Here is a 56786-nt window from a genome sequence, read left to right as displayed (position 1 = left end):
CATCTCCAGCTCGCCCTCGGTACCCTACAGTTTTTCCATCACCATCAAGCGGGTGCCGGGCGGCAAGGTGTCCAACTGGCTGCACGACAACCTCGCCGAGGGGCAGCAACTGGCGGTGCACGGGCCGGTCGGTCTGTTCAACGCCATCGACTTCCCTGCGGAAAAGGTGCTGTTTCTCAGTGGCGGTGTCGGCATCACCCCGGTGATGTCCATGGCCCGCTGGTTCTACGACACCAACGCCAACGTCGACATGGTCTTCGTGCACAGCGCGCGCTCGCCCAAGGACATCATCTATCACCGCGAGCTGGAGCATATGGCCGCGCGGATCAACAACTTCAGCCTGCACGTGATCTGCGAGAAGCATGGGCTGGGCGAGGCCTGGGCCGGCTATCGTGGCTACCTCAACGAGCCCATGTTGCAGCTGATGGCGCCGGATTACCTGGAACGGGAAATCTTCTGCTGCGGGCCGACGCCCTACATGGCCGCCGTCAAGCGCTTGCTCGAGGCCAGGGGCTTCGATATGAGCCACTACCACGAGGAGGCCTTCGGCCCGGTGCCGGCGGACGTGCGCGAGGAGGTCAAGGAGCTGGCCGAGCAGGCCGCCGACGCGCCGGAGGTGCCGGCCGCCGAACTCAACCAGGTGGAGTTCACCAGCACCGGCAAGAGCATCCGTGTGGGCCCGGGCGAAACCGTGCATGCGGCGGCGGCGCAGCTCGGCCTGCATATCCCCAAGGCGTGCGGCATGGGCATCTGCGGCACCTGCAAGGTGCTCAAGACCGCCGGCGAGGTGGAGATGGAGCACAACGGCGGGATCACCGACGAAGACGTCGCCGAAGGTTACATCCTGTCCTGCTGCAGCGTGCCCCGTGGCGATGTGAGCATCGACTACTGAGGCGGGCCTTGGGCGTCGCCCGGGTTTGAAAGCGGCTCGGTTTCCGGCATGGAAATCCACAGGCGCTGACGGTTGTGCAGAAAATGACCGTTTCGCTGCAGGCCGCGTATGACCTTTGTTATGGCTCTTGGCGAACAGGTTATCCACAGAAGGGCGCACAGTATCTGTGTGCAACCAGGCGCCTTCGCCGTGCCTTGCCAGCCCTGCTGTCGATAAGTCAAGTCATTGATACCGTGCGTTTTTTGAACGATCCAGCAGAGGCCGCGCGGGCTCTGGCCTGTGCTCAACTGGAGACAGCTTATCCACAGATTCGTCCACGCACTTTGGGGATAGTCCGAGACTGAGGCGTGCCACCCTTGGATCTTGGCGTCTCGGCGGGAGCGTTCAGGGCAGCCATAAAGCCTCAAAAGCCGAGAAGAGCGCTGGAGGCTTGAAGCTGGACGAAATGCGGTGCTCCTCTTCTCGTTCAGCCTACAGCGCTCTTTCCGGCTTTATAGCTGTTGTATCGTCAACCCCATGAACCAGAACGTTTTTTGAGCATGAGGCGGAAAGCCGCGCAGGCTCTGGCCTGTGGCCGGCTACGGACAGCTTGTCCACAGCATCGTCCACGTTCTTTGGGGATGGATGCAGGGCCGGCTGTCCACAGGCCGGCAAGGAGATTTTCCGTCGCTGTGGATGAGTAAAAAAGCAGCATTCGGGCTCAGGCCCCGTGAGCCCTGGCCTACAGCGATGAATCCACAGCTTGTGCAGAAGGTGGTGCACAATGAATGTGTGAAACTATTTTTTAAGTTATTGAAATAGAACGAAATTTGTACGATTCATTAGAGGCTTTGCCAGCCCTGGTCCGGAGCCGCTTGCGGACAGGTTATCCACAGCCTGATCCACCGAGTTTGGGGATACTGGATGGCGGGTGCGCTTGTTTGGCGGCAGGGGCTTTGGAGTGCCCCCTGAAGAGCCCCGCTCCCCAGCCCTCTCCCGGAGGGAGAGGGGGCCGCCCCGTGGTGGTTCCGGGGTTGTGTCAGCCTCGAGTGTTCGGCGCGCCTCGCCTGGCGGATTCAGGCAGGGCCTGCTTCGCTCCCCTCGCCCTCCGGGAGAGGGGCCGGGGGAGAGGGTCGAGGTACGCGCGATATCCCTTCACAAGCGTCCCCGATCCATCCATCCGACCGTCCGCTCCCGCTCAGGCCGTCATGACTTCGCGGATATCGGCCGCCAGTTGCCGTACGCGGGCGTGCTCGGTGTCCCAGGAGCACATGAAGCGCGCGCCGCCGGCGCCGATGAAGGTATAGAAGCGCCAGCCGCGGGCGCTGAGGGCGGCGAGGGCGGGTTCGGACATCTGCAGGAACACGCCGTTGGCCTCGACCGGGAACATCAGGCTGACCCCGGGCACGTCGCTGACCAGCTCGGCCAGCAGCCGTGCGCAGCCGTTGGCGTGTTCGGCATGGCGCAGCCAGGCGTCGTTCTGCAGCAGGCCGACCCAGGGCGCCGACAGGTAGCGCATCTTCGAGGCCAGTTGCCCGGCCTGCTTGCAGCGGTAGTCGAAGTCCTCGGCCAGCTCGCGGTTGAAGAACAGGATCGCCTCGCCGACCGCCATGCCGTTCTTGGTGCCGCCGAAGCAGAGCACGTCGACGCCGGCCTTCCAGGTCAGCTCGGCCGGGCTGCAGCCGAGGAAGGCGCAGGCGTTGGAGAAGCGCGCGCCGTCCATGTGCAGGTGCAGGCCCAGTTCCTTGCAGGTCTGGCTGATGGCGCGGACTTCCTCGGGACGGTAGACGGTGCCGACTTCGCTGGCCTGGGTGAGGGTGACCACCCGGGGTTTCGGATAGTGGATGTCCTGACGCTTGACCGCGATCTCGCGGATGGCCGCCGGGCTCAGCTTGCCCTGCTCGGTGCGCGCGGTCAGTAGCTTCGAGCCGTTGGAGAAGAATTCCGGGGCGCCGCATTCGTCGGTCTCGACGTGGGCGGTCTCGGAGCAGATCACGCTGTGGTAGCTCTGGCACAGCGCCGCCAGGGCCAGGGAGTTGGCCGCGGTGCCGTTGAAGGCGAAGAACACGTCGCAGTCGGTTTCGAACAGCTGGCGGAAGTGGTCCGCCGCGCGGGCCGTCCACTGGTCGTCGCCATAGGCGCGGTCGTGGCCGTGGTTGGCTTGCGCCATGGCTTCCCAGGCTTCGGGGCAGATGCCGGAATAGTTGTCGCTGGCGAATTGCTGGGAATTGTCGGGCATGGCGTGCTCCTGGTCTGCTGCGCCGGTATGGCTGGCGAATGCCGCTACTTTACCTGCCCACCGCTGCCCATGGGGGATGACGGCGCGACAACTTGTTCAATCCAGGCGCACGGGCCGCCGTCGTTTTCCGGTGACAGGCAGCGGGATCCGGCAATTACACTGAACTCATGATCGCCCGCGGGCTCACACTGCAGAGAGTCGTATTCAAGGACTCATCGTTTCCACGAACAGGAGCCCACCATGAGCTACCGTCATCTGATCGCACTTTTCGCACCGCTCGCCTTCGTCCTGCCGGCCGCGGCGGCCGAGCCCTGGACGCCACAGGCCAAGGCCACATTCGTTCAGGAATGCGTGAAAGGTGCTCAGTCCGACCATTCACAGGCCCAGTTGACCGCTTTCTGTGATTGCGCCGCGACCAAGGTCAGCGAGGAGTTCAGCGAAGCCGAAATGGTCGAGATGAGCCGTCAGTCGCCGCCCGATCCGGCCCTGCAGCAGCGCCTGATGACTGCTTCGAGCAGCTGCAACGAAAAACTGCAGTAAGACTCGACGTGCGCCGGCGCAGGGCCTGTGGCCCCGCGCCAGCTCGCAACCGCTACCCGCTGCCCGCCGCCCTGTCGATGGGGTAAGGTGCGAGGTTCATTTCCCAGCGTGATGCGTACGCATGCCTCAGGCCGCACCTGCTCCCCTCCCGCGCGTTTCCGGCCGTGACGCGGCCCTCGATCTGATCAAGTGGCTGGCGCTGCTGACCATGCTGGTCGACCATCTGCGCCATGTCTGGCCCTCGCTGTACTTCCTGTATGCGCCTGGGCGTCTGGCGTTCCCGCTGTTCTGCCTGGCCATCGCCGCCAATGTGGCGCGCCCGCGGGTGGCGACCGCCACCCCGGTGTCGTTGCGCTACCTGGGCTGGCTGCTGCTGTTCTCGCTACTCTCCGAATGGCCCTATCGCCTGCTGGTGCCCACGGCGCAATCGCTCAACGTGCTGCCGACCCTGGTGCTCGGCCTGCTTGTCGCCAGCGCCGTGCACAGGCCCGAGCCCCGGGCCTGCTGGCTGGCGGGCGGGGCTCTGCTGCTGGCGCTGGTCGGGCATGGCTGGTTGATGTTCGGCGTGTTCGGCGTGCTGCTGCCCGCGGCCTTCCTGCTGGCGTTGCGTGCGCCCACAAGTGGCTGGATATGGCCCGTGCTGGGTTGCCTGGCGGCCAACTACTGGCCGCCGTTCTATGCCGACGCCGCCCGTGGCGATCCCTTCGCCTGGGCGGTGCTCGGCATCTGCTGCGCCGCGCCGCCGATCGGCCTGGCGCTGCTGCGCCTGCGCCCGGCATTCGGCGTGCCGCCGGTACGCCGCTGGGCCTATCTGTTCTATCCCGGGCACTTCCTCGTGCTGGTGGCGATTCGCGAGTTCTGGCTGCGCTGAGCCGTTCCGGCAGACGCCGCGACCGTTTCGCGGCTGAAGCCCCTCTCATTAAATATTAGCTAACCCGTTGATTTATAGGATTTTAAAAGAATCGGGAAGGGTCGTGCCGTGCAGGTGAAACCCATCAATTGCCGATGGGTTGGCACCCATCCTACGGCCTGTCTGCTGCGTCGAAGACGCGCAGACGGCTCCCACAGCGCGTAGATTACCGAGGGGCCGCTGCGGCATTCTCGACAGCGACATCGGCGTGTCGCCCTGGCGCATGTCGCAAACGCAATCTCCCGTGGCGTGCATAGGCATCTGGTCCGAGAGGGTGAGTCATACCATCGCTGACAACAGCCAGGGTCTGCGGCCGTTTCAGCGCGGCGGCGCGACAGACTCCAATTACCAGATGCGGCGCTCCATGGCGCTTCGGGGAGATGCGTGATGTTCAGCAAGCAAGACCAGATCCAGGGCTACGACGACGAACTGCTCAGTGCGATGAATGCCGAGGAGCGTCGTCAGGAACATCACATCGAACTGATCGCCTCGGAGAACTACACCAGCAAGCGCGTGATGCAGGCGCAAGGCAGCGGCCTGACCAACAAGTACGCCGAGGGCTATCCGGGCAAGCGCTACTACGGCGGTTGCGAGCATGTCGACAAGGTCGAGCAGCTGGCCATCGACCGCGCCAAGCAGCTGTTCGGCGCCGACTACGCCAACGTCCAGCCGCACTCCGGCTCCTCGGCCAACAGCGCCGTGTACCTGGCCCTGCTGCAGGCCGGCGATACCCTCCTCGGCATGAGCCTGGCCCACGGCGGTCACCTGACCCACGGCGCCAAGGTGTCGTCCTCGGGCAAGCTGTACAACGCCGTGCAGTATGGCCTGGACACCGCGACCGGGCTGATCGACTACGACGAAGTCGAGCGCCTAGCCGTGGAACACCAGCCGAAGATGATCGTCGCCGGCTTCTCCGCCTACTCCAAGACCCTGGACTTCCCGCGCTTTCGCGCCATCGCCGACAAGGTCGGCGCCTTGCTCTTTGTCGATATGGCTCATGTCGCGGGGCTGGTCGCAGCCGGTCTGTACCCCAATCCGCTGCCCTATGCCGACGTGGTCACCACCACCACCCACAAGACCCTGCGCGGCCCGCGTGGCGGGCTGATCCTGGCCAGGGCCAACGCCGACATCGAGAAGAAGCTCAACTCGGCGGTCTTCCCGGGTGCCCAGGGCGGCCCGCTGATGCACGTGATCGCCGGCAAGGCGGTGTGCTTCAAGGAGGCGCTGGAGCCGGGCTTCAAGGACTACCAGGCGCAGGTGATCAAGAACGCTCAGGCCATGGCCGAGGTGTTCATCGAGCGCGGCTTCGAGGTGGTGTCCGGCGGCACCGACAACCACCTGTTCCTGCTCTCGTTGATCAAGCAGGGCATCACCGGCAAGGACGCCGACGCCGCCCTCGGCCGCGCCGGCATCACGGTGAACAAGAACGCCGTACCCAACGACCCACAGTCGCCCTTCGTCACCTCCGGGTTGCGCATCGGCACCCCGGCGGTGACCACCCGCGGCTTCAAGGAAGCGCAGTGCATCGAACTGGCCGGTTGGATCTGCGACATCCTCGAGCACCTGGGCGATGCCGATGTCGAGGCCCAGGTCGCCGGCCTGGCGGCCGGCCTGTGCGCCGATTACCCGGTCTACCGCTAACGCCTAGTCGTAACGTAGGGGCTACCGGCTTTGCCACCGTAGGATGGGTGGAACCCATCGAAAATTGATGGGTTACACCCATCCTACGGTTCAGGCGCGCTCCTACATGCAAGCAGAATTCAGGAGTCCCCCATGCAGCGCTATTCCGGCTTCGGCCTGTTCAAGCATTCCTTCAGCCACCACGAGAACTGGCAGCGCATGTGGCGCAACCCGACGCCCAAGCCGGCGTACGACGTGGTCATCGTCGGTGGCGGCGGGCACGGCCTGGCCACCGCCTATTATCTGGCCAAGGTGCATGGCATCAAGAACATCGCCGTGATCGAGAAGGGCTGGCTGGGCGGCGGCAACACCGCGCGCAACACCACCATCGTGCGTTCCAACTACCTGCTGGACGAATCCTCGGCGCTGTACGAGCACGCCATGAAGTTGTGGGAGGGCCTGTCCCAGGACCTGAACTACAACGTCATGTTCTCCCAGCGCGGCTGCTACCACCTGTGCCACACCCTGCAGGATCTGCGTGACGCCGAGCGGCTGGTCAGCGCCAACCTGCTCAACGGCATCGACAACGAGTTGCTCGACACCCGCCAGGTGGCCGAAGAGATTCCTTACCTCGACTGCAGCAGGAACACCCGCTTCCCGGTGCTCGGCGCCTCGGTGCAGCGGCGCGCCGGCAATGCCCGTCACGATGCCGTGGCCTGGGGCTACGCGCGCGCCGCCGACGCCCTCGGCGTGGACCTGATCCAGCAGACCGAGGTCACCGGCTTCCGCAAGCAGGACGGCGCGGTGATCGGCGTGGAGACCAACAAGGGCTTCATCGGCGCCAAGCGTGTCGGCATGGTCGTGGCCGGCAGCACCGGGCCGCTGGCGGCCAAGGCCGGCTTCCGTCTGCCGCTGGAGTCCCACCCGCTGCAGGCCCTGGTGTCCGAGCCGATCAAGCCGATCATCCACAGCGTGATCATGTCCAACGCCGTGCATGGCTACATCAGCCAGTCGGACAAGGGCGACCTGGTCATCGGCGCCGGCATCGACGGCTGGGTCGGCTACGGTCAGCGCGGTTCCTACCCGATCATCGAGCACACCATCCAGGCCATCGTCGAGATGTTCCCGGTGCTCTCAAGGGTGCGCATGAACCGCCAGTGGGGCGGCATCGTCGACACCACGCCGGATGCCTGCCCGATCATCGGCAGCACGCCGGTGAAGAACCTGTTCATCAACTGCGGCTGGGGTACCGGCGGGTTCAAGGCCACGCCCGGTTCGGGCCACGTGTTCGCCGCGACCCTGGCCAAGGGCGAGCCGCACCCGCTGGCCAAGCCGTTCTCCATCGAGCGCTTCCACACCGGCGCCCTGGTGGACGAACACGGCGCCGCCGCGGTCGCACATTAAAAGGTTGCGCGCAGCGCAACAACCGATGCCCCTCTCCCTCCGGGAGAGGGTGCCCGAAGGGCGGGAGAGGGTTGTTCCAGGCGCCACGATTGGCCCAGGAGCCCCCTCTCCCCAACCCTCTCCCGGAGGGAGAGGGAGTGGAATAAGTGGTTCCTTGAAAGGTCGCGCGCAGCGCAACAACTGATGCCCCTCTCCCACCGGGAGAGGGTGCCCGAAGGGCGGGAGAGGGTTGTTCCAGACGACGCGATTCGCCAGGACATCCCTCTCCCCAGCCCTCTCCCGGAGGGAGAGGGAGTGGAATAAGTGGTTCCTTGAAAGGTCGCGCGCAGCGCGACAACCGATGCCCCTCTCCCTCCGGGAGAGGGTGCCCGAAGGGCGGGAGAGGGTTGTTCCAGGCGCCACGATTGGCCCAGGAGCCCCTCTCCCCAACCCTCTCCCGGAAGGAGAGGGAGTGGAATAAGTGGTTCCTTGAAAGGTCGCGCGTAGCGCGACAACTGATGCCCCTCTCCCTCCGGGAGAGGGTGCCCGAAGGGCGGGTGAGGGCTGTTCCAGGCGCCACGATTGGCCGAGGAGCCCCTCTCCCCGAGGGAGAGGGAGTGGAATAAGTGGTTCCTTGAAAGGTTGCGCGCAGCGCAACAACCGATGCCCCTCTCCCTCCGGGAGAGGGTGCCCGAAGGGCGGGAGAGGGTTGTTCCAGACGCCACGATTGGCCCAGGAGCCCCCTCTCCCCAACCCTCTCCCGGGGGGAGAGGGAGTGGAATGAGCCCTTCTCGACGATTCGAGCAGGTAACGAGATTCACCGGAGGCTCCAACCATGCTGCACATCTTCTGCCCGCACTGCGGGGAACACCGCGCCGAAGAGGAATTCAGTCCGGCCGGGCAGGCCCATATCCCGCGCCCGCTGGATCCGGCCGCCTGCAGCGACGCCGAATGGGGCGAGTACATGTGGTTCCGCGACAACCCGCGCGGGCTGCGCCATGAGCTGTGGCTGCACGCCGCCGGTTGCCGCAAGTATTTCAACGCCACCCGGCACACGGTCAGCTACGCGATTCTCGAGACCTACAAGATCGGCGAGAAACCCAGCGTCACCGAAGCCATCAGCGAACCCCAGCCATTGGCGCAAGGAGCCACGGCATGAGCCAGATCAATCGTCTTGCCAGCGGTGGCCGTATCGACCGCAGTCAGCCGCTGAGCTTCACCTTCAACGGCCAGTCCTACCAGGGCTACGCCGGTGACACCCTGGCCGCCGCGTTGCTGGCCAACGGCGTCGACGTCATCGGCCGCAGCTTCAAGTACTCGCGTCCGCGCGGCATCGTCGCCGCCGGCGCCGAGGAACCCAACGCCGTGCTGCAGATCGGCGCCCGCCCGGATACCCAGGTCCCCAACGTGCGCGCCACCCAGCAGGCGCTGTATCCCGATCTGGTGGCCAGCAGCACCAATGGCTGGCCGAGCGTGAACACCGACCTGATGGGGATTCTCGGCAAGGTCGGCGGCAAGATGATGCCGCCGGGGTTCTACTACAAGACCTTCATGTACCCGCAGAACATGTGGCTCACCTACGAGAAGTACATCCGCAAGGCCGCCGGCCTGGGCCGTGCGCCCACCGAGGTCGACCCGGACGTCTACGACCAGATGAACCGTCACTGCGACGTGCTGGTGGTCGGCGCCGGCCCCGCCGGCCTGGCCGCCGCCCTGGCGGCGGCGCGCAGTGGCGCGCGGGTGATCGTCGCCGACGAGCAGGAAGAGTTCGGCGGCAGTCTGCTCGATACCCGCGAGCAGCTCGATGGCATGCCCGCCGCCGACTGGGTGGCCAAGGTGGTGGCCGAGCTGCAGACCTTCCCCGAGGTGCTGCTGCTGCCGCGGGCCACGGTCAACGGCTACCACGACCACAACTTCCTGACCATTCACGAACGCTGCACCGATCACCTTGGCGACAGCGCGCCAATGGGGCCGTTCGTGCGTCCGGCCCGGCAGCGCCTGCACCGGGTGCGGGCTCGGCGTGTGGTGCTGGCGGTCGGCGCCCACGAGCGGCCGCTGGTGTACGGCAACAACGATGTGCCGGGCAACATGCTCGCCGGTGCGGTATCGACCTATGTGCGCCGTTACGGCGTGGCGCCGGGCAGCAAGCTGCTGCTGGCCACCACCAACGACTACGCCTACAAGACCGCCCTCGACTGGCTGGATGCCGGCCTCAAGGTGGTGGCCATCGCCGATGCGCGCAGCAATCCGCGCGGCAGCTGGGTGGAGGAGGCGCGCGCCCGTGGCGTGCGCGTGCTGACCGGCAGCTCGGTGCTCGACGTCAAGGGCGGCAAGCGGGTCGAGTCGGCCCGGGTCGCGGCCATCGATCCGGTTTCGTTCAAGGTCACCAGCCCCGGCGAGTGGCTCGACTGCGACCTGGTCGCCAGCTCCGGCGGCTACAGCCCGGTGGTGCACCTGGCCTCGCACCTGGGCGGCCGGCCGACCTGGCGGGACGACATTCTCGGCTTCGTCCCCGGTGATGGCCTGGGCCTGCAGGCGCGGCTCTGCGCCGGTGCGGTGAACGGCGTGTTCAAGCTCGGCGACGTCCTCGCCGATGGTTTCGAGGCGGGCGCCCAGGCGGCGGCCGAGTCTGGTTACCAGGCGGTCAGCGGCGAGCTGCCGCGGGCCGAGAAGCGCATCGAGGAGGCGCCCATCGCGCTGTACCAGGTGCCCCACGACAAGCCCACGGCGCGGGCGCCGAAGCAGTTCGTCGACCTGCAGAACGACGTCACCGCCGCCGGCATCGAACTGGCCGTGCGCGAGGGCTTCGAGTCGGTCGAGCACGTCAAGCGCTACACCGCGCTGGGCTTCGGCACCGACCAGGGCAAGCTGGGCAATATCAACGGTCTGGCCATCGCCGCCCGCGCCCTGGGCGTGAGCATCCCGCAGATGGGCACCACCATGTTCCGTCCCAACTACACGCCGGTGTCCTTCGGCGCCATCGCCGGGCGCAACGCCGGGGCGCTGTTCGAGCCCAAGCGCTATACCGCGCTGCAGGCCTGGCACGAGCAGCAGGGCGCCGAGTTCGAGGACGTCGGCCAGTGGAAGCGCCCCTGGTACTTCCCGAAACCCGGCGAGGACCTGCACGCCGCCGTCGCCCGCGAGTGCAAGGCGGTGCGCGCCAGCGTCGGCCTGCTCGATGCCTCGACCCTGGGCAAGATCGATATCCAGGGGCCGGATGCCCGCGAGTTCCTCAACCGCGTGTACACCAACGCCTGGACCAAGCTCGACGTGGGCAAGGCCCGTTACGGCCTGATGTGCAAGGAAGACGGCATGGTCTTCGACGACGGCGTCACCGCCTGCCTGGCCGACAACCACTTCCTGATGACCACCACCACCGGCGGTGCCGCCCGCGTGCTGCAATGGCTGGAGCTGTACCACCAGACCGAATGGCCGGAGCTGAAGGTGTACTTCACCTCGGTCACCGACCACTGGGCGACCCTGACCCTGTCCGGGCCGAACAGCCGCAAGCTGTTGGCCGAGGTCACCGACATCGACCTGTCGGCGGAGGCCTTCCCGTTCATGACCTGGCAGGAAGGCAAGGTCGCCGGCGTGCCGGCCCGGGTGTTCCGCATCTCCTTCACCGGCGAGCTGAGCTACGAGGTGAACATCCAGGCCGACTACGCCATGGGCGTGCTGGAGGCGATCGCCGCGGCGGGCAAGCCATACGACCTGACCCCGTACGGCACCGAGACCATGCACGTGCTGCGCGCCGAGAAGGGTTTCATCATCGTTGGCCAGGACACCGATTCCACGGTCACCCCCTTCGACCTGAACATGGGCTGGGCGGTGGGCAAGACCAAGCCGTTCTCCTGGATCGGCTGGCGCGGCATGAACCGCGAGGACACCCTCAAGGAAGAGCGCAAGCAACTGGTCGGCCTGAAACCGCTGAACCCGGGCGACATGCTGCCCGAAGGCACCCAGGTGGTGTTCGATCCCAAGCACCCGAAGCCGGTGCCCACGGCCGGGCACGTCACCTCCAGCTACATGAGTCCGACCCTCGGTCATGGCATCGCCCTGGCGCTGGTCAAGGGCGGCCTGGGGCGCATGGGCGAGAAGGTCTACGCGCCCTGTCGCGACGGCAAGCTGATCGAGGCAGAAATCGTCAGCTCGGTGTTCTACGACCCGCAAGGCGAACGGCAGAACGTGGTCTAACCGGCAGCGACAAGCCACAAGTACAAGCAGGGTGGAGCAGGCTCCACCCGTTATGAAGGACAGACGACATGACAGCAGCAAACGTCTATCAGCAGCGCCCGGACGATCTCGGCATCAAGGCCGAATCGCCGCTGCATCACGCCGGCTTCCACGAACTGGCCGGCAAGGGCAAGGCCGGCGCGGGCGTGACCCTGCGCGAGAAGAAACTCCTGGGCCATCTGACCCTGCGTGGCGACGGCAGGGACCCGGCCTTCGCCGAAGGCGTGCACAAGGCCCTGGGCCTGGAATTGCCGGTGGCGCTCGGGCTGGTGGCCAAGGGCGAACGCTCGCTGCAGTGGATGGGCCCGGACGAGTTCCTGCTCATCGTGCCAGGCGGCGAAGAGCTCGCCACCGAGCAGGCGCTGCGCGAGGCACTGGCCGGCCAGCACATCCAGGTGGTCAACGTCAGCGGCGGCCAGACCCTGCTCGAACTCAGCGGCCCCAGGGTGCGCGAGGTGCTGATGAAGTCCACGCCCTACGACGTGCACCCCAGCCAGTTCCCGGTGGGCAAGGCGATCGGCAGCGCGTTCGCCAAGACCCAGCTGTACATCCGCCACACCGGCGAAGACACCTGGGAACTGCTGGTGCGGCGCAGCTTCAGCGACTACATCTGGGCCTGGCTGCAGGACGCCAGCGGCGAGTACGGGTTGGCGGTCGAGGCCTAGGCTGCTCGTTTCGGTATGAACGGCGGGATCTCAAGGCCATAGCAGGCATTCGTAGGATGGGTGCAACCCATCGGCAATTGATGGGTTTCACCCATCCTACCCTGTCTGCTGGCGCTCTTTTCGTCCACCGTGGCACCGCTCGGTGGGTCGGTGAAGCGTGACCCACCCTACGGTCGGCGGCGAGTACGGATTGGCGGTCGATGCCGGAAGCGCTTGATCGGTACAGAGCTTTCAGGTCGCATCGCGATCAGCTCCCTCTCCCGCCGGGAGAGGGTTGGGGTGAGGGGGAAGATCCAGCAGCCTGAGCATGAAACCGAACCAGCCCAGAGAACCCTCACCCCCGGCCCCTCTCCCGGGGGGAGAGGGGTGAACATCATCGGAGTTTGTCATGAGCCGCACCCCCGACACCTGGATTCTCACCGCGCACTGTCCCAGCATGCTGGGCACCGTCGACGTGGTGACCCGCTACCTGTTCGAGCAGGGCTGCTACGTCACCGAGCACCACAGCTTCGATGACCGCCTGTCCGGGCGCTTCTTCATCCGGGTCGAATTCCGCGCCCGCGACGGCTTCGCCGAGGACAGCTTCAAGCAGGGCCTGCAGGAACGTACCCGGGCCTTCGCCATGCACACCGAGCTGACGCCACCGGGCTATCGCGCCAAGGTGGTGATCATGGTGTCCAAGTCCGACCATTGCCTGAACGACCTGCTCTACCGCCAGCGCATCGGCCACCTGGCCATGGACGTGGTCGCGGTGGTGTCCAACCATCCCGACCTCGAGCCACTGGCGCGCTGGCACGGCATCGCCTATCACCATTTCCCGCTGGACCCCCGCGACAAGCCGGCCCAGGAGCGCCAGGTGCTGCAGGTGATCGAGCAGAGCGGCGCCGAACTGGTGATCCTCGCCCGTTACATGCAGGTGCTGTCGCCCGAGCTGTGCCAGCGCCTGGATGGCTGGGCGATCAACATCCACCACTCGCTGCTGCCCGGCTTCAAGGGCGCCAAGCCCTACCACCAGGCCTACCAGAAGGGCGTGAAGATGGTCGGCGCCACGGCCCACTACATCAACAACGACCTCGATGAGGGGCCGATCATCGCCCAGGGTGTGGAAGCCGTGGACCATGCCCACTACCCTGAAGATCTGATCGCCAAGGGGCGCGACATCGAATGCCTGACGCTGGCCAAGGCGGTGGGCTATCACATCGAGCGCCGCGTCTTTCTCAACGCCAATCGCACGGTGGTGCTGTGAAGCAGCCGTAAGCTACAAGCTACAAGCTACAAGCTACAAGCTACAAGCTACAAGCAAAGGCAGGAGCTGGTGCCGCGGCGAGCGGCCCGGATTTTCCAATAGTGTCGGCGTCCCCGTCCTGCCCCGATCGACGAGGGGCGCCGATTTGCAGGACACGACTCCAGAGCAAGGTCGCGTGGCACCCGCCACGCCTTTGTATCCACAACAAGAAAGGAGAACAGCTATGTCCGGTAATCGCGGTGTCGTCTACCTCGGCGCAGGCAAGGTCGAGGTACGGAAGATCGACTATCCGAAAATGCAGGACCCGCGTGGTCGCAAGATCGAGCACGGGGTGATCCTCAAGGTGGTGTCCACCAATATCTGCGGCTCCGACCAGCACATGGTGCGCGGCCGTACCACGGCCCAGGTCGGCCTGGTGCTGGGTCACGAGATCACCGGCGAGGTGGTCGAGAAGGGCAGCGACGTCGAGAACCTGAAGATCGGCGACCTGGTGTCGGTGCCGTTCAACGTCGCCTGCGGCCGCTGCCGCTCCTGCAAGGAACAGCACACCGGCGTCTGCCTGACGGTCAACCCGGCGCGCGCCGGCGGCGCCTACGGCTACGTCGACATGGGCGACTGGACCGGCGGCCAGGCCGAATATGTGCTGGTGCCCTATGCCGACTTCAACCTGCTGAAACTGCCGGATCGCGACAAGGCCATGGAGAAGATCCGCGACCTGACCTGCCTGTCCGATATCCTGCCCACCGGTTACCACGGCGCGGTCACCGCCGGGGTCGGCCCGGGCAGCACCGTCTACGTCGCCGGCGCCGGCCCGGTGGGGCTGGCCGCCGCGGCCTCGGCACGGTTGCTCGGTGCGGCGGTGGTGATCGTCGGCGACGTCAACCCGACCCGCCTGCAGCACGCCAAGGCCCAGGGCTTCGAGATCGCCGACCTGTCCCAGGACACGCCGCTGCACGAACAGATCGCCGCCCTGCTGGGCGAGCCGGAAGTGGATTGCGCCGTCGACGCGGTGGGCTTCGAGGCCCGTGGCCATGGCCACGCCGGGGCGCAGCAGGAAGCGCCGGCCACCGTGCTCAACTCGCTGATGGGCGTGGTGCGGGTCGCCGGCAAGATCGGTATTCCCGGTCTGTACGTCACCGAAGACCCGGGCGCGGTGGACGCGGCGGCGAAGATCGGCAGCCTGAGCATCCGTTTCGGCCTGGGCTGGGCCAAGTCGCACAGCTTCCACACCGGCCAGACCCCGGTGATGAAGTACAACCGCCAGTTGATGCAGGCGATCATGTGGGACCGCATCAACATCGCCGAGGTGGTCGGCGTGCAGGTGATCAGCCTGGACGATGCGCCACGGGGTTACGGCGAGTTCGATGCCGGCGTACCGAAGAAATTCGTCATCGACCCGCACAGGCTGTTCAGCGCGGCGTGAAGCCAGCCGGGAGCGGGGCCAGCCGGCTCCGCTGCCAGGTTTCGGAAGCGGCTATGGCGTTGCTCAGGTGTGTGGGAGCCGCGCCCCCGCGGCGATGGGTGGTCGCACCGCGAATCCCGCTGTATGGCTGCCATCGCATCGCCCCGAGGTCGGGGCTCCTACGCGTGCGATACTTCATCGTTGCCATGGCCCTGGCCTCGACATGACCAGGGCGTGTAGAGCCCCCATCACTGGAGACCGGCATGTCCTTCGACCGACGCATTTCCCTGATCACCCTTGGCGTCGACGACGTTCAAGCCAGCGCGGCGTTTTACCAGCGACTGGGCTGGAAACGCTCCTCGGCCTCCCAGGAGCAGATCGTTTTCATCAAGCTCAAGGGGCTCGTGCTGGCGCTGTTCGCCCGGGATGAACTGGCCCGGGACGCGAACATCGACGAGCAACCGGGCAAGCCGGCCTTTTCCGGCGTGACCCTGGCGCACAACCTGGAAAGCCCGGAGGCGGTGGACGCCGCCATGGCCCACGCCATCGCTTGCGCAGGCACACTGCTCAAGGCACCGGAGAAGGTCTTCTGGGGTGGCTACTCCGGTTATTTCGCCGACCCCGATGGACATGTGTGGGAGTTGGCCCACAACCCCTTCGCGCCGCTGGACGAGTCGGGGCACATGATCCTGCCCGATTGAACACGGCGCGCCGCGATGGCGTGGCTGGCCGGGGAACGGAACTTGCTTTGCATAGCCCCTTCCAGGCTGTATTCGGAGCATCCCCATGCGCCACCTCGATACCGATGCCCTGGCCGCTTTCGTCGCGGTCATCGATCACGGCGGCTTCACGGCGGCAGGTGAACATATCGGCAAGACCCAGGCCGCCGTGAGCCTGATGATCTCGCGCCTGGAAGATCGCCTGGGCAAGCGGCTGGTCGAACGCTCGCGGCGTGGCGTCAGCCTGACCCGTGCCGGTGAGCTGCTGATCGGCTATGCACGGCGCATCCGCGAGCTGGAGGACGAGGCGCTGTTCGCGCTGGGAGAAAGCGAGGCGACACGCATTCGGGTGGGCATGCCCGACGATTACCTGGAAAGCATCGGCTCGTTGCTGCTGCGCGATTATCCGCTACGGCAGGCCGATGCCCAGGTCGAAGTGATCTGTGATTTCTCCTACCGCCTGGAGCAGATGCTGCAGGATGGCACCCTGGACATGGCCATCATTTCCCGGGAGAAGGATCGCCCCATCGGAGTGCTGCTCAAGCGTGAGGCCCTGCTCTGGTGCACGCATCCGGACAGGCGACCGGAACTGCTCTCGCCCTTGCCGCTGGTGCTGTTCCCCGAGGGCTGCCGGGCGCGGCCCAAGGCCATAGCGGCCCTCGACCGGGCCGGGCGCCAGTGGCGTATCGTCTGTACCTCGTCGCATATCCAGGGGGTGCAGGCCGCGATTCGCATGGGCGAGGCGCTGACCCTGCTGCCTGCCACGGCGATACCCGCCGACTGGCGCATTCTCGGCCCCGAAGAGGGCCTGCCCGCCCTCGCCAGCCAGGAGCTCGCCCTGGTCATGCCGAGTGGCGCGCGCCTGGCCGTGCGCCGCCTGGCGCACTTCATCGAGCAGCAATTCGACGCCGATAGCTGCCAGGTCGCCATCGCCTGAGCGCTCTATCTAACGCGAACGAAGCTAGCGCAATGGCCGCTATCGCATCGCGCCGAGGTCGGGGCTCCTACAGGTCGGTGACGGCCGCGCTCGTGTAGGAGCCGCGCCCCCGCGGCGATTGCCGGATGCGGCTCGGTTCGGCATGAAGACAAGGTCTTTGCAGGAGCAGGGTGCGCCTGTAGAAGAGCGGCAAACCGCCGCCCGGGTAGGAGCGTCGACCTCGGCGCGATGCGATGGCAGCCATACCGCGGGATTCGCGTTGCGACCCCCCATCGCCGCGGGGTCGCGGCTCCCACAGAGCCGGGGCAAACCGCCGTTTTATGGGCCAAATGCTTGCTAGGCCCAGGCGTCGGCCACTTCGCCGAATATCTCCAGCATCTGCTCCAGCACGGCACGGGTATGGGTGACCGAGAGGTAGATGCGCCCGTATCCGGCGGGCATCGTCAGCAGGCCGCGCCGGCGCAGTGCCAGGTGCAGGTCCAGCGAGCGTTGCGGGTTCAGCCAGGCGCTGGCCTCGCTGTAATCGCGCGGTGCCCGTGGCGCGTGCCAGCAACTGAAGACGCTGCCATAGCCGCTGGTGCTCAGCGCCAGGCCGTTACGCGCGAAGACCCGCTCCAGCGCCTGGCGCAACCAGTTGCCGTCGGCCTGGTGCGTCGCGTAGTCGAAGCGCTTGAGCTTGCCGAGCGTCGCCAGCACGGCGGCGCAGGCCGGTGGGTTGCCGCTGTAGGTACCGGCGCGCACGACGTTGCCGGTTTCGAATCCGCGCATGACCTCTGCCGTTCCCAGCACCGCCGCGACCGGAATACCACTGCCTATCGCCTTGCCGACGCAGGCCAGGTCGGCGTCCACCGCGAAGGCCTGGCTGAACAGCCCGGCGCGCACCTGGAAGCCCATCAGCACTTCGTCGAGGATCACCAGTGCGCCATGGGCGTGGGCGCTCTTGCACAGCCGCTCCAGATAACCGGGCGCCGGAACCACGCAGCCGGCGTTGGCCAGCATCGGCTCGAGCAGCACCGCGGCGATGTCGGGGTGCTGCGCGAACAATCGCTCGATGTCGTCGAAGTCGTTGTAGCGCAGCAGGGTCATGCCGTCCTTCACCGGCCGCGCGCCGGGCATCTCGGCGTCGGCGCTGGCGGCGTTGCCGAAGGCGACCGGGTCGTACCAGCCGTCGTAGCCGGCGGCGAACTTGGCCACCAGCTTGCGCCCGGTATAGGCCCGGGCGGCACGGCAGGCGAGGTGCACCGCTTCGCTGCCGGTGTTGACGAAGATCACCTGATCCAGCGCGCCAGTACAGCTCGCCAGCGCGCTGGCCGCCTGCTCCTCCAGGGCGTGGGCGTAGGATGGCATGGGCGCGCGTCGCAGCGCCTCGGTCACCGCGTCCAGCACGTCCGGGTCGGCATGGCCGAGCTTGGCCGCGCCGAAGCCCATGGCCGTATCGATATAGGCGCGGCCATTCGTATCCCAGACCTGATGGGCCGCGGCACGCTGTGCCAGAAAGGGGATTCCGTCCAGAGCGGGCAAAGCGCGGCCGGCGCTGGATATTCCACCAACGAGATGGTGCATCGCATGGTTTCCTTGAAGTCGGGTAGAGCGGTTCAGTGATAAAGGGGGTTCAGTAACCGGCCATTCTCGGCAGCCACTCGGTGAGTTCGGGGAAGATCACCAGCAGCACGATGGCCACGGCGCTGGCCACCCAGAACGGCACCAGGCGCCGCGATACCGCGCCGATGCTCAGCTTGGCGACGTTACAGACGACGAAGATGTTGGTGCCCACCGGCGGGGTGAACAGGCCGACGCCGAGGGTGACGGTGAACAGCACGCCGATCTGGTAGGGTTCCAGGCCCGCGCTCTGGGCGATCGGCACCAGGATCGGCGCGAGGATGATCAGCGCCGGGCCCAGATCCAGCCACAGGCCGACCACCACCAGGGCGAGAATGACCAGGACGATGTCCACCACCGCGCCGCCATGCAGGCTGGTGATCCAGGTGGCGATGGTCTGTGGCACCTGCTCCACGGTCAGCAGCCAGCTGAAGGGTACCGCCACGGCCATGATGATCATGATCGCCCCGGTGGTGCTGACCGCTTCGATGATCGAGGGCCAGAGCACGTCCCAGGACAGCTCGCGATAGACCAGCGCGCCGACCAGCAGGGCGTAGATCACTGACAGCGCCGCTGCCTCGGTGGCCGTGGCCAGGCCGCTGACGATCGAGCCGAGAATCAGCGGCGGCATCAGCAGCGCCGGCAGCGCCGCGCGCAGGTCGAGGAAGAGGCGCCGCCAGCTCGGCCGGGTGTCCTGGCGCGGGAAGTTCTCCTTCACGCCGACCACGTAGGCGGCGACCATGAAGGTCAGCGCCAGCAGCACGCCCGGCAGGATGCCGGCCATGAACAGGCCGCCGATGGAGGTGTTGGTCAGCACGCCGTAGATGATGAACACCACGCTCGGCGGCAGGATGATGCCCAGGGTGCCGGACGCCGCCGTGACCGCGGCGGCGAAGGCCTTGGGATAGCCCCGCTCCTCCATGGCCGGGATCATCACCTTGGCCACTGCGCCGGTGTCGGCGGTGGCCGAGCCGGTCAGGCCGCCGTAGACGAACGAGGTGGCCACGTTGACCAGGCCGAGCCCGCCGCGAAAGCGCCCGAAGAGGTGCTCGGCGATGCGCATGATCTGCCGGGTCAGGCCGCCGCGGTTCATCAGCTCGCCGGCGAACAGGAACAGCGGAATGGCCATCAGCGAGAGCGAGTCGGCGCCGCGGATGGTCTGCTGCGCCAGCCAGCCCACCGGTACGCCGACATCGCCGAAGATCAGGGTGATGATGGTAGCGGCGGCCATCGACCAGACCACCGGCACGCCCAGCAGGAGGAACAGGAAGAAGCCACCGAACAGCAGGGCGATGATCATCGGGTCGCTCCCAGTACGCGGCCGCGGCCGGAAAATACCTTGAACAGACGGATGGCCGCGATCAGCAGCAGAACCACCGCACAACTGATCAGGGCCAGGGTGGTGATGCCGGTGGGCCAGCGCAGCACCGGCGTGGGAACCCAGGCCGAGCGCTTGAGCACCGCCAGTGCGCTGTACAGCAGCCAGCCGGACACGCCGGCCAGCAACACGGCGCAGAGCACCGTCATGGCGTGCTGGGCACGGGCCGGCATGAGCTTCAACAGGCCGTCGAAGCAGACGTTCTCACCGCGCAGCTCGGCGATGGCGGTGCCGATGAAGGTGATCCAGATGAAGCCGATGCCGGCGATCTCGAACGACCACTCGAAGCCCGACAGCTTGAAGCTGCGCGCGGCCATGCCCGCCACGATGGCGGTGAAGGTGGCGATAAACAGCAACCCACCGATCAGGCACAACACGCGCTCGCCCCAGCCTTGCCGGGCGCTGGTTTCAGGCAACTGACTCATGCGGGCTCCTTCAGGGCTGGGCGCTGGCTGCGGCGGCGCTGCGCACGCGCTGGATGAGTTCGTCGCCCCATTCCCTGGCGAAGGTGTCGTACACCGGGCCGGCCATGGCCCCGAACGGTGCGGTATCGACCTGGTTGACCTTGACGCCCTTGGTCTGCAGCTCGGCGATCACCTGCTCGGTCACGGCGCCCAGCTGGCCGCGGTACCAGGCGGTGACATCGGCCACGGCGGCATCGAGCGCGTCGCGCTGGGCCGGCTCGAGGCTTTCGTAGGTGTCGAGGTTCATGTACCACCAGTTCGCCGACCACAGGTAGTTGGCGATCGACAGGTAGCCTGCCGGCTCGTACCACTTCTGGTCGTAGTAGTCGCGGGCCTCCGGTTCGGCGCCGTCGACCACGCCGGATTGCAGCGAGGTGTAGACCTCGCCGTAGGGAATCGACTGGGCCAGGGCGCCGAACTGCTTCATGGTGGCGAGGATGGTCGGCATCGGCGGCGTGCGCACCTTCATGCCGGCCAGATCCGCGGGTGTGACGATGGCCTTGCGGCTGCCGACGAACTGACGGAAGCCCGAGTCCAGTGGGGCCAGCACCTTGTAACCGTGATCGTGGCCGAAGCCCAGTACTTCCTTGCCGGCGTCCGTATCGAAGAAGGCATAGACATTGGCCGCATCCTGGAACAGGAAGGGCAGGGTGACCACGTTCAGCCTCGGGTCGATGGGTTCGACCACGCCACCCAGGCCGATGTCGATCGAGCCCATGCCCACGGATTCGGCGATCGGGCCTTCATCGCCCAGCTGTCCATCGGGGAACACCCTGGCTTTCAACTCGCCGCCGCTTCTGGCCTCGAGTTCGGCGGCGAAGCGCGTCATCGCCTGGTTGACCAGGCTGTCGCCGCTCGAGGCGTGGGCGACACGCAGTGTGCGCTCCGCCCAGCTGTGGCCCGATGCCAGCAGGCACACGGCGGACAACGTGATCATGGGCAGCAGGCCGGCGCCACGCAGCAGGTTTGTCGATTTCATGGTGAACCCTCCCCGTTGAATAGCCTCGAGTGTACCCAGCGGCTTTCAGCGGCAGGCGGGTTTCGCCATAACAATAACTAATGCCGGCATGCGCTTTTTTATGGCCTGCCATCCCTGGCGGCCACCCTGCGGGCTGTCGCCAGCGACGTTAAAAATGGCTCCCGGCCATTTTTTATGGCCTGCCAGAGCCGTTCGGCGTCCGTAGGAGCGTCGACCCCGGCGCGAGGCGCTGGCGGCCTTTCCACAAACCGTGTCACGGCCACCAATCGCCGCGGGGTCGCGGCTCCCACACGAATCTGGCGAGTCGAACGCTATCCGTAGCTCGGGTCGAGCGCAGCGACACCCGGGAAACCGTCCCCCTGGGTATCGCTGCGCTCGACCCAGGCTACGGGGCAAGCCGTACTCCGGTCACGATCCACGTGGCGGGGTAACCACCATGGGCGCAACCGCGTGGGGTCGGGCTCAGGGTCGGTACAGCTTCAGGCTTTCCACCCGCGCGCGGTACGCCGCCAGGCGCTCCTTGAGCTGATCCTTGCGCGAACTGGCCACGCAGTGCAGCAGCACGTTGAGGGCGCTGGTCAGGCCGCCGGTGGACTCCAGGATCAGGCCGGTCTTGGTCTTCATGGTGATGATGTGGGGGGTGTCGATGTGCCGGGCGATGCCGTACTCGTCGGTGAACACCACCAGGTCGGTGCCCTGCTGCAGGCAGTTGTTGGCGAAGGCGACGCCGGCCTCGGCATAGGGCGCGATGTCGATCAGGATCACGCAGCAGCGCTGGTTGTGGCTGTCGATCCACTGGCCGAGCACGCCGCTGTAGAGGTCGAGGAACTCCACGCCCGAGCGCACCAGGGCCAGGCGGTTGGCGAAGTCCTCGGCCAGCCCGCGGATGGTCTGGAAGCCGCAGACGAACACCCGTTCGGCCTGGCTGACCCGGGCGACGATGTCCTGCCAGTGCTGGCTGCCGAGCTGGTTGGCGAAGGCGCTGAGCGCCTCGATCTCCTCGTTGAGATGGGCCAGCAGATCGTCGGGCTGCTGTTCGACGCGGTCGATCAGCGTGGTGTTGAGCAGTGATTGCACGCGGACCTCGTCGCGCAGTTCTTCCTTGAGGCTCTTCAGGCCCTTGTAGCCGAGGCGCCGCAGGAAACGGCTGACGGTATTGGGGCTGACCTTGCTCTTTTGCGCCAGGCTGGCGCCGTTCTCGAAGGCGAGGGTCTCCAGGTTGGCCTGGATGTAGGCCCACAGGGTGCGTTCGGCCGGCGTCAGCTTGCCTTCCAGATGTTCCATCTTGCTATCGAGCATGGCCTGGCTCCGGCTGGTCGATGGGTGATTTTTGGAATTTAAATGTCATGGTGTTGATGTTTGGAATAAATATATTCTATGCTCGTCGCACAGCGCACAAGACCCGGGTCGCGCTGTACGGATCAAGCAAGGCAATCCAAGACCTTGCCCCGTGTCGTCTGGTTTTGCACGTCCTGCCGCAACAAGCAACGGCCACGCCGCATCCGGTGTGGCCATAACAGTGGAGAACAGGCACATGCTCACTTCGCGTCCCCTGCGTCATCTTTCCCTGTGCGCCGCCTTCGGCGGCCTGCTCACCTGCGGCGCAGCCGCCCAGGCGGCCGAAGCGCTGCACCTGTACAACTGGGGCGATTACATCAACCCGCAGGTGCTGACCCGCTTCACCGAGGAAACCGGGATCAAGGTGTCGCTCGACACCTACGGCAGCAACGAAGAGATGCTCGCCAAGCTGCAGGCCGGCGCCAAGGGCTACGACATCGTCTTCCCGTCGGTGCACATGCAGGACACCCTGGCCGCCCTGGGCCTGCTGGAAAAGACCGACATCAACCAGAGCCCGGCGTTCGCCAATATCGATCCGGCCTTCCTGCGCGCCAAGTCCGACCCCCGGGGCGAGTATTGCATGCCCTATGCCTGGGGTTCGGTGGGCATCCTCTACAACCGCAACAAGGTGAGCAAGCCGATCGAGAGCTGGGCCGACTTCTTCGCCGAGGCCGAAGCCGGCAAGAAGGTCATCCTCCTCGACGACATGCGCGAAACCCTGGGCGTCGGCCTGATCGAGAGCGGCAAGTCGGTCAACAGCACCGACCCCGCCGACCTCAAGCTGGCCCAGGACTGGCTGCTGGCGCGCAAGCCGCTGGTCTCCGCCTTCACCTACGACAGCGTCCCCATGGTGCAGTCCGGCGACGTGGCCGCGGCGCACTACTTCGTCGGCGCCATGATGTACGTCAGGCAGGACCCCGAGAACCTGGCCTACGTGATCCCCAAGGGCGGCGCGACCATGTACCAGGAAGATATCTGCGTGCTCAAGAGCGCGCCGAACAAGGCCAACGCCAAGCGCTTCATGGAGTTCTTCCTGCAGCCGGAGATCGCCGCGCTCAACACCGCGCAGCAGATGAATGGCACGCCCAACCGGGAAGCCTTGAAGCTGCTGCCGGCCGAGCTGCGCGACGACCCGCAGGTCAATCCGCCGGCCGAGGTGATGGCCAGGCTGCAACTGTTCACTGACCTGGGCAAGGATCTGAAACAGTACGACCGGGCCTGGACGCGGGTGCGTACCGCCAACTGAGGTCGCCGCGTGTTGGCGGATCGCGGCTGAAGCCCCTCCCACGGACTCCCACTTTCTTGTGGGAGGGGCTGCAGCCGCGACTGCTCCTACCTTTCCCTGGAGTCGTTCATGAGCGTTTTCACCCAGACCACACCCGTGGTCGAGATCCGTGCCGCCATCAAGCACTACCGCACCCCGGAAGGGCAGGCCGTGCGCGCCCTCGACGGCATCGACCTGAGCGTCGGCGCCAACGAGTTCGTCACCCTGCTGGGGCCGTCGGGCTGCGGCAAGACCACCCTGTTGCGTGCCCTCAGCGGCTTCGAGCAGCTCGATGGCGGGGACCTGCTGATCCAGGGGCGCAGCATGAACGGCGTGCCGCCGCACAAGCGTCCGGTGCACACGGTGTTCCAGAGCTATGCCCTGTTCCCGCACATGAGCGTCGGCGACAACGTCGGCTATGCCCTGGACGTGCGTGGCGTCGGCAAGGCGGAGCAGCGCCAGCGGGTCGCGGCGGCGCTGGAACTGGTCGGCCTCGGCGGCCTGGAGAAACGTAAGCCCGGGCAACTGTCCGGCGGCCAGCAACAGCGGGTCGCCCTGGCCCGCGCGGTGGTCGACCGGCCGGCGCTGCTGTTGCTCGACGAACCGCTGTCGGCGCTGGATCGGCAGTTGCGTCAGAGCATGCAGCGCGAACTGAAGAACCTGCAGCACGAGCTGGGCATCGCCTTCGTCTTCGTCACCCATGACCAGGAAGAAGCGCTGACCATGTCCGACCGCATCGTCGTGCTCAACGCCGGTCACGTCCAGCAGGTCGGCGCGCCGGCGGCGATCTACGACCGCCCGGCCAACGCCTTCGTCGCCGGCTTCATCGGCGAGAGCAATCTGTTCGCCGCCCGGGTCAGCGCCTGCGACCAGGGCATCGCCTACCTGGTCGACGAGCAGGGCGATCTGCTGCAGGTCGCCGCCGACGGACTGCAGGTCGGGCAGCGGGCGCAGGTACTGCTGCGCCCGGAACAGTTTCACCTGGATTGCCCCGGGGGCGGCTATGCGGCGCTCGAGGGCGTGGTCGAGCAGACCGTGTTCATCGGCAAGGATTTCGAAGTGCTGCTGCGCAGCACCCGCGGCAAGGCGGTCAAGGCCGTGGTGCGCGATGCCGCGCGCCAGGCCCTGCAGCGCCTGCATCCGGGCAGCGCGTTGCGACTCTGGTACGCCCATACGGCGGCGCACCTGATTCCCGGAGGCGCCTGATGCCTGGCCAATACCTGCGTCTGCTCGCCCTGCTCAGCCCGGCGAGCGTCATCATCGGCGTGTTCTTCCTCGCCCCGCTGGCGATCATGGCCGTCTACAGCCTGCTCGAGCCCGGGCTCTACGGCGGTGTGGAATGGACCTTGTACCCGGACAACTTCGGCCGCGTGCTGGGCTGGGCCGATGGCAGCCAGGAGGACTTCGACCCGGTGTACCTGGCGATCATCCTGCGCTCGTTCAAGCTGGCGGCGATCACCGTGCTGCTGACCCTGGCGCTGTGCTACCCGGCGGCCTTCTGGGTGGCGCGGCAGCCGCCGCGGATGCGCAACTTCTGCCTGTTCCTGATCACCCTGCCGTTCTTCACCAGCCTGATCGTGCGGCTCTATGCCTGGGTGCTGATCCTGCGTCCCAGCGGCTTCATCAACAGCGCCCTGCAGGGGCTGGGGCTCAGCGACCGGCCGCTGGATCTGATCTACAGCGAAACGGCAGTGCTGATCGGCATGACCTACATCTTCATCCCGTTCATGTTCATGCCCCTCTACGCCAGCGTCGAGAAACTCGACCGGCGCCTGCTGGAAGCCTCGGCCGATCTGGGCGCCAGCCGCTGGCAGAGCTTCTGCAGGGTGATCCTGCCGTTGACCCTGCCGGGCATCGCGGCCGGTTCGATCATCGTCTTCATTCCCAGCCTGGGGAATTTCATCGTGCCGTCGCTGCTCGGCGGCGCCCGGGTGCTGATGATCGGCAACCTGGTCGAACAGCAGTTCCTCGCCGCGCGCAACTGGCCGTTCGGCGCCGCCCTGGCGATGCTGCTCATGGCCGCGGTACTGGTCTGCCTGATGCTCTACGTGTTCGCCCTGGGCCGTTCGGAAAAGCGCGAGGTGCGCGCATGAAGCCCCTGCTCGAGCGCCTCGGCCGCCGCCTGCTGGGCGGCTACAGCCTGGCGCTGTTCGTGTTCCTCTACCTGCCCATCGTGCTCATCGTCGTCTACTCGTTCAACGCCAACCCGATCAACATGATGATCTGGAGCGGCGCCACGCTGGACTGGTACCGCTCGCTGTTCGGCCTGTCCAACAGCCTCAGCGAGAACGCCCTGTACGTCGAGTCCACCGACCAGTTGCTGGCCTCGCTGCGCACCAGCCTGGTGGTGGCCCTGTGCACCACGGCGATCTCCACGCTGATCGGCACGCTCACCGCCCTGGCCCTGGCGCGCTACCGCTTCCGCCTGCGCGGTTTCTACCGGCTGCTGCTGTTCATGCCGATGCTGATGCCGGACATCGTCCTCGGCATCGCCCTGCTGATCTTCTTCGTCGGCGTCGGCATGCCGCTGGGCACGCTGTCGATCGTCATCGGCCACTGCACCTTCCTGATCAGCTACGTGTTCCTCATCGTCAGCGCCCGCCTGGCCGGCATGGACACGCGCCTGGAGGAAGCCTCGGCCGACCTGGGCGCCTCGGCCTGGGTCACCTTCCGCCGCATCACCCTGCCGCAGATCCTCCCCGGGGTGGTCGGCGGCGCGCTGCTGGCGTTCATCATCTCCATGGACGACCTGGTGATCACCTACTTCATCGCCGGGGTCGACTCGACCACGCTGCCGGTCTTCATCTACGGCATGATCCGCCGCGGCATCAAGCCCGAGATCAATGCCATCGCCACCCTGCTGTTGCTCGCCTCGCTGCTGATCGCCGCCCTCGGCCTGTACCTGCGCAACCGCAAACCCGCATCGACCCAGGATGACTCCCATGGCTAAACTCCGCGCCCGTGCCCTCGGCCTGGCCTTTCCCGGCCAGCCGGGTCCCTGCAATGCCATCACCGACGTGCCCGGCGTCCGGGTCGGCTACCGCACGCTCACCGGCGAGTCGGCCACGGGGCGGCGCATCCAGACCGGGGTCACCGCGATCCTGCCCCGTGGCTACGCGCCCGAGCCGCAGCCGGTGTGGGCGGGATTCTCCGCCCTCAACGGCAATGGCGAGATGACCGGTACCCACTGGATCGAGGACGGCGGCTACTTCGTCGGCCCGCTGTGCCTGACCAACTCCCACAGCGTCGGCATCGTCCACCAGGCGGCCACGCGCTGGATGATCGAGCACTACGCGGCGGCCTGGCGCGACCACCACCTGTGGGCCATGCCGGTGGTCGCCGAGACCTACGACGGGGTGATCAACGACATCAACGGTCTGCACGTCAGCGAAGCCGATGCTCGCGCGGCGGTGGACGCGGCGCGGGACGGCGTCATCGCCGAGGGCAACGTCGGCGGCGGCAACGGCATGATCTGCTACGGCTTCAAGGGCGGCACCGGCACCGCGTCACGGCGCGTCGAGGTGGATGGCGAGACCTACACCGTCGGCGTGCTGGTGCAGGCCAACCATGGCCTGCGCGACTGGTTCCGGGTGCTCGGCGTGCCGGTCGGCCAGCGCCTGGGCGAGCCGTTGCCGGCCGGCCTGGAGCGCGAGCGCGGCTCCATCGTGGTGGTCATCGCCACCGATGCGCCGATGCTGCCGCACCAGTTGCGGCGCCTGGCCCGGCGGGCCGGTCTGGGCATCGGCCTGGCCGGCACCCCGGGCGGCAACAACTCCGGCGACATCTTCCTCGCCTTCAGTGTCGCCAACCCGCGCCCGCTGCCGCAGCTGTCCGCCAGCCGCCAGCAACTCGACTACCTCAACGACGAATGCTTCGACGCCTTCTACCTGGCCGCCGTGCAGGGCACCGACGAAGCGGTGCTCAACGCCATGCTGGCCGCCGAGGCGGCGCCGATGCACAAGCCGGCCGGCCTGTGCCCGGCGCTCGACGGCGAGCGCCTGCTGGCGGCGATGGCCGCCGGCTGAGTCAGACCGCCGGCGACTCGTCCCTGAGCTGGGCGATGCGTCGATCCTTCTCCTGCCACAGGTCGCTGACCCAGCCCTGCAGGTACTGGCGGAATTCGGGGTCGTTCTCGTAGTCGCCCTGCCACAGCGCCGGGTCCAGTTCGCGGGTGTGGATGTCGACGATCACCCGCGGCACCTGGCCGCTGATCAGGTCCCAGAAGCCCGGCTTGTGCGCACCCGGATAGACCACGGTGACATCCAGCACCGCATCGAGCTGTTCGCCCAGGGCGGCGAGGACGAAGGCCACGCCGCCGGCCTTGGGCTTGAGCAGGTGCTGGTAGGGCGAACCCTGCTGGGCCTGCTTGGCCGGGGTGAAGCGGGTGCCTTCGAGGTAATTGACCACGGTAACCGGCAGCTCCTTGAATTTCTCGCAGGCGCGCCGGGTGATCAGCAGATCCTGGCCCTTCAGGTGCGGGTTCTTCTGCAGGAAGGCCTTGGAATAGCGCTTCATGAACGGGTAGTCCAGGGCCCAGAAGGCCAGGCCGAGGAACGGCACCCAGATCAGTTGCTGCTTGAGGAAGAACTTGAAGTAGGGCGTCTTGCGGTTGAACGCCTGCACCAGGGCGGGGATGTCGACCCACGACTGGTGGTTGCTGATCACCAGGTAGGAACGCTCGCGGCTGAGCTGGCCGCCGCCCCGGATATCCCAGTCGGTGGGGGTCAGGGCGGCGAACACGCGCTTGCAGTTCTCGGCCCAGAACTCGGCGACCCACATCACCCCCCGTGAGCTGGCGGCCTTCAATGCCTTGCCCGGCAGGATGAACTTGCCCAGGGCGATCAGCAGCATCGGGCCGATCAAAATCAGGGTGTTGAGCAGCAGCAAGAGGGTGACGCTGATGCCGGTGAGCAGACGGCGCATGGCAGCTCCTTGTGGGCGCGGAGCGCCCATCATAGGCAGGAGCGGCGCCGGCGCCAAATCGCGACGCCATCCCTCATTTCGGGTAGCCCGGGTCGAGCGCCGCGACACCCGGGAAAACGCCCCTGGGTATCGCTGCGCTCAACGCCAGGCTACGGGTATTCGAATCGGTCGCCGCTGTGGTCGATGTGGCATTCGCAGGGCATGAAGCGGTTTCTCGTAGGCGCCGCGCCCCCGCGGCGAATGGTGGCCACGCCGCGGTTTCGCAGGATGGCCGCTATCGTTATCGCCCCGGGGGCGGGGCTCCTACAGTGCATCGGGGCTGGCCACGCGCCGTAACCCGGGGTTCTGCTCAGAACAGGCGGGCGAGCAGGGCGGTCACCGCCGTCTCCACGCGCAGGATGCGTTCGCCGAGCTGTACCGGCTGCAGGCCGGCCTCGGCCAGCTTGTCCACTTCGTAGGGAATCCAGCCGCCTTCCGGGCCGATGGCCAGGGTCACCGGCTGCTCCACGGCGCGCGGGCAGGCGGGATGGTCGCCCGGGTGGCCGACCAGTCCCAGGCTGCCGCTGGCCAGTTGCGGCAGACGGTCTTCGACGAAGGGCTTGAAGCGTTTCTCGATGATCACCTCGGGCAGCCGCGTGTCGCGCGCCTGTTCCAGGCCCAGGATCAGTTGTTCGCGGATCGCCGCGGGTTCGAGAAAGGGGGTCTGCCAGAAACTTTTCTCCACCCGGTAGCTGTTGAGCAGGATCAGCCGCGGCACGCCCATGGCGGCGACGCTCTGCAGCACGCGGCGGAGCATCTTCGGCCGCGGCAGGGCCAGCAGCAGGGTGACCGGCAGCTTGGCCGGCGGCGGCTGGTCGAAGCCGACCTGCAGTTCGGCGCTGTCGGCATCCAGCTGCAGCAGCCGGCCCCGGCCCATGTCGCCACCAAGGCGGCCGACCCGCAGGGTGTCGCCGTGTTCGGCGCGGTGCACCTCGTGCAGATGGGTCAGGCGGCGCCCGCTCAGGCGCACCCGGTCGGCGGCGATGAAATCGCCGTCCTCGAGCAGCAGCAGGTTCATGACTGGGTGCTGGGCGGCTGGTCGGCCGGGGTTTCCTCATCCTCGGGTTCGCCGCGACGCTTGCGGATCAGGCTGCCGGCGAGGATGCCCAGCTCGAACAGCAGCCACATGGGCACTGCCAGCAGGGTCTGGGAGAAGATGTCCGGCGGTGTCAGGATCATGCCGACCACGAAGCAGCCGATGATCACGTAGGGGCGGATCTTGCGCAGGTACTCGACGTCGACCACGCCGATCCAGATCAGCAGCACCACGGCCACGGGAATCTCGAAGGCCACGCCGAAGGCGAAGAACAGGGTCATGACGAAATCGAGGTAGCTGGCGATGTCGGTCATCATCGACACGCCTTCGGGGGTCACGCTGGCGAAGAAGTGGAAGATGATCGGGAACACCAGGAAGTAGGCGAAGGCCATGCCGCCGTAGAACAGCACGATGCTGGAGACCAGCAGCGGGATGGCGATGCGCTTCTCGTGCTTGTACAGCCCTGGCGCGATGAAGCCCCAGACCTGATGCAGGATCACCGGCATGGCCAGGAACACGGCGACGATCATGGTCAGCTTGAACGGCGTGAGGAACGGCGAGGCCACATCGGTGGCGATCATCGTCGCGCCTTCCGGCAGGTACTGGCGCAGCGGCGCGGAGACCAGGGTGTAGATCTTCTGCGCGAAGTAGAACAGACCGGCGAAGATCAGGAAGACGGCCGCCACGCAACGCAGCAGGCGCGTGCGCAGTTCGGTGAGGTGGGAAACCAGCGGCATTTCCTGGTCGTTGTCGGGTAATCGACTCATGGCTGGTGCGTCTTGTCCTGGCTGGCGGCGGGGGGCGTTGGCTGCGGCATGTCAGGCTCGGCAGCGGGCTCGGCTGGCGGCGTGTTGGCGGTCTGCGACGGCGTGTTCGGCGGCAGGATATCGTGCTTCACCGCTTTCATTTCCCGCTCCAGGTCGAGGATGCGCTCGTTATGCAGCTGGCGGCGTATCTCGTCGGCGCCGAGCTCGCGCTCGACCTCGGACTTGATGGCGTGGAAGCTGCGTTTGAGGCGGCCGATCCACAGGCCGGCGGTGCGCGCGGCGCCGGGCAGGCGCTCGGGGCCGAGCACCAGCAGGGCGATCAGCCCCACCAGCAGCAGCTCGCTGAAACTGATACCGAACATGGCTGTTCCTCAGTCCTTGCGAACCGGCTCTTCGACCTTGCTGGCCTGGCCCTCGACGGTGTGCGGCTGGTTCAGCGGCGCCTGTTGCTGATGCGGTTGCTGCGCCTGCGGCTCGGCCGGCTTGCCTTCTTCCTCGTTCATCGCCTTGCGGAAACCCTTGATGGTTTCACCCAGGTCGGAGCCGAGGTTCTTGAGCTTCTTGGTGCCGAACACCAGCACCACGACGATAAGGATGACTACCCAGTGTTTCCAATCGAAAATGCCCATGTTTGCTGTCCTCGTCAGAGTCTCTATTGGTTGCTGTCGTCCGTGCGCGCGGCCTTTTCCGCGTGCCCGGAGAGTCCGAAACGCCGATCCAGCTCGTCGAGCACCGCCTGCGGATGCTGGTCGAGCGCGGCCAGCATGACCAGGCTGTGGAACCACAGGTCGGCGGTTTCGTAGATCAGGTCGCTGCAGTCGCCGCTGGCGGCTGCATCCTTGGCGGCGAGAATGGTTTCCACCGATTCTTCGCCGACCTTTTCCAGGATCTTGTTCAGACCCTTGTGGTACAGGCTGGCCACGTAGGAGCTGTCCGGCGCCGCGCCCTTGCGCGACTCCAGTACCTCGGCCAGACGCTTGAGCGTATCAGTCATGGCGATGTTCCGGGGCATAGATGGTGTGCGGATCTTTCAGAACGGCATCGACGACTTTCCAGGCGCCGTTGTCGAAGACCCGGTAGAAGCAGCTTTCCCGGCCGGTGTGGCAGGCGATGCCGCCGATCTGCTCGACCATCAGGATGACCACGTCGGCGTCGCAGTCCAGGCGCAGTTCGTGCAGTTTCTGTACATGCCCGGACTCTTCGCCCTTGCGCCACAGTCTGCCACGCGAGCGCGACCAGTAGATGGCGCGCTGCTCGGTGGCGGTGAGGCTCAGGGCCTCTCGGTTCATCCAGGCCATCATCAGCACGCGGCCTGTCCGGTGATCCTGGGCGATGGCCGGCACCAGGCCGTCCTCGTTCCAGTTGATTGCATCTAGCCAGTCGTTCATCGCTATTCCGTATTCGCGACGCCCTCGGCGGCGTCAGGTCTCGGGTCAAGTGTGCCAGCCAGGACCCTGGCTGGCTATCGGCGCAGGATCAGGTACAGGCCGCAGGCGCTCATCAGCCAGGCCGGCCAGGCCAGGCTCGGTTCGCTCAGGCTGGCGACGCCCAGGGCCAGCACCACGCCGCCGCCGATCAGTGCCGCGCCGATCAGGCGCAGCGCCCAGCCGTCGCGCTCGCGCCAGGGCGGTGGCGGGTCGTCGGCATGGGGCTGGGCCATGCGCTCGAGCAGGCTGCGGGTCATGTTGGCCAGGTGCGGCACCTGCTCGACCTGGCTCTGCAGGTTGTGCAGCAGGTTGCGCGGGCTGACCCGCTCGCGCATCCAGCGCTCGAGGAACGGCTGGGCGGTGCTCCACAGGTCGAGGTCGGGGTACAGCTGGCGGCCCAGGCCTTCGATATTGAGCAGGGTCTTCTGCAACAGCACCAGCTGCGGCTGGATCTCCATGTTGAAGCGCCGCGCGGTCTGGAACAGGCGCATCAGCAGCAGGCCGAAGGAGATGTCCTTGAGCGGGCGCTCGAAGATCGGCTCGCAGACGGTGCGGATCGCCGCCTCGAAATCGTTGACCTGGGTTTCCTGCGGCACCCAGCCGGAGTCGATGTGCAATTGCGCCACCTTGCGGTAGTCGCGCTTGAAGAAGGCCACCAGGTTGCGCGCCAGGTAGTCCTGGTCCTCGGGGGTGAGGCTGCCGATGATGCCGCAGTCGATGGCGATGTACTGCGGGTTCCACGGCTGGCGGGTGCTGACGAAGATGTTGCCGGGGTGCATGTCGGCGTGGAAGAAACTGTGGGTGAAGACCTGGGTGAAGAAGATTTCCACGCCGCGTTCGGCCAGCAGTTTCATGTCGGTGCGCTGGTCGGCCAGGGTCGCCAGGTCGGTGACCTGGATGCCGTAGATGCGCTCCATCACCAGCACCTTGGGCCGGCACCAGTCCCAGTACACCTGCGGCACGTAGAGCAGTGGCGAACCCTCGAAGTTGCGCCGCAACTGGCTGGCGTTGGCCGCCTCGCGCAGCAGGTCGAGCTCGTCGTAGATGGTCTTCTCGTAATCGCTGACCACGTCCACCGGGTGCAGGCGGCGGGCTTCGGCGGAGGCGCGTTCGGCCAGCTTGGCGAGCAGGAACAGCCAGGCCATGTCGGCCTTGATCACCGGCTTGAGGCCCGGGCGGACCACCTTGACCACCACGTCCTCGCCGCTCTTCAGCTGCGCGGCGTGCACCTGGGCGACCGAGGCCGAGGCCAGGGGCTCGGTGTCGAAGCGGGCGAAGGCTTCGCCGACCCTGACCCCGAGCTGGGCCTCGATCAGCGCCAGGGACTGGGCCGGGTCGAACGGTGGTACGCGATCCTGCAGGTGGGTCAGCTCATCGGCGATATCCGGCGGCAGCAGGTCACGGCGAGTGGACAGCAACTGGCCGAACTTGATGAAGATCGGCCCTAGCTCTTCCAGTGCCAGGCGCAGGCGTTCGCCGCGGTTCAGCGGCGAGGCCCGGCGCGGCAGCCAGCGCCACGGCAGCAGCACCCGTGGCGCGCGTAGCCAGAACGGCAGGGGCAGGGCGAACAGCAGGTCATCCAGGCGGTAGCGGATGACGACGCGCAGGATGCGCAACAGGCGACGGACGGCGAGCAGCTTCATGCGATGGGCTTATGGCGTTGGGCGAGGCGCTCGATGCGCGCGTCGAGACGGTCGAGGGCGAGCTTGAGTCGATCCAGCTCGGCGAAGCGGGCATCGGCTTCGCGCTGGCCGACCAGGCTGCGTGATTCTTCGCTGAGGTAATCGGCCAGGCTCAGGCGCAGGCTGTCGACGCTGCGGCTGGCCCAGACGGTGCTGCTGCGCAGATGGCCGGCGAGCAGCGGGCTGGCCACTGGGCCGAGCCAGCGCGCCAGCTGGTATTCCCAGTCCAGGTCGAGATCCTGGAGGATGCCGGCCAGTTCCAGCAGCACGCCGCTGTCGCCATCGAGGTGCACCTCGGGGCCGTGCAGCACGGCCTGTTTGTCCCTGGCCAGGGCCAGGCGCAGCAGGCTGCTGGCCGGCGCGCGCAGGCGGCAGTCGATCTCGCCGGCCCACTGGCCGGCCAGGCGCAGTCCTGAGCCATCGGCCAGGATGTACAACTGCACGGCCGGTGCCGGACAGTCCACCGCGATCACCCGGCCGCCCAGGCGCGCCAGGCGCGCCAGTGCGGTGCTGTCCAGGGCGAGTACGCGGTTGAGGCCGCGCTCGGCACTGGCGAACAGGGCCTGGCTCAGCATCAGGGCTTGATGCCGCGGTGCAGGGCAACGATGCCGCCGGTCATGTTGTGGTAGGTCACGCGGTCGAAGCCGGCGGCCTGCATCATCGCCTTGAGCGTGTCCTGATCCGGGTGCATGCGGATCGATTCGGCCAGATAGCGGTAGCTGTCGGCGTCATTGGTGATCAGCTTGCCCATCAGCGGCATGAAGTTGAACGAATAGGTGTCGTAGACCTTGGACAGCAGGTTGCTCCTGGGCTTGGAGAACTCCAGCACCAGCAGGCGGCCACCGGGCTTGAGCACGCGCAGCATGGAGGCGATGGCGGCGTCCTTGTGGGTGACGTTGCGCAGGCCGAAGGCGATGGTCACGCAATCGAAATGATTGTCCGGGAACGGCAGTTTTTCCGCATCGGCCTGGACGAAGCGGACATTGCCGGCCACGCCGCGGTCGAGCAGGCGGTCGCGGCCGACCTTGAGCATGGATTCGTTGATATCGGCCAGCACCACTTCGCCGCTTTCGCCGACCAGACGCGAGAACTGCCGGGCCAGGTCGCCGGTGCCGCCGGCGATGTCCAGCACACGGTTGCCGTTGCGCACGCCGGACAGCTCGATGGTGAAGCGCTTCCACAGCCGGTGCATGCCGCCGGAGAGCAGGTCGTTCATCAGGTCGTACTTGGCGGCCACCGAGTGGAACACTTCGGCGACCTTCTCCGCCTTCTGGCTTTCCGGGACGTCCTGGAAGCCGAAGTGGGTGGTGGGTTCGCTGCCGTCGTTCTTGCGCGGATCGTTCATGTCGCCCTTTCCTAAACCCGAGAGGCTGAAACTTCAGTGGCCGTCATTCTAAACCGAAAACCGCCGCGCAAGCTGCATGCCCCGGCGCTGGGGATGGCGGGGGATGCTTTCTTGTATAGTCACCCCTACCTAGCTCGCAGTCAGGAGAGCCTTGATGGCCAGAATCACCGTCGAACGTCCGCATAACCTGGGGCGCGAGGCCGCCCGCGACAAGGCCGAGCAACTGGCCGAGCGCCTGGCCCGGGAATACGACGTGCGCTACCAGTGGCACGGCGACACCCTGGAATTCAAGCGCAGTGGCGCCAATGGCCATATAGAAGTAGGCGAGGATCGCGTGCACCTGCAGCTCGATCTCGGCCTGCTGCTGTCGGCCATGAGCGGCAAGATCAAGCGCGAAATCGAAGAGGTACTGGACAAGAGCCTGCAGGCGTAGGGTTGGGGGGATACCGTCTTGATCCCCGGCGTGCAAGATCAAAGGGCCCCGCTGTAGGAGCCCCGACCTCGGGGCGATGCGATGGCGGCCGTCCAGCTATCTCGCGGCATGGCTGCCATTCGCTGCGAGGTCGCAGCTCCTGCCCGAGTGGATCCGAACTCCGGCTGTAGGTGCTTGCAGCGAGTAGGGTGGAAGACCGCGAAGCGTCTTCCACGCGGTGCTGCCATCCATGAATGCTTTGGTGCTTCAGCCACGCTGAACAAGCTTCGCGTTGGCTACGCGCCCCGATCCACCCAAGGGTGCCGGCAAGCTCGCGGCATATGCCTGGCCGTGAGCCCGTAGCCTGGGTTGAGCGCAGCGATACCCAGGTAGCCTCTCCCGGGTGTCGCTGCGCTCGACCCGGGTTACAAACAGCCCCGGTATGTTTCTCGCACGCCTCTAGTGCGGGCTTTGCAGCGGTTCACTATTTTTCTTCATTGTGTGACGTGCATCGATCATTTGCCGATTGCGCTGCGGCGCCGGCGGCGTAATATCCGCGGGCAATGGATGGCGCTTTGCCATTTCCTGTGCATGGATGCGATAGATGCTGAACGATTCAGCCACCCCCGAGCCCGTGGATACCGGCCTGGCCTGCCTGGTCATGCTGGCGCGTTTCCACAACGTCGCCGCTTCTGCCGAACAACTCGCCCACGAATATGCCGAAGACGGCCGCCTGTTTGGCCGCGCCGAACTGCTATTGGCGGCCAAGAAACTCGGCCTCAAGGCCAAGTCCGCGCGCAGTTCGCTGTCGCGGCTCGGCCATACGCCCTTGCCGGCGATCGCCTCGGATGACGAAGGGCGTTTCTTCATCATCGCCCGCCTGGACGAGGACAAGGCGCTGATCCACGACCCGCGTGCGCAACGGCCCGAGGTGCTCGGGCTCGATGAGCTGCAGGCGCGCTGGACCGGCGAGTTGCTGCTGATCCGCTCCGAAGCCTCGCTGAGCGGCGAGCTGTCGAAGTTCGACTTCACCTGGTTCATCCCGGCCATCGTCAAGTACCGCAAGCTGCTCGGCGAAGTGCTGCTGGTGTCCTTCGTGCTGCAGATCTTCGCGCTGCTGACGCCGCTGTTCTTCCAGGTGGTGATGGACAAGGTGCTGGTGCACCGGGGCCTGACCACGCTGGACGTGATCGCCATCGGCCTGCTCGGCATCATGCTCTTCGAGACCCTGCTGTCGGGGCTGCGCAGCTATGTCTTCGCGCATACCGCCAGCCGTATCGACGTCGAGCTGGGCTCGCGCCTGTTCCGCCACCTGGTGACCCTGCCGCTGGCCTATTTCCAGGCGCGCCGGGTGGGCGATTCGGTGGCGCGGGTGCGCGAGCTGGAAAACATCCGCAGCTTCCTCACCGGCAACGCCATCACCCTGTTGCTCGACGTGCTGTTCTCGGTGGTGTTCATCGCCGTGATGTTCCTGTACAGCGGCTGGTTGACCCTGGTGGTGATCCTGTCGCTGCCGCTGTATTTCATCATCTCGCTGCTGATCACCCCGCTGTTGCGCGCGCGCCTGAACGAGAGCTTCAGCCGCGGCGCGGAGAACCAGGCGTTCCTGGTGGAAACGGTCAACGGCATCGACACCCTCAAGTCCATGGCGGTGGAACCGCAGGTGGGCCGCAAATGGGACAACCAGCTCGCCGGCTACGTGGCGGCGAGTTTCAAGACCCAGAACCTGTCCAACCTGGCCAACGAGAGCGTGGGGCTGGTGGGCAAGCTGGTCACCGTGGCCACCCTGTGGCTGGGCGCACGCCTGGTGATCGAGGGGCAACTGAGCGTGGGCCAGTTGATCGCCTTCAACATGCTGGCCGGCCGCGTGTCGCAGCCGATCATGCGTCTGGCGCAATTGTGGACCCACTTCCAGCAGACCGGCGTCTCGGTGCAGCGCCTGGGCGACATCCTCAACAGCCGCACGGAAATGTCCCAGGCCTCGCGCAGCGCCTTGCCGCCGCTCAAGGGGCAGGTCGAATTCGACCAGGTGCAATTCCGCTACCGCCCGGACGGCTCCGAAGTGCTGCGCGGCGTCAGCCTGACCATCGAGGCGGGGGAGGTGATCGGCGTGGTCGGGCGCTCCGGCTCCGGCAAGAGCACCCTGACCCGCCTGCTGCAGCGCCTCTACACCCCGGAGCGCGGGCGGGTGCTGGTCGACGGCATGGACCTGGCGTTGGCCGACGTGTCCTCGCTGCGGCGGCAGATCGGTGTGGTACTGCAGGACAACATGCTGTTCGCCCGCAGCATCCGCGAAAACATCGCCCTGACCGATCCCGGTGCGCCCATCGACGCGGTGATGCAGGCGGCCCGGATGGCCGGCGCCCACGAATTCATCCTCGAGCTGCCGGAAGGCTACGACACGGTGGTCGGCGAGCACGGCGCCTCGCTCTCCGGCGGCCAGCGCCAGCGCATCGCCATTGCCCGCGCCCTGATCGGCAACCCGCGCATCCTGATCTTCGACGAAGCCACCAGCGCCCTGGACTACGAGTCCGAACGGGTCATCCAGCAGAACATGCAGGCCATCTGCCAGGGCCGCACGGTGATCATCATCGCCCACCGTCTGTCCGCGGTGCGCGATGCCAACCGCATCCTGGTCATGGACCGTGGCCAGATCGTCGAGCAGGGCAGCCATGCCGAACTGCTCAGCCACCAGGCCGGGCACTACTCGCGCCTGCACCGCCTGCAGCAGGGAGACGTGGCATGAATACCCTCCTCCTGGGAACGCACACTAGCCCCTCGCCCTCCGGGAGAGGGGTTGGGGAGAGGGCCAGTGGCACCGCGATAAGCACAGGAAAACAACCATGAGCGCCCGCCGCGACCTGCTCGAGCGCTACCGCGGTGCCTGGCGCCACGCCTGGCGCAACCGCCGGGCCATGGACGCCCCGCCGCGCCTGAGCCATGAAGTACAGTTCCTGCCCGCCGCCCTGGCGCTACAGGAAAAACCGGTGCACCCGGCGCCGCGGCTCGTGCAGTGGACGATCATGGCGTTCGCCGCGCTGACCCTGCTGTGGGCCTGTGTCGGCGAGATCGACGTGGTCGCCACGGCCAGCGGCAAGATCGTCCCCAGCGGCAAGACCAAGGTCATCCAGCCCAATGAGGTGGCGGTGGTCAAGGCCATCCACGTACACGACGGGCAGCCGGTCAAGGCCGGCGAACTGCTGGTCGAACTGGACGGGCAGATCACCACGGCCGATGTCGAACGCCTGGCCAGCGAATGGCTCGCCGCGCAGATCGACAGCGCCCGGGCGCGGTTATTGTTGCAGGCCATCGACCAGCAGGCCGAGCCCGGCCCGGTGGCCGAACTGATCCCCCAGGCCAGCGCGGCCCAGCAGCGCAGCGTGCAGCACTGGGTGCAGGGGCAATACCTGGAACTGCGCGCCGCGCTGGCGCAGAGCGAGGCGCAGATCGAACAGCGCGAAGCGGAACTGCGCTCGATCCGCACCACCATCGCGGCCCTCGAACAGACCCTGCCGATCACCCGGGAACTGGCGGCGGACTACCGGCGCCTGCTCGACAAGCACTACGTGGCCAAGCACGCCTACCTGGAAAAGGAACAGATCCGCCTGGACCAGGAGCGCGAACTGGCCCAGCAACAGGCGCGCATCGCCGAACTGAACGCAGCCCTCAAGGCGGCGCAGCAACAGCGCCAGGGCGTGCTGGCGCAAACGCGGCGGGCGATGCTCGACCTGCACAACGACGCCGAGGTGCGCGGCGCCAGCCTGGCCCAGGAACTGAAAAAGGCCGAGCAGCGCAACCGCCTGACCCGGCTCACCGCCCCGGTGGACGGCACCGTGCAGCAACTGGCGATCCACACCCAGGGTGGCGTGGTCACCGAGGCCCAGCCGCTGATGGTGATCGTGCCCAGCGACCAGCCGGTGGAAGTAGAAGCGCTGCTGGAAAACAAGGACATCGGCTTCGTGCGCGCGGGACAGGCGGTGGAAGTCAAGGTCGAGACCTTCAACTTCACCAAATACGGGGTGGTGGACGGCACGGTGCTGAGCGTTTCCAACGACGCCATCGAAGACGAAAAGCTGGGCCTGGTCTACAGCGCGCGGATCCTGCTGGCGGACGACAGCATCGCCGTGGGCAGCGGACGCATCGCCCTGTCGCCGGGCATGGCGGTGCGCGCCGAAGTGAAGACCGACCGGCGCAAGGTGATCGATTACTTCCTGAGCCCACTGCAGCAGTACGTGGATGAGAGTCTGGCGGAGCGCTGAGTGTCCAAATGGTTGGCGGCGGCAAGCTCTGAGGATATTGGGCTATCAGCAATGCTGTTCTATTTTTTATGAGGGAGTTGTAGTGGGTAATATAAAGCTATGGCTGGTCTTTGTGTTGGTGAGGTGTCTATGAACAGATTTTTTTCATTTCCCGGGTGGTTCGATGTTCTAGTATTTCTGCCTGTGTATTTGGCTTTTACCATATTCGGCATGCCAATATATATGGTGTTTGTATTCTCTGCTTTCCGTGTTTTTTTGTTTTTCGTTTTAGTGAGGGGGCGGTTGGTATATTCCTCTAGGGGGGTGGCATACGATGTGATCTTGTTTGCATTGTCGATGTTATATTTTTTGCTCTGGGGAGAGAAAAATATTATTTCTTTTGTCGTCCTCTATCTGGGGGGGGGAGGGTTTTCTAGTGCTATTTGTGTCGCGCTATCAATGATCGGGAGGTCGATTAGATGAGTCTGACAAGTGAAGTGGCTGCCAAGCTTCTGCATGTTTTTGAACTGCAAGATACTGTTGATTCAACATATAGTGCTTTGGATAAATATTATTCAAATCCCACGCCTGAAAATCTTGGAGAAGTCTTCGGGTTTGTTGGCACGCAGGCTCTTGGTCAATTGGCTGGTAAGGGCTTGGATAAATTACTTCCAACGAATGGGCAGAAATTCTTATGGGATGCTGCGAAAGGTCAGCTTGATAACCCAGTGGGGTATGAGGATCACCGAAAAGATTTAGAGCGGAAAAAGCTGGCGATAGGTTTTGCTGTTGGCCTAATTCTAGATAACCTTCTGGGTGAAGCTAACGACTCATTGCGTGAATCAGAAGTTGCTCAGGAGTTTTTTGATGCAGTTTTCCCATACTATGAAAAGAGTGTCGATCTGCTGGCGGATCTCCTAAGTTGGTGGGATCCGCTCGGCATCAACGCCGATGTGAATACTGATTTCCTCGGCGCCCTTAACTTCGTCCAACGCTACGACCCCCTGGCTCTTGACCTGGACGGCGATGGTATCGAAACCGTTTCCGCCAATACGGGCATCACCTTCGACTTCGATGGCGATGGTCTGAAAACCGGTACCGGTTGGGTCAAGGGCGACGATGGTTTTCTGGTACTGGATCGCAATGGCAATGGCACCATCGACAATGGCAGCGAGTTGTTCGGTGTCGATACCGTCAAGAGCAATGGCCAGAAAGCCACCGATGGTTTCGATGCCTTGCGCGATCTGGACAGCAATGGCGATGGAATCTTCGATGCTGCCGATGCGGCTTTTACCGAAGTGCGTGTCTGGCAGGATCTCAATCAGGACGGTGTGGCCCAGGCCAATGAACTGAAAAGCCTGACCGAGCATGACATAACGGCCATCAACCTTGGCTCTACCGCGGCCAACCAGACGTCCAACGGCAACCTGATCAGCGCGGTGGGCAGTTTCGTACGCGCCGATGGCAGCGAAGGGGCGGTCAACGGCAACCAGAGCCTGGCGGCCAACCTCGATCTGGCCAGCAATCCCTTCTATCGCGAATACACCGATAGCATCGTTCTGGATTCCGGCGTCGCCGATCTGCCCGACATGAAGGGCTCGGGTGCCGTGCGTGACTTGCGTGAGGCGGCCATGCTGGATTCCGGCCTGCAGGCCCTGCTGACGCAATATACCCAGGCACAGACACGCGAACAGCAATTGGCCCTGGTGGATGGGCTGCTTCGTGAATGGGCAAGTAGCAGCGGTTACCGTACTTTCGAGGAACGAATCGGTGACATCGATTACGGTATTGCCTCTGTCGAGTTCGCCTACTCGTGGGAGATAGGGTTACCGGCCTTGTCAGGAAATGGTGGTACATCGGGCGGTATTTCGGAGTGGGATGCCGGTACGAGTGGACCTACAGCTGCACAGTTGGAGAAAAAAGCGCTTTTAGAAAAGGTCAAGTTGCTCGAGGTTTTCAATGCTCAGAACTTCTTCAATTTCTCCACGGAGAAGAGGGAGCTGAGTGGTGGAGAAATCGCGACCGATATCAAGTTGATGTCTGGCGTCAACAGCACAGTCAAACGGGCTTCAAATAGTTCCGGTAGTGGGATTGCTACGCAGATTTTCCTGACTGAAGAGGATCTGGTTATCAATGCAGGGCAAGCGGTATTACTGAATCAGGCATACGATGCATTGGTTCTTTCCGTTTACGATGGCTTGCTCCTGCAAACCCGTTTGAAGCCTTACGCTGATTCCATTCAACTGGCGTTGAACGAAAATGGCCTGTCTTTCGATTTTTCGGCCACCCTTATGCTTTTCGAAAGCACGGTCGAGGCCTCAAGGCAAAAGGGGCTTGTTGATCTGTTGGAATTTCTGGGCTCACAAATCGGGCGTATGCAGCCTGAGCCCTTTACCAATCTAGCTCAAAGCCTGGTGACCAGTTTGTCGGCATCTGAGCTGAGTGAGTTTCAGGCTGTTTTCCCGGCGTTAAAAGTTGGACAGGTTGTTAATGATCGTTTGACCGCTAATGCCACAGGCAGCTATTTGTTCGGCTTGGACGGAGCCGACACACTGTCCGGTAATGGCGGTAATGACGTTCTGGTCGGTGGTACTGGCAACGATTACCTCTACGGCGGCAATGGCAACGATCTGCTATTGGGTGGTGAGGGGAATGACATCCTCTCCGGTGGCAATGGCAACGATATCCTGGAAGGCGGTAGTGGCAACGACCACCTCTCCGGCGATGCCGGCTCGGACATCTACCGTTTCAGCCGGGGTTGGGGCCAGGATACGATCAGCAACTACGACGCCGGCACGGATAAAACCGATGCCATCGAGTTTGCGGCGGATATTGCACCGGACGATATCGTCATTACCCGTTCCGGTACCAACCTGATCCTGGGCCTGCAGGACAGCAGCGACAGGGTCACGGTCAGTGGCTACTTCAACGCCGATGGCACCAGTGCCTACCGGCTGGAGGAAATCCGCTTCGCCGATGGCACCACCTGGAGCATCGAGCAGGTCAAGGCCGTGGCGCTGCAAGGAGCCGCCGGCAACGATACCCTCATAGGCTATGCAACGGATGACAGCCTCAGTGGTGGTGCGGGCAACGACTATCTTTATGGTCAGAACGGCGACGATACCCTCGATGGTGGTGACGGTAACGACACCCTCTACGGTGAAAATGGCAACGATCTGCTGTTGGGTGGTGAGGGGAATGACATCCTCTCCGGTGGCAATGGCAACGATATCCTGGAAGGCGGTAGTGGCAACGACCACCTCTCCGGCGATGCCGGCTCGGACATCTACCGTTTCAGCCGGGGTTGGGGCCAGGATACGATCAGCAACTACGACGCCGGCACGGATAAAACCGATGCCATCGAGTTTGCGGCGGATATTGCACCGGACGATATCGTCATTACCCGTTCCGGTACCAACCTGATCCTGGGCCTGCAGGACAGCAGCGACAGGGTCACGGTCAGTGGCTACTTCAACGCCGATGGCACCAGTGCCTACCGGCTGGAGGAAATCCGCTTCGCCGATGGCACCACCTGGAGCATCGAGCAGGTCAAGGCCGTGGCGCTGCAAGGAGCCGCCGGCAACGATACCCTCATAGGCTATGCAACGGATGACAGCCTCAGTGGTGGTGCGGGCAACGACTATCTTTATGGTCAGAACGGCGACGATACCCTCGATGGTGGTGACGGTAACGACACCCTCTACGGTGGTGACGGCAATGATTTGCTGCAGGGCGGTGCAGGCAACGACTACCTGTCGGGTGGCGCTGGCAGTGATACCTACCTATTTGGAGTCGGCTCGGGTCAAGACACCTTGGATAACTACGATGTGTCGGCTTCCTCTCTGGATACGCTGCTATTCAATGGAGACGTCTCCGCCGAGCAACTCTGGTTCAGAAAAACCGGCAGCAGTCTGGAGGTCAGCATAATCGGTACGCAGGATAAGGTTACGGTCAGCAATTGGTATTCCAGTGCCAGCTATCAGTTGGATCAATTCCAGACGTCCGATGGGAAAGTGCTGCTCGATAGCCAGGTACAGAACCTGGTCGACGCCATGGCCGCCTTCGGCGCGCCGGCAGGTGGGGAGTCGAGCCTGACGCCCAACCAGCGTGCGCAACTGGATGTGGTGATCGCCGCCAACTGGCAATAGACAGGGTTGCGGTTGAAGCGAAGAGGCCCATCACGTGATGGGCCTCTTCGCTTTTCTGCGTAGGGAACACCTATACGCTAGGTAGCCATTTCCAGGCAGGCGCCATGCAGCCTGTCGCGAGCTTCCCGTTCCGGCGCCGAAGCGCCGGGGACCAAGGCGTCCAGCCAGTCCCGCTGCCTGTTGCCCGGGTACGCTGCCCAACTGCTGGCCAGCACCTCCAGGCGCTGCAGTTGCATGCGTTCGGCCTCCAGCTCCAGGCGCTTGAGTTGTTCGCGCAGTTGCGCCAGCTCCTTATCCTGCTGTGCGGCGGCACGCCAGCTCTGGCGCAGTTGCCTGAGCGGTTCGACCACATCCTCTTGCCAGGGCGCCGCGATCTGTCGCAACTGCGCACAGTGTTCGGCGTTGCAGGGCGTGCCGCGCCGATCCAGCCACAGTCCGGTAAGCAGCAGGCACACGTCCGCGCCACGGCTCTGCAGGTACAGGCCGGCCGCTTCCACACCGGGGCGGGCGTAGAGCCGAGTGGCGAAATCCCACAGATCAGCGGCCATGGCATGCTCCAAGTATGCGGCGGGGGACTCTGGTAGAATCCGCCGCCATTATGATCCGACTTCAGAACCTCACTTTACAGCGTGGCCCTCAGCGTCTGCTAGAAAACGCCGAGCTGACCCTGCACGCCGGTCACAAAGCCGGCCTGATCGGCGCCAATGGCGCCGGCAAGTCCAGCCTGTTCGCCCTGTTGCGTGGCGAGCTGACCCCGGATTCGGGCGATTGCCTGCTGCCGGGCGACTGGCGCATCGCCCATATGCGCCAGGAGGTCGATAACCTCGAACGTCTGGCCGTGGACTACGTGCTCGACGGCGATCACAACCTGCGCCGCGTGCAGGCCGAGCTGGCTGCCGCCGAGCAGAGCCACGACGGCGCCGCCATCGCCCGCCTGCACAGCGAGCTGGACAGCGCCGACGGCTATACCGCCGATGCGCGGGCGCGCAAGCTGCTGGCCGGGCTGGGTTTCGACAATGCGCAGATGGACCGCCGCGTCGGCGACTTCTCCGGCGGCTGGCGCATGCGCCTGAACCTGGCCCAGGCGCTGATGTGCCCGTCCGACCTGTTGCTGCTCGACGAGCCGACCAACCACCTGGATCTGGATGCCATCCTCTGGCTCGAAGGCTGGTTGCAGAGCTACCCGGGCACCTTGCTGCTGATTTCCCACGACCGCGACTTCCTCGACGCGGTGGTCGACCATGTCGCCCACGTCGAGCAGCGCAAGCTGACCCTCTATCGCGGCGGCTACAGCGCCTTCGAGCGCACCCGCGCCGAGCGCCTGGCGCAGCAGCAACAGGCCTACGAGAAGCAGCAGGCGCAGCGTGCGCACATGGAGAAGTACATCGCCCGCTTCAAGGCCCAGGCGACCAAGGCCCGCCAGGCGCAGAGCCGGATCAAGGCGCTGGAGCGCATGGAGGAGCTGTCCGCCGCCCATGTCGACTCGCCCTTCGATTTCGTCTTCCGCGAAGCCGAGAAGATTTCCACGCCGCTGCTCAGCCTCAGCGAGGGGCGCCTGGGCTACGGCGACAAGGCCGTGCTGCAGCAGGTCAAGCTGAGCCTGGTTCCCGGTGCCCGCCTGGGCCTGTTGGGGCCGAACGGCGCCGGCAAGTCGACCCTGATCAAGAACCTCTCCGGCGAGCTGCAGCCCCTGGGCGGCAGCCTGACGCGCGGCGAGAACCTGGTGATCGGCTATTTCGCTCAGCACCAGCTCGACGCCCTCGACGACAAGGCCAGCCCGTTGCTGCATCTGCAGCGCCAGGCGCCCAGCGAGCGTGAGCAGACCCTGCGCGATTTCCTCGGCGGCTTCGACTTCCGCGGCCCGCGTTGCGACGAGCCGGTGCTGAACTTCTCCGGGGGCGAGAAGGCGCGCCTGGCCCTGGCCTTGATCGCCTGGGGCAAGCCCAACCTGTTGCTGCTCGACGAACCGACCAACCACCTCGATCTGGAAATGCGCCTGGCCCTGACCATGGCGCTGCAGGAATTCGCCGGTGCCGTGGTGGTGGTGTCGCACGACCGTCACCTGCTCAAGAGCACCACCGACGAGTTCCTGCTGGTCGCCGAGGGGCGTGTGCAGCCCTTCGATGGCGACCTCGACGATTACGCCCGCTGGCTGATCGACTATCGCCAGCGCCAGGCACCGCCCAGTGCCCCGCTGGACGGCGCCGCGGACAAGACCGACAAGCGTGGCCAGCGCCAGGCCGCCGCGGCCCTGCGTCAGCAACTGGCGCCGCACAAGCGCGCGGCCGATGCCCTGGAAAAGGAACTGGGCCAGGTGCAGGGCAAGCTCGCCGTGCTCGAAGCGCGTCTGGGCGACAGCGCCCTGTACGAGGCCGCGCGCAAGGATGAGCTGCGCCAGGCGCTGGCCGAGCAGGCGCAGCTCAAGGGCCGCGAAGCCGAGCTGGAAGAAGGCTGGCTCGAGGCATTGGAGACGCTGGAAGCGTTGCAACGGGAACTGGAGGCTGTGGGGTGAATCCGGACATGATCGATTGGGCCTGGCTGGTCGCCTGGAGCCAGCCCTTGATGCGTATCGGCCAGGTGGTGCTGATTCTGGTGCTGGCCTGGCTGGCGCAGCGTATCCTCACCCGCGGCATCACCCGCCTGGGCAACCGCTATCCGCAACTGCCGCCGGAATTGCTGATGCCGCTGCGCGGGCTGACCCGCTGGCTGATCCTCGGCAGCGCCTTCATGCTGGTGCTCGAACGCCTGGGGGTCTCGGCGCAGGTGCTGTGGACCGCCCTGACCGGTTTCGTCGCCGTGGCGGCCATCGCCTTCTTCGCCATCTGGAGCGTGCTGTCGAACCTGTTCTGCGCGCTGCTGATCTTCGCTTTGGGGCCGTTCCGTATCGGCGATTGCGTCGAGGTGCTGGAAAGTGCCGACAAGCCGGGCGTGCGCGGCCGTGTGCTGGCGATCAACCTGTTCTACACCACCCTGGAAGACCTGACCGGCGATGCGCCGGGCACCTGGGTGCAGATCCCCAACAGCCTGTTCTTCCAGAAGGCCGTGCGCCGCTGGCGCAACGGCGACATTCCCGCGGCGCGCAGGCAGCAGGATGGCTGAAAGCTACAAGCTACAAGCTAGAGCGAAGATAGGGCTTGACGAGAGCTTGAGGGGCCTCGCCACACTATTGAGGCTTGAGGCTTGTTACCCAACCATCACATGAGGTCGCCGTCATGGCACTGGAAACCTGGCTTGCCTTTTTCGTCGCCTGTTGGCTGATCAGCCTGTCGCCGGGGGCCGGCGCCATCGCCTCGATGTCGGCCGGGCTGCAGTACGGCTTTCTGCGTGGCTACTGGAATGCACTGGGCCTGCAGATCGGTCTGGCCCTGCAGATCGCCATCGTCGCCGCCGGTGTGGGTGCGATTCTGGCGACGTCGGCGCTGGCCTTCAGCCTGATCAAGTGGTTCGGTGTGCTGTACCTGCTCTATCTGGGCTATCGCCAATGGCGCGCATTGCCGGGCGACCTGGGCGCGGAGGCCGCCGAGCGGCCCATCGGTCGGCCGCTGAGCCTGGTGCTGCGCGGTTTCCTGGTCAACTTCAGCAACCCCAAGGCCATCGTCTTCATGCTCGCGGTGCTGCCGCAGTTCATCAATCCCCACGTGCCGCTGGTCGAGCAGTACCTGACCATGGGCGTGACCATGATCATCGTCGACCTGATCGTCATGGCCGGCTACACCGGGCTGGCTTCGCGCGTCCTGCGCCTGCTGCGCACGCCACGCCAGCAGCGGCTGATGAACCGTGGTTTTGCCGTGCTCTTCGTCGCTGCCGCGAGCTTGCTGGCCACGATACGTCGCGCCCCGGTCTGAGATGCGTGTCTGGATAGATGCCGATGCCTGCCCGCGGGCGGCGCGGGATCAGGTGGTCAGGTTCGCCCTCAAGCGCGCTTTCGAGGTGGTCATGGTCGCCGGCCAGGCGCAGAGCAAGCCGGCTTTCGCCTGTGTGCGGCTGATCGTGGTGCCCAGCGGGCCGGATGCCGCCGACGATTATCTGGTGGAGCACGCGGTACCGGGCGAACTGGTGATCTGCAGCGACGTGCCGCTGGCCGCCCGTCTGGTGACGAAGGGCGTGGCGGTGCTGGACCCGCGTGGCCGGGAGTTCGACGAGCGCAACATGGGCGAACGCCTGGCGGTGCGCAACCTGTTCACCGACCTGCGCGAGCAGGGGCAGGTCGGTGGCGGTCAGGCCGCCTACGGCGACAAGGATCGACAGGCGTTCGCCAATGCCCTGGATCGCCTGCTGGCGCGCCTTTCGCGCACCTGAGCATTGCCCAGCCTATCGGGTAGCCTGGGTGGAGCAGAGCGATACCCAGGGGCCTTTCCCCGGGTATCGCTGCGTTCAACCACGGGCTACGAAAGCGGCGATCATCGTCACACGTGGCTCAGTTCGAGTACCCGGTCGACCAGTTTGTTGATGCCCGACGCCGCTTCGCTGATGGAGTTGGCGAGCATGTAGGCGGGGGTGGTCACCAGCTTGCGCTGGGTGTCCTCGACGATATCGGCGACTTCGCACTCGACATGCTCGGCGCCCATGCTGGTCAGTGCCTGGGCCGTGTCGGCATCGTGGCCGATGGTGCAGATCACGCCGGCGCCGAAGATGCGCGCGGCCATGGCCGGAGCGATGCAGATCAGGCCGATGGGCTTGGCGGCGCTGACGAACGACTGGGCCGCGGCGAGCACATCGGCCTGCACCGTGCAGTCGGCGCCTTTGCTGGCGAAGTCGGAGAGGTTCTTCGCGGCGCCGAAACCGCCGGGGACGATCAGCGCGTCGAAGTCGGCGGCACGCAGCTCGCGGACATCCTTGATGTTGCCCCGGGCGATGCGCGCCGATTCCACCAGGACGTTGCGCGGCGGCTGCATTTCTTCGCCGCTGAGGTGGTTCAGCACATGGGCCTGATCGATGTTCGGCGCGAAGCACTGTACCTCGGCGCCACGCTGGTCGAGACGCAGCAGGGTGATCACGCTCTCATGGATTTCCGCGCCGTCATAGACGCCGCAACCGGAAAGAATCACTGCGACTTTCTTGTTCATCAATCACTCCTGATTACAGCACTGAGCCGCCTGCGGGCGCGCTGGCACCGCTCGGCTCGTTAAGGTGGGCAGGTCGTCGAAATGGCATGCTCGATGGGCACTTATGCTGCGTCCTTGAGCGTTGGACTGAACCCTCGGGCAATCGTTGCAGGGTTTTAAGCGAGTAACGCCTTTGTCGTCAAATGCCCCATGTCCTGTCACGCCGCGTCGCCAGGCGGGCAGTGCCGCCCCGGCATTCGCCGTGCCGTGGCTGCCTCACGGGCGCCGACGACGGTACAGCCAGATAGCGAGCGCCAGGGCGAGCAGGCCGGCGAACAGGTAGAGCTGCACCTGATGCAGCTCGTCGAGCAGGCCCTCCAGCGCCCTGCCGAGTTTGTAGGCCAGGGTGCCGAGGAGAATGGCCCAGATCCCGGTGCCGACGGCGTCGAGCAGCATATAGCGGCGGCGCGGATAGCCGGATAGACCGATGGCCAGCGGCATCACCGTGCGCATGCCGTAGAAGAAGCGAAAGCCCAGCACCCACAGATCCGGATGGCGGCGCAGGTATACCAGGGCCTTTTCGCTCAGCGCCTGCCACTGCGGCCGGTGTTCGAGGATGCGGCGGCCATGACGACGCCCCAGGTGATACCACAGTTGATCGGCGGCGTAGGTGCCGCAGAAGGCGAAGAAAATCACCCATTCGATGGTCAGGAAACCGCGCAGGGCCAGGTATGCCGCCAGCAGCAGCGACATCTCGCCTTCGAGAAAGGTGCCCAGCACCAGCGCCGGGTAACCGAAATGCTGCAGCAGATTTTCCAGCATGCAAGGGAGACCGTAGAGGAAAGGATGCAAGGCTACAGCCGTTCGACCACGGAAAACAGCAAAAGACCGGGCGGGTTGAAGCTGGAAGTCGAAAAAAGCTCCAGCCTCCAGCCGGGTAGCCCGGGTCGAGCGGAGCGACACCCGGGGAGGTTGCACCTGGGTATCGCTGCGCTCAACCCAGGCTACGGGGTAGAAGCCGATAAAGGCGCTAAAGGCTGAAGGCTGGACGAAAAAGCTTGACGGTGGCGAGGCCGACCACAACGCTGTCCAGCGTCCAGCTTTTAACCCGATTTTTATGTGCCTTTATGGCTGTGACGCGCCGTCGCAGTATTCATTATCGTCGTCATCATTTGGTCATAATGGCGGCTTATAACTGTCACGCTTCGCCCGTTCGTCCGGGCCCAGGAGTCCGCCGTGAGCTTTACCCCTGCCAATCGCCTGTTCCCCGCCACCCGCCTGCGTCGCAACCGCCGCGACGAGTTTTCCCGGCGTCTGGTGCGTGAGAACGTGCTGACCACCAACGACCTGATCCTGCCGGTGTTCGTCCTCGATGGCGAGAACCAGCGCGAGGCCGTTGCGTCGATGCCTGGCGTGGAGCGCTTGTCGATCGACCTGCTGTTGCAGGAAGCGGAAAAGTGGGTGGCCCTCGGCATTCCGGCCCTGGCCCTGTTCCCGGTGACGCCGGCGCAAAAGAAGACCCTCGATGGCCGCGAGGCCTGGAACCCCGACGGTATCGCCCAGCGCGCCACCCGCGCGCTGCGCGCGCGTTTCCCGGAGCTGGGGGTGATCACCGACGTGGCCCTGGATCCGTTCACCACCCACGGCCAGGACGGCATTCTCGACGAAGAAGGCTACGTACAGAACGACATCACCGTCGACGCCCTGGTCAAGCAGGCGCTGTCCCATGCCGAAGCCGGCGCCCAGGTGGTGGCGCCGTCGGACATGATGGACGGGCGTATTCAGGCGATCCGCGAGGCCCTGGAGCTGGCCGATCACGTCAACGTGCGGATCATGGCCTACTCGGCCAAGTATGCCAGCGCCTACTACGGCCCGTTCCGCGACGCGGTGGGCTCGTCGCTGAACCTGGGCAAGGCCAACAAGGCCTCCTACCAGATGGATCCGGCCAACGGCGACGAGGCGCTGCACGAGGTGGCCGCCGACCTGGCCGAGGGCGCCGATATGGTCATGGTCAAGCCGGGCATGCCGTATCTGGACATCGTGCATCGGGTCAAAAGCGAATTCAGGGTGCCGACCTTTGTCTACCAGGTCAGTGGCGAATACGCCATGCACATGGCGGCCATCCAGAATGGCTGGCTCAGCGAAGCGGTCATCCTCGAATCGCTGACCGCCTTCAAGCGTGCCGGAGCCGATGGCATCCTTACCTATTTCGCCGTGCGTGCGGCAGAACTGTTACAGCAACAGGGACACTAGTCCCGCCAGGACGACCCCATGAATACCGATGGACTCAGCGAGAACGAACAGCTCGACGTACCGGCACCGAGCAGCCTGCCGGTGGCCGAGGTCACTCCGGTGGAAACCGTAGCGGTCGAGCCGGTGGCGCCGCCGCCGGTGGTGCCGGGCCTGGACGACAGCAGCCTGTACATTCATCGCGAACTGTCGCAGCTGCAGTTCAATATCCGCGTGCTGGAGCAGGCGCTGGACGAGTCCTATCCGCTGCTCGAGCGCCTCAAGTTCCTGCTGATCTTCTCCAGCAACCTGGATGAGTTCTTCGAGATCCGTGTCGCCGGGCTGAAGAAGCAGATCAACTTCGCCCGCGAGCAGGCCGGCGCCGATGGCCTGCAGCCGCACCAGGCGCTGGCGCGGATTTCCGAACTGGTGCACGAGCAGGTCGGCCGCCAGTACGCCATCCTCAACGATGTGCTGTTCCCGGCCCTGGCCAAGCACGGCATCAACTTCGTGCGGCGGCGCTACTGGACGACCAAGCTCAAGACCTGGGTACGGCGTTATTTCCGCGACGAGATCGCGCCGATCATCACGCCGATCGGCCTCGACCCGACGCACCCGTTCCCGTTGCTGGTGAACAAGAGCCTGAACTTCATCGTCGAGCTGGAAGGCGTCGATGCCTTCGGCCGCGACTCGGGCCTGGCCATCATCCCGGCACCGCGTCTGTTGCCGCGCATCATCAAGGTGCCGGAGGAGGTCGGCGGGCCGGGCGCCAACTACGTGTTCCTGTCCTCGATGATCCACGCCCATGCCGACGACCTGTTCACCGGCATGAAGGTCAAGGGCTGCTACCAGTTCCGCCTGACCCGTAACGCCGACCTCTCGGTGGACACCGAGGACGTCGAGGATCTGGCCCGCGCCCTGCGCGGCGAGCTGTTCTCGCGCCGCTACGGGGATGCGGTGCGCCTGGAGGTGGTCGACAGCTGCCCGGCCCACCTGACCGATTACCTGCTCAAGCAGTTCGGCCTGGCCGAGAGCGAGCTGTACCAGGTCAACGGGCCGGTCAACCTGACGCGCCTGTTCAGCATCACCGGCCTGGACAGCCACCCGGAGCTGCAGTACACGCCGTTCACCCCGGTGATCCCTAAGCTGCTGCAGAACAGCGAGAACATCTTCAGCGTGGTCAGCAAGCAGGACATCCTCCTGCTGCATCCCTTCGAGTCCTTCACCCCGGTGGTGGACCTGCTGCGTCAGGCGGCCAAGGACCCCCACGTGCTGGCCATCAAGCAGACCCTGTACCGCTCCGGGGCCAACTCGGAGATCGTCGACGCCCTGGTCGAGGCGGCGCGCAACGGCAAGGAGGTCACCGCGGTGATCGAGCTGCGCGCGCGCTTCGACGAAGAGTCCAACCTGCAGCTGGCCAGCCGCCTGCAGGCCGCCGGCGCGGTGGTGATCTACGGGGTGGTGGGGTTCAAGACCCACGCCAAGATGATGCTCATCCTGCGTCGCGAGAGTGGCGAGATCGTCCGTTATGCGCACCTGGGCACCGGCAACTACCACGCCGGCAATGCCCGGCTGTACACTGACTACAGCCTGCTCACCGCCGATGTGGCCCTGGGCGAGGACGTGGCCAGGATGTTCAGCCAACTGATCGGCATGGGCAAGACCCTGCGCATGAAGAAGCTGCTGCACGCGCCCTTCACCCTGAAGAAGACCCTGCTCGACCTGATCGCCAAGGAAACCCAGCTGGCCAGCGAGGGCAAGCCGGCGCACATCATCGCCAAGTTCAACTCGCTGACCGATCCGAAGATCATCCGCGCCTTGTACAAGGCCAGCCAGACCGGCGTGCGCATCGACCTGGTGGTGCGTGGCATGTGCTGCCTGCGTCCGGGGATTCCCGGGGTGTCGCACAACATCCATGTGCGCTCGATCATCGGCCGTTTCCTCGAGCACACCCGGGTGTTCTATTTCCTGCATGGCGGCGAAGAGAAGATCTACCTGTCCAGCGCCGACTGGATGGAGCGCAACCTCGACAAGCGGGTCGAGACCTGTTTCCCGGTCGAGGGCAAGAAGCTGATCCTGCGGGTCAAGAAGGAACTCGAAGCCTATCTGAGCGACAACACCCAGGCCTGGTTGCTGCAGCCCGACGGCCGCTACCTGCGGGTCAGCCCGACCGGTAACCAGAACTCGCGCAGCGCCCAGGCCAGCCTGCTGGAGAAACTCAGCGCGCCGGTGATCATCCCGCGCTGAGTCGTCTCCAACTGGCGGCGGTTACCGTCTCGATCCTTGGCCTGCGTTCACACGCAGGAGCGTCGACCCCGGCGCGATGCGATGGCGGCCATGCTGCAAGAATCGCGGTATGGCCACGATTCGCCGCGGGGGCGCGGCTCCTACGATTCTGCGCGCTTCTTGCTGAATCCCCTGTGGGGTGGGTTAGCGGCACCATGCATCGTTATTGCAGACGCTGCCATATCAGTGCGCCACGTAACCCACCAGGCGATGTTCGTCGTTATGAATAGTTTGGGTTACGGCGCAGGGAGAAGGCCGCGCGCCGGGCTACCTGGAACAGGCGCCGTTCCTCCCGTGTGATCGAAATCCAATCAACCGGATCAAAACCACGCCTGCTCCATCGCCAGACAGGTGTCGTCGCGTTGCTCCAGCAGATCCAGGTCGTGCTGGCAGCCGGGCACTTCGCGCAGCAGGAAATAGCGGGCCGCCTGCAGCTTGCCGCGGTAGAAATCGGCATCTGCCGGGTTGCCGCCAAGCCGGCCCTGCTCGGCGTGGATGGCCTGCTCCAGCCAGCGCCAGCCGATCACCGTATGGCCGAAGACCTTCAGGTACAGCGCCGAGTCGGCCAGGCCCTGGTTGATCCGGCCCTGCATCAGCTCGCCGAGCAGGTCCAGGGTCACCCTGGACAGGCGCGCCAGCAACTGTTCCAGCGGCCGGCGCAGGGCATCCAGTGCGGCGTGCCGGCTGGCGCGCTGGCAGCAATCCTGGATCAGCCTGAGCAGGTGCTTGAGCGCCGCGCCGTCATGCTGCGCCACCTTGCGCCCGAGCAGATCGAGGGACTGGATGCCGTGGGTGCCTTCGTGGATCGGGTTGAGGCGGTTGTCGCGGTAATACTGCTCCACCGGGTACTCGCGGGTGTAGCCATGGCCGCCGAGGACCTGGATCGCCAGCTCGTTGGCCTTGAGGCAGTAGGTCGACGGCCAGGACTTGACCACCGGTGTGAGCAGGTCGAGCAGTCGCAGGGCCTGCTCGCGTTCGCCGGCATCGCCGAGGGTCTGGGTGTCGTCGAACAGCCTGGCGGCATACAGGCCCAGGTCGAAGGCGCCTTCGACATAGGCTTTCTGGGCCAGCAGCATGCGCCTGACGTCGGCGTGGGCGATGATCGGCACCTGGCCGCTCGCCGGGTTCTTGCCATCGGGCAGTCGGCCCTGGGGGCGCTGGCGCGCATAGTCGAGGGAATACAGGTAGCCGGCGTAGCCGAGCATCACCGCGCCCATGCCGACGCCGATGCGCGCTTCGTTCATCATCTGGAACATGTACGACAGCCCGGCATGGGGCTTGCCCACCAGGTAGCCGACACACGCGCCGTTATCGCCGAAATTCAGCGCCGTGGAGGTGGTGCCGCGCCAGCCCATCTTGTGCAACAGACCGGCCAGCAGCACGTCGTTGCGTTGGCCCAGGCTGCCATCGTCGTTGACCAGGAACTTGGGCACGATGAACAGCGAGATGCCCTTCACCCCGGCCGGCGCGTCGGGCAGCCTGGCCAGCACCAGGTGGACGATATTCTCGGTCAGCGGGTGATCGCCGGCGGAGATGAAGATCTTGTTGCCCTTGAGCCGGTAGCTGCCATCGGCGGCCGGCTCGGCGCGGCTGCGGATGTCGGCCAGGGACGAGCCCGCGTGGGCTTCGGTCAAGGCCATGGTGCCGAAGAAGCGACCGTCGAGCATCGGCTGCAGAAAGCGTCGTTTCTGGGTCGCGTCGCCGAAAGCCTCGATCAGGTTGGCCGCGCCCAGGGTCAGCATGGCGTAGGACGCGGTGGCGATGTTGGCCGCCTGGAAGTGGGCGAAACAGGCCTGGGACAGCAGGTGGGGCAACTGCATGCCGCCGGCCTCGAAGTCGCGGGTGGCCGTGAAGAAGCCCGCCTCGATAAAGGCCTGCAGCGCCGGTTTGACCTCCGGGATCAGCGTCGCCGCGCCCTCGACATACTGCGGCTCGTGCTCGTCGTGCTTGCGGTTGTGCGGCGCGAACAGCCTTTCGGCGATGCCGCGCGCGGTGCCCAGCGCGGCATCGAAGGTCTCGCGGCTGTGCTCGGCGAAGCGCTCGCGCCGGGTCAGGGCCTCGGCGTCCAGCACTTCGTAGAGCTCGAAAGCCAGGTTGCGGGCACTGAGCAGGGTCTCGGACATGACGGGTCTCCGATGGGGTGGTGCCAGTCTAGGCAGGCGCCACCCGGGCGCCCAGCATCATCGATTGCCGTGATGGCGGCGCAAAAGCCCTGGGGCGGGAAATCGCGTGGGATACGCAAGACCCGCTGCTCGATATCCGCGCCAAGGCTACAATACGCATCCGTTCAGGAGCCCACGATGAACTACCGTCATGCCTTTCACGCCGGCAATCATGCCGACGTGCTGAAACACCTGGTGCTGTGCCGCCTGTTCGCCCTGCTGGCGCGCAAGGAGGCGCCCTATGCCTACCTCGACAGCCACGCCGGCGTCGGCCTGTACGACCTGACGGGCGATCAGGCCAGCCGTACCGGCGAGTGGCGTGAAGGCATCGGCCGCCTGTGGCAGGCCGGCGACGTGCCCGATCCGTTGCTCGATTACCTGGAAGTGATCCGTGCGATGAATCCCGATGGCGTCCTGCGCCACTACCCGGGCTCGCCCGAGCTGGCGCGCTTGCAGACCCGCGAGCAGGATCGCCTGTACCTGAACGAGAAGCACCCGGAGGATGGCCGCCTGCTCAAGGAGAACATGGCGGGGGATCGTCGTGTCGCCGTGCACCTGGGCGAAGGCTGGCACGTGGCGCGGGCGCTGATGCCGACCCGCGAGAAACGCGCGGTGCTACTGATCGATCCGCCGTTCGAGCAGGCCGACGAACTGGAGCGCTGCGTGACGGCGCTCGATGAGGCCATCGGGCGCATGCGCCAGACCGTGGTGGTGGTCTGGTACCCGATCAAGGACGAGCGGCAGCTCAGGCGTTTCTACCGCGACATGGCCAACAGCGACGCGCCCAAGCTGCTGCGCGTCGAACTGTTCGTGCACCCGACCGACGAGGCGCAGCGGCTCAACGGCTCCGGCCTGCTGATCAGCAACCCGCCCTGGGGCCTCGAGGATGAGCTGCGGCAACTGCTGCCCTGGCTGTCGCAGCGCCTGGCACAGAGCCAGGGCGGTTGGCGGCTTGACTGGCTGATAGACGAAGCAGCCTGAAGCCAGAAACCGAAAAAAGCGCTGGAGGCTGAAGGCTGGACGAGAAAGGCCGGCAGCTGGGTAGCCCGGGTCGAGCGGAGCGACACCCGGGGAGGTTTCACCTGGGTATCGCTGCGCTCAACCCAGGCTACGAGCCAGAGGCCGATAAGAGCGCTGAAGGCTGGACGAAAAAGCTTGACGGTGGCGAGGCCGACCACAACGCTGTCCAGCCTCCAGCCTCCAGCCTCCAGCCTCCAGCCTCCAGCCTCCAGCCTCCAGCCTCCAGCCTCCAGCCTCCAG

Annotated in this window: 48 protein-coding genes (1 of these 48 running past the window's edge); 28 read left to right on the top strand and 20 right to left on the bottom strand. The window is 65.4% G+C overall.

What is annotated here, in order from left to right; translation table 11 throughout:
* On the top strand, positions 1 to 892 hold the 3' portion of the coding sequence (gene gbcB, locus DNK34_RS11195) for a glycine-betaine demethylase subunit GbcB (protein WP_131175267.1). The gene continues 209 nt to the left of window position 1, outside the view; only the last 892 of its 1101 coding nucleotides appear in the window; its start codon lies beyond the left edge, outside the window; the stop codon is at positions 890 to 892.
* A 1177-nt stretch (positions 893 to 2069) separates the two neighbouring features.
* On the opposite strand, the gene DNK34_RS11190 is transcribed toward gbcB, so the two are convergent.
* Positions 2070 to 3110 carry a threonine aldolase family protein gene (locus DNK34_RS11190; protein WP_131175266.1) on the bottom strand — a complete coding sequence of 347 codons (1041 nt, stop codon included), beginning with the start codon at positions 3108 to 3110 and terminating at the stop codon, positions 2070 to 2072.
* A gap of 240 nt (positions 3111 to 3350) precedes the next feature.
* On the opposite strand from DNK34_RS11190, the gene DNK34_RS11185 reads away from it, so the two are divergent.
* From DNK34_RS11185 to DNK34_RS11135, 11 genes are all read left to right on the top strand, one after another.
* The gene (locus DNK34_RS11185; RefSeq protein WP_131175265.1) at positions 3351 to 3650 is read left to right on the top strand and encodes a hypothetical protein; all 300 of its coding nucleotides are present in this window, start codon (positions 3351 to 3353) and stop codon (positions 3648 to 3650) included.
* A 121-nt stretch (positions 3651 to 3771) separates the two neighbouring features.
* On the top strand, positions 3772 to 4521 hold the full coding sequence (locus tag DNK34_RS11180; RefSeq protein ID WP_131175264.1) for a TraX family protein: 750 nt from the start codon (positions 3772 to 3774) through the stop codon (positions 4519 to 4521).
* Between the two features lie 426 nt (positions 4522 to 4947).
* Positions 4948 to 6201 carry a serine hydroxymethyltransferase gene (glyA, locus tag DNK34_RS11175; RefSeq protein WP_131175263.1) on the top strand — a complete coding sequence of 418 codons (1254 nt, stop codon included), beginning with the start codon at positions 4948 to 4950 and terminating at the stop codon, positions 6199 to 6201.
* Between the two features lie 132 nt (positions 6202 to 6333).
* Positions 6334 to 7584 carry a sarcosine oxidase subunit beta family protein gene (locus tag DNK34_RS11170; protein WP_131175262.1) on the top strand — a complete coding sequence of 417 codons (1251 nt, stop codon included), beginning with the start codon at positions 6334 to 6336 and terminating at the stop codon, positions 7582 to 7584.
* Positions 7585 to 8398: 814 nt separating this feature from the next.
* Entirely contained in the window at positions 8399 to 8722 is a 324-nt protein-coding gene (locus DNK34_RS11165) for a sarcosine oxidase subunit delta (RefSeq protein WP_131175261.1), read from the top strand.
* Positions 8719 to 11757 carry a sarcosine oxidase subunit alpha gene (locus tag DNK34_RS11160; protein ID WP_131175260.1) on the top strand — a complete coding sequence of 1013 codons (3039 nt, stop codon included), beginning with the start codon at positions 8719 to 8721 and terminating at the stop codon, positions 11755 to 11757. The genes DNK34_RS11165 and DNK34_RS11160 overlap by 4 nt, the downstream gene beginning before the upstream one ends.
* A gap of 68 nt (positions 11758 to 11825) precedes the next feature.
* Complete coding sequence (locus DNK34_RS11155) at positions 11826 to 12461, top strand: sarcosine oxidase subunit gamma (protein ID WP_131175259.1); 636 nt, start codon at positions 11826 to 11828, stop codon at positions 12459 to 12461.
* A gap of 388 nt (positions 12462 to 12849) precedes the next feature.
* Positions 12850 to 13707 (top strand): formyltetrahydrofolate deformylase, encoded by an 858-nt coding sequence (purU, locus tag DNK34_RS11150; RefSeq protein ID WP_131175258.1) that lies wholly within the window; start codon positions 12850 to 12852, stop codon positions 13705 to 13707.
* A gap of 223 nt (positions 13708 to 13930) precedes the next feature.
* Complete coding sequence (fdhA, locus tag DNK34_RS11145) at positions 13931 to 15130, top strand: formaldehyde dehydrogenase, glutathione-independent (RefSeq protein WP_131175257.1); 1200 nt, start codon at positions 13931 to 13933, stop codon at positions 15128 to 15130.
* A 242-nt stretch (positions 15131 to 15372) separates the two neighbouring features.
* Positions 15373 to 15810: a VOC family protein gene (locus DNK34_RS11140; RefSeq protein ID WP_131175256.1), complete on the top strand. Its 438-nt coding sequence runs from the start codon at positions 15373 to 15375 to the stop codon at positions 15808 to 15810.
* A gap of 85 nt (positions 15811 to 15895) precedes the next feature.
* On the top strand, positions 15896 to 16765 hold the full coding sequence (locus tag DNK34_RS11135) for a LysR substrate-binding domain-containing protein (RefSeq protein WP_131175255.1): 870 nt from the start codon (positions 15896 to 15898) through the stop codon (positions 16763 to 16765).
* Positions 16766 to 17101: 336 nt separating this feature from the next.
* On the opposite strand, the gene DNK34_RS11130 is transcribed toward DNK34_RS11135, so the two are convergent.
* The 5 genes from DNK34_RS11130 to DNK34_RS11110 form a co-directional block, all read right to left on the bottom strand.
* Positions 17102 to 18328, bottom strand: a complete 1227-nt coding sequence (locus DNK34_RS11130; RefSeq protein ID WP_131175254.1) for an aspartate aminotransferase family protein — start codon at positions 18326 to 18328, stop codon at positions 17102 to 17104.
* Positions 18329 to 18377: 49 nt separating this feature from the next.
* Complete coding sequence (locus DNK34_RS11125) at positions 18378 to 19664, bottom strand: TRAP transporter large permease (RefSeq protein WP_131175253.1); 1287 nt, start codon at positions 19662 to 19664, stop codon at positions 18378 to 18380.
* On the bottom strand, positions 19661 to 20167 hold the full coding sequence (locus DNK34_RS11120) for a TRAP transporter small permease (RefSeq protein ID WP_131175252.1): 507 nt from the start codon (positions 20165 to 20167) through the stop codon (positions 19661 to 19663). The genes DNK34_RS11125 and DNK34_RS11120 overlap by 4 nt, the downstream gene beginning before the upstream one ends.
* Before the next feature lie 10 nt (positions 20168 to 20177).
* Positions 20178 to 21185, bottom strand: coding sequence for a TRAP transporter substrate-binding protein (locus tag DNK34_RS11115; protein WP_131175251.1), 1008 nt, complete (start codon positions 21183 to 21185; stop codon positions 20178 to 20180).
* 462 nt (positions 21186 to 21647) lie between these two features.
* Entirely contained in the window at positions 21648 to 22484 is an 837-nt protein-coding gene (locus tag DNK34_RS11110; RefSeq protein ID WP_131175250.1) for a MurR/RpiR family transcriptional regulator, read from the bottom strand.
* A 235-nt stretch (positions 22485 to 22719) separates the two neighbouring features.
* On the opposite strand from DNK34_RS11110, the gene DNK34_RS11105 reads away from it, so the two are divergent.
* The 5 genes from DNK34_RS11105 to DNK34_RS11085 all read left to right on the top strand — a co-directional run bounded on the left by DNK34_RS11105 (position 22720) and on the right by DNK34_RS11085 (position 27812).
* Positions 22720 to 23769 carry a polyamine ABC transporter substrate-binding protein gene (locus DNK34_RS11105; protein ID WP_131175249.1) on the top strand — a complete coding sequence of 350 codons (1050 nt, stop codon included), beginning with the start codon at positions 22720 to 22722 and terminating at the stop codon, positions 23767 to 23769.
* A gap of 108 nt (positions 23770 to 23877) precedes the next feature.
* Complete coding sequence (locus tag DNK34_RS11100; RefSeq protein WP_131175248.1) at positions 23878 to 24993, top strand: ABC transporter ATP-binding protein; 1116 nt, start codon at positions 23878 to 23880, stop codon at positions 24991 to 24993.
* On the top strand, positions 24993 to 25880 hold the full coding sequence (locus DNK34_RS11095) for an ABC transporter permease (RefSeq protein WP_131175247.1): 888 nt from the start codon (positions 24993 to 24995) through the stop codon (positions 25878 to 25880). Before DNK34_RS11100 ends, DNK34_RS11095 begins: the two co-directional genes overlap by 1 nt.
* Positions 25877 to 26737 (top strand): ABC transporter permease, encoded by an 861-nt coding sequence (locus DNK34_RS11090; protein WP_131175246.1) that lies wholly within the window; start codon positions 25877 to 25879, stop codon positions 26735 to 26737. The genes DNK34_RS11095 and DNK34_RS11090 overlap by 4 nt, the downstream gene beginning before the upstream one ends.
* On the top strand, positions 26730 to 27812 hold the full coding sequence (locus DNK34_RS11085; protein ID WP_131175245.1) for a DmpA family aminopeptidase: 1083 nt from the start codon (positions 26730 to 26732) through the stop codon (positions 27810 to 27812). Before DNK34_RS11090 ends, DNK34_RS11085 begins: the two co-directional genes overlap by 8 nt.
* 1 nt (position 27813) lies before the next feature.
* On the opposite strand, the gene DNK34_RS11080 is transcribed toward DNK34_RS11085, so the two are convergent.
* The 10 genes from DNK34_RS11080 to ubiE form a co-directional block, all read right to left on the bottom strand.
* Positions 27814 to 28710: an acyltransferase gene (locus DNK34_RS11080; protein WP_131175244.1), complete on the bottom strand. Its 897-nt coding sequence runs from the start codon at positions 28708 to 28710 to the stop codon at positions 27814 to 27816.
* Between the two features lie 349 nt (positions 28711 to 29059).
* Positions 29060 to 29767 (bottom strand): 16S rRNA (uracil(1498)-N(3))-methyltransferase, encoded by a 708-nt coding sequence (locus DNK34_RS11075; RefSeq protein WP_131175243.1) that lies wholly within the window; start codon positions 29765 to 29767, stop codon positions 29060 to 29062.
* The gene (tatC, locus tag DNK34_RS11070; protein WP_131175242.1) at positions 29764 to 30552 is read right to left on the bottom strand and encodes a twin-arginine translocase subunit TatC; all 789 of its coding nucleotides are present in this window, start codon (positions 30550 to 30552) and stop codon (positions 29764 to 29766) included. Before tatC ends, DNK34_RS11075 begins: the two co-directional genes overlap by 4 nt.
* Positions 30549 to 30914, bottom strand: a complete 366-nt coding sequence (gene tatB / locus DNK34_RS11065; RefSeq protein WP_131175241.1) for a Sec-independent protein translocase protein TatB — start codon at positions 30912 to 30914, stop codon at positions 30549 to 30551. Before tatB ends, tatC begins: the two co-directional genes overlap by 4 nt.
* 9 nt (positions 30915 to 30923) lie before the next feature.
* On the bottom strand, positions 30924 to 31181 hold the full coding sequence (locus DNK34_RS11060; protein WP_131175240.1) for a twin-arginine translocase TatA/TatE family subunit: 258 nt from the start codon (positions 31179 to 31181) through the stop codon (positions 30924 to 30926).
* Positions 31182 to 31204: 23 nt separating this feature from the next.
* Positions 31205 to 31546: a phosphoribosyl-ATP diphosphatase gene (locus DNK34_RS11055; RefSeq protein ID WP_131175239.1), complete on the bottom strand. Its 342-nt coding sequence runs from the start codon at positions 31544 to 31546 to the stop codon at positions 31205 to 31207.
* A complete protein-coding gene (gene hisI / locus DNK34_RS11050; RefSeq protein ID WP_131175238.1) occupies positions 31539 to 31940 on the bottom strand; it encodes a phosphoribosyl-AMP cyclohydrolase in 402 nt (133 codons plus the stop codon). Before hisI ends, DNK34_RS11055 begins: the two co-directional genes overlap by 8 nt.
* Before the next feature lie 74 nt (positions 31941 to 32014).
* A complete protein-coding gene (ubiB, locus tag DNK34_RS11045) occupies positions 32015 to 33622 on the bottom strand; it encodes a ubiquinone biosynthesis regulatory protein kinase UbiB (protein ID WP_131175237.1) in 1608 nt (535 codons plus the stop codon).
* Entirely contained in the window at positions 33619 to 34236 is a 618-nt protein-coding gene (locus DNK34_RS11040) for a ubiquinone biosynthesis accessory factor UbiJ (protein WP_131175236.1), read from the bottom strand. The genes ubiB and DNK34_RS11040 overlap by 4 nt, the downstream gene beginning before the upstream one ends.
* Positions 34236 to 35006: a bifunctional demethylmenaquinone methyltransferase/2-methoxy-6-polyprenyl-1,4-benzoquinol methylase UbiE gene (gene ubiE / locus DNK34_RS11035; protein WP_131175235.1), complete on the bottom strand. Its 771-nt coding sequence runs from the start codon at positions 35004 to 35006 to the stop codon at positions 34236 to 34238. The genes DNK34_RS11040 and ubiE overlap by 1 nt, the downstream gene beginning before the upstream one ends.
* Positions 35007 to 35160: 154 nt before the next feature.
* Here ubiE and DNK34_RS11030 point away from each other — a divergent pair, with 154 nt between their 5' ends.
* The 4 genes from DNK34_RS11030 to DNK34_RS11015 all read left to right on the top strand — a co-directional run bounded on the left by DNK34_RS11030 (position 35161) and on the right by DNK34_RS11015 (position 43804).
* Entirely contained in the window at positions 35161 to 35439 is a 279-nt protein-coding gene (locus DNK34_RS11030; RefSeq protein WP_131175234.1) for a polyhydroxyalkanoic acid system family protein, read from the top strand.
* Positions 35440 to 36022: 583 nt separating this feature from the next.
* Positions 36023 to 38164 carry a type I secretion system permease/ATPase gene (locus tag DNK34_RS11025; protein WP_131175233.1) on the top strand — a complete coding sequence of 714 codons (2142 nt, stop codon included), beginning with the start codon at positions 36023 to 36025 and terminating at the stop codon, positions 38162 to 38164.
* Between the two features lie 97 nt (positions 38165 to 38261).
* On the top strand, positions 38262 to 39677 hold the full coding sequence (locus DNK34_RS11020; RefSeq protein WP_131175232.1) for an HlyD family type I secretion periplasmic adaptor subunit: 1416 nt from the start codon (positions 38262 to 38264) through the stop codon (positions 39675 to 39677).
* Between the two features lie 458 nt (positions 39678 to 40135).
* Positions 40136 to 43804 carry a calcium-binding protein gene (locus tag DNK34_RS11015; RefSeq protein ID WP_131175231.1) on the top strand — a complete coding sequence of 1223 codons (3669 nt, stop codon included), beginning with the start codon at positions 40136 to 40138 and terminating at the stop codon, positions 43802 to 43804.
* 77 nt (positions 43805 to 43881) lie between these two features.
* Here the strand turns inward: DNK34_RS11015 and DNK34_RS11010 are convergent, their stop codons facing one another.
* Positions 43882 to 44352 (bottom strand): TIGR02444 family protein, encoded by a 471-nt coding sequence (locus DNK34_RS11010; protein ID WP_131175230.1) that lies wholly within the window; start codon positions 44350 to 44352, stop codon positions 43882 to 43884.
* Positions 44353 to 44402: 50 nt separating this feature from the next.
* On the opposite strand from DNK34_RS11010, the gene DNK34_RS11005 reads away from it, so the two are divergent.
* The 4 genes from DNK34_RS11005 (at position 44403) to DNK34_RS10990 (ending at position 48103) form a co-directional block, all read left to right on the top strand.
* On the top strand, positions 44403 to 46316 hold the full coding sequence (locus DNK34_RS11005) for an ATP-binding cassette domain-containing protein (protein ID WP_131175229.1): 1914 nt from the start codon (positions 44403 to 44405) through the stop codon (positions 46314 to 46316).
* Between the two features lie 8 nt (positions 46317 to 46324).
* On the top strand, positions 46325 to 46903 hold the full coding sequence (locus DNK34_RS11000; protein WP_131175228.1) for a mechanosensitive ion channel domain-containing protein: 579 nt from the start codon (positions 46325 to 46327) through the stop codon (positions 46901 to 46903).
* A gap of 113 nt (positions 46904 to 47016) precedes the next feature.
* A complete protein-coding gene (locus tag DNK34_RS10995; protein WP_131173399.1) occupies positions 47017 to 47649 on the top strand; it encodes a LysE family transporter in 633 nt (210 codons plus the stop codon).
* Between the two features lies 1 nt (position 47650).
* Positions 47651 to 48103 (top strand): YaiI/YqxD family protein, encoded by a 453-nt coding sequence (locus tag DNK34_RS10990; RefSeq protein ID WP_131173398.1) that lies wholly within the window; start codon positions 47651 to 47653, stop codon positions 48101 to 48103.
* A gap of 107 nt (positions 48104 to 48210) precedes the next feature.
* Here DNK34_RS10990 and elbB read toward each other — a convergent pair whose 3' ends face one another.
* Positions 48211 to 48870 (bottom strand): isoprenoid biosynthesis glyoxalase ElbB, encoded by a 660-nt coding sequence (elbB, locus tag DNK34_RS10985; protein ID WP_131173397.1) that lies wholly within the window; start codon positions 48868 to 48870, stop codon positions 48211 to 48213.
* 255 nt (positions 48871 to 49125) lie between these two features.
* The gene (locus tag DNK34_RS10980; protein ID WP_131173396.1) at positions 49126 to 49671 is read right to left on the bottom strand and encodes a DedA family protein; all 546 of its coding nucleotides are present in this window, start codon (positions 49669 to 49671) and stop codon (positions 49126 to 49128) included.
* A gap of 414 nt (positions 49672 to 50085) precedes the next feature.
* Here DNK34_RS10980 and hemB point away from each other — a divergent pair, with 414 nt between their 5' ends.
* Together hemB and ppk1 are read left to right on the top strand one after the other, a co-directional pair.
* On the top strand, positions 50086 to 51102 hold the full coding sequence (hemB, locus tag DNK34_RS10975) for a porphobilinogen synthase (protein ID WP_131173395.1): 1017 nt from the start codon (positions 50086 to 50088) through the stop codon (positions 51100 to 51102).
* Between the two features lie 18 nt (positions 51103 to 51120).
* The gene (ppk1, locus tag DNK34_RS10970; RefSeq protein ID WP_131173394.1) at positions 51121 to 53325 is read left to right on the top strand and encodes a polyphosphate kinase 1; all 2205 of its coding nucleotides are present in this window, start codon (positions 51121 to 51123) and stop codon (positions 53323 to 53325) included.
* Positions 53326 to 53684: 359 nt separating this feature from the next.
* Here ppk1 and DNK34_RS10965 read toward each other — a convergent pair whose 3' ends face one another.
* A complete protein-coding gene (locus DNK34_RS10965) occupies positions 53685 to 55487 on the bottom strand; it encodes an acyl-CoA dehydrogenase (protein WP_131173393.1) in 1803 nt (600 codons plus the stop codon).
* A 177-nt stretch (positions 55488 to 55664) separates the two neighbouring features.
* On the opposite strand from DNK34_RS10965, the gene DNK34_RS10960 reads away from it, so the two are divergent.
* On the top strand, positions 55665 to 56507 hold the full coding sequence (locus DNK34_RS10960) for a 23S rRNA (adenine(2030)-N(6))-methyltransferase RlmJ (RefSeq protein WP_131173392.1): 843 nt from the start codon (positions 55665 to 55667) through the stop codon (positions 56505 to 56507).
* Positions 56508 to 56786: the final 279 nt, after the last annotated feature.

This window comes from Phytopseudomonas dryadis, from assembly GCF_004327355.1.
In the GTDB taxonomy this organism is placed as follows: Bacteria; Pseudomonadota; Gammaproteobacteria; order Pseudomonadales; family Pseudomonadaceae; genus Aquipseudomonas; species Aquipseudomonas dryadis.
This window is presented reverse-complemented; position numbering and strand designations above follow the sequence as displayed.

What these genes read in the sequence shown, in the direction of transcription:
- DNK34_RS11190 (WP_131175266.1), bottom strand. Translation starts at nt 3,110, where the DNA reads ATGCCCGACAATTCCCAGCAATTCGCCAGCGACAACTATTCCGGCATC.
- DNK34_RS11185 (WP_131175265.1), top strand. Translation starts at nt 3,351, where the DNA reads ATGAGCTACCGTCATCTGATCGCACTTTTCGCACCGCTCGCCTTCGTC.
- DNK34_RS11180 (WP_131175264.1), top strand. Translation starts at nt 3,772, where the DNA reads ATGCCTCAGGCCGCACCTGCTCCCCTCCCGCGCGTTTCCGGCCGTGAC.
- glyA (WP_131175263.1), top strand. Translation starts at nt 4,948, where the DNA reads ATGTTCAGCAAGCAAGACCAGATCCAGGGCTACGACGACGAACTGCTC.
- DNK34_RS11170 (WP_131175262.1), top strand. Translation starts at nt 6,334, where the DNA reads ATGCAGCGCTATTCCGGCTTCGGCCTGTTCAAGCATTCCTTCAGCCAC.
- DNK34_RS11165 (WP_131175261.1), top strand. Translation starts at nt 8,399, where the DNA reads ATGCTGCACATCTTCTGCCCGCACTGCGGGGAACACCGCGCCGAAGAG.
- DNK34_RS11160 (WP_131175260.1), top strand. Translation starts at nt 8,719, where the DNA reads ATGAGCCAGATCAATCGTCTTGCCAGCGGTGGCCGTATCGACCGCAGT.
- DNK34_RS11155 (WP_131175259.1), top strand. Translation starts at nt 11,826, where the DNA reads ATGACAGCAGCAAACGTCTATCAGCAGCGCCCGGACGATCTCGGCATC.
- purU (WP_131175258.1), top strand. Translation starts at nt 12,850, where the DNA reads ATGAGCCGCACCCCCGACACCTGGATTCTCACCGCGCACTGTCCCAGC.
- fdhA (WP_131175257.1), top strand. Translation starts at nt 13,931, where the DNA reads ATGTCCGGTAATCGCGGTGTCGTCTACCTCGGCGCAGGCAAGGTCGAG.
- DNK34_RS11140 (WP_131175256.1), top strand. Translation starts at nt 15,373, where the DNA reads ATGTCCTTCGACCGACGCATTTCCCTGATCACCCTTGGCGTCGACGAC.
- DNK34_RS11135 (WP_131175255.1), top strand. Translation starts at nt 15,896, where the DNA reads ATGCGCCACCTCGATACCGATGCCCTGGCCGCTTTCGTCGCGGTCATC.
- DNK34_RS11130 (WP_131175254.1), bottom strand. Translation starts at nt 18,328, where the DNA reads ATGCACCATCTCGTTGGTGGAATATCCAGCGCCGGCCGCGCTTTGCCC.
- DNK34_RS11125 (WP_131175253.1), bottom strand. Translation starts at nt 19,664, where the DNA reads ATGATCATCGCCCTGCTGTTCGGTGGCTTCTTCCTGTTCCTCCTGCTG.
- DNK34_RS11120 (WP_131175252.1), bottom strand. Translation starts at nt 20,167, where the DNA reads ATGAGTCAGTTGCCTGAAACCAGCGCCCGGCAAGGCTGGGGCGAGCGC.
- DNK34_RS11115 (WP_131175251.1), bottom strand. Translation starts at nt 21,185, where the DNA reads ATGAAATCGACAAACCTGCTGCGTGGCGCCGGCCTGCTGCCCATGATC.
- DNK34_RS11110 (WP_131175250.1), bottom strand. Translation starts at nt 22,484, where the DNA reads ATGCTCGATAGCAAGATGGAACATCTGGAAGGCAAGCTGACGCCGGCC.
- DNK34_RS11105 (WP_131175249.1), top strand. Translation starts at nt 22,720, where the DNA reads ATGCTCACTTCGCGTCCCCTGCGTCATCTTTCCCTGTGCGCCGCCTTC.
- DNK34_RS11100 (WP_131175248.1), top strand. Translation starts at nt 23,878, where the DNA reads ATGAGCGTTTTCACCCAGACCACACCCGTGGTCGAGATCCGTGCCGCC.
- DNK34_RS11095 (WP_131175247.1), top strand. Translation starts at nt 24,993, where the DNA reads ATGCCTGGCCAATACCTGCGTCTGCTCGCCCTGCTCAGCCCGGCGAGC.
- DNK34_RS11090 (WP_131175246.1), top strand. Translation starts at nt 25,877, where the DNA reads ATGAAGCCCCTGCTCGAGCGCCTCGGCCGCCGCCTGCTGGGCGGCTAC.
- DNK34_RS11085 (WP_131175245.1), top strand. Translation starts at nt 26,730, where the DNA reads ATGGCTAAACTCCGCGCCCGTGCCCTCGGCCTGGCCTTTCCCGGCCAG.
- DNK34_RS11080 (WP_131175244.1), bottom strand. Translation starts at nt 28,710, where the DNA reads ATGCGCCGTCTGCTCACCGGCATCAGCGTCACCCTCTTGCTGCTGCTC.
- DNK34_RS11075 (WP_131175243.1), bottom strand. Translation starts at nt 29,767, where the DNA reads ATGAACCTGCTGCTGCTCGAGGACGGCGATTTCATCGCCGCCGACCGG.
- tatC (WP_131175242.1), bottom strand. Translation starts at nt 30,552, where the DNA reads ATGAGTCGATTACCCGACAACGACCAGGAAATGCCGCTGGTTTCCCAC.
- tatB (WP_131175241.1), bottom strand. Translation starts at nt 30,914, where the DNA reads ATGTTCGGTATCAGTTTCAGCGAGCTGCTGCTGGTGGGGCTGATCGCC.
- DNK34_RS11060 (WP_131175240.1), bottom strand. Translation starts at nt 31,181, where the DNA reads ATGGGCATTTTCGATTGGAAACACTGGGTAGTCATCCTTATCGTCGTG.
- DNK34_RS11055 (WP_131175239.1), bottom strand. Translation starts at nt 31,546, where the DNA reads ATGACTGATACGCTCAAGCGTCTGGCCGAGGTACTGGAGTCGCGCAAG.
- hisI (WP_131175238.1), bottom strand. Translation starts at nt 31,940, where the DNA reads ATGAACGACTGGCTAGATGCAATCAACTGGAACGAGGACGGCCTGGTG.
- ubiB (WP_131175237.1), bottom strand. Translation starts at nt 33,622, where the DNA reads ATGAAGCTGCTCGCCGTCCGTCGCCTGTTGCGCATCCTGCGCGTCGTC.
- DNK34_RS11040 (WP_131175236.1), bottom strand. Translation starts at nt 34,236, where the DNA reads ATGCTGAGCCAGGCCCTGTTCGCCAGTGCCGAGCGCGGCCTCAACCGC.
- ubiE (WP_131175235.1), bottom strand. Translation starts at nt 35,006, where the DNA reads ATGAACGATCCGCGCAAGAACGACGGCAGCGAACCCACCACCCACTTC.
- DNK34_RS11030 (WP_131175234.1), top strand. Translation starts at nt 35,161, where the DNA reads ATGGCCAGAATCACCGTCGAACGTCCGCATAACCTGGGGCGCGAGGCC.
- DNK34_RS11025 (WP_131175233.1), top strand. Translation starts at nt 36,023, where the DNA reads ATGCTGAACGATTCAGCCACCCCCGAGCCCGTGGATACCGGCCTGGCC.
- DNK34_RS11020 (WP_131175232.1), top strand. Translation starts at nt 38,262, where the DNA reads ATGAGCGCCCGCCGCGACCTGCTCGAGCGCTACCGCGGTGCCTGGCGC.
- DNK34_RS11015 (WP_131175231.1), top strand. Translation starts at nt 40,136, where the DNA reads ATGAGTCTGACAAGTGAAGTGGCTGCCAAGCTTCTGCATGTTTTTGAA.
- DNK34_RS11010 (WP_131175230.1), bottom strand. Translation starts at nt 44,352, where the DNA reads ATGGCCGCTGATCTGTGGGATTTCGCCACTCGGCTCTACGCCCGCCCC.
- DNK34_RS11005 (WP_131175229.1), top strand. Translation starts at nt 44,403, where the DNA reads ATGATCCGACTTCAGAACCTCACTTTACAGCGTGGCCCTCAGCGTCTG.
- DNK34_RS11000 (WP_131175228.1), top strand. Translation starts at nt 46,325, where the DNA reads ATGATCGATTGGGCCTGGCTGGTCGCCTGGAGCCAGCCCTTGATGCGT.
- DNK34_RS10995 (WP_131173399.1), top strand. Translation starts at nt 47,017, where the DNA reads ATGGCACTGGAAACCTGGCTTGCCTTTTTCGTCGCCTGTTGGCTGATC.
- DNK34_RS10990 (WP_131173398.1), top strand. Translation starts at nt 47,651, where the DNA reads ATGCGTGTCTGGATAGATGCCGATGCCTGCCCGCGGGCGGCGCGGGAT.
- elbB (WP_131173397.1), bottom strand. Translation starts at nt 48,870, where the DNA reads ATGAACAAGAAAGTCGCAGTGATTCTTTCCGGTTGCGGCGTCTATGAC.
- DNK34_RS10980 (WP_131173396.1), bottom strand. Translation starts at nt 49,671, where the DNA reads ATGCTGGAAAATCTGCTGCAGCATTTCGGTTACCCGGCGCTGGTGCTG.
- ppk1 (WP_131173394.1), top strand. Translation starts at nt 51,121, where the DNA reads ATGAATACCGATGGACTCAGCGAGAACGAACAGCTCGACGTACCGGCA.
- DNK34_RS10965 (WP_131173393.1), bottom strand. Translation starts at nt 55,487, where the DNA reads ATGTCCGAGACCCTGCTCAGTGCCCGCAACCTGGCTTTCGAGCTCTAC.
- DNK34_RS10960 (WP_131173392.1), top strand. Translation starts at nt 55,665, where the DNA reads ATGAACTACCGTCATGCCTTTCACGCCGGCAATCATGCCGACGTGCTG.